33 protein-coding genes, 1 tRNA gene and 2 pseudogenes (1 of these 36 running past the window's edge) are annotated in these 40,685 nt (G+C 74.5%); 9 read left to right on the top strand and 27 right to left on the bottom strand.

The window, feature by feature from the left end; all coding sequences use genetic code 11:
- Positions 1 to 435: pseudogene (locus tag ACFYWL_RS09750) on the top strand (XRE family transcriptional regulator); the annotation flags it as partial.
- A gap of 189 nt (positions 436 to 624) precedes the next feature.
- Complete coding sequence (locus ACFYWL_RS09745) at positions 625 to 1,194, top strand: hypothetical protein (RefSeq protein WP_386969752.1); 570 nt, start codon at positions 625 to 627, stop codon at positions 1,192 to 1,194.
- 149 nt (positions 1,195 to 1,343) lie between these two features.
- Here the strand turns inward: ACFYWL_RS09745 and ACFYWL_RS09740 are convergent.
- Positions 1,344 to 1,417: transfer RNA gene (locus ACFYWL_RS09740), tRNA-Thr, on the bottom strand.
- A gap of 135 nt (positions 1,418 to 1,552) precedes the next feature.
- Here ACFYWL_RS09740 and ACFYWL_RS09735 point away from each other — a divergent pair.
- Complete coding sequence (locus tag ACFYWL_RS09735) at positions 1,553 to 3,259, top strand: metallophosphoesterase family protein (RefSeq protein ID WP_386969749.1); 1,707 nt, start codon at positions 1,553 to 1,555, stop codon at positions 3,257 to 3,259.
- Positions 3,260 to 3,267: 8 nt separating this feature from the next.
- Here ACFYWL_RS09735 and ACFYWL_RS09730 read toward each other — a convergent pair whose 3' ends face one another.
- From ACFYWL_RS09730 to tmk, 6 genes are all read right to left on the bottom strand, one after another.
- Entirely contained in the window at positions 3,268 to 4,107 is an 840-nt protein-coding gene (locus ACFYWL_RS09730) for a stage 0 sporulation family protein (RefSeq protein ID WP_386969747.1), read from the bottom strand.
- 55 nt (positions 4,108 to 4,162) lie between these two features.
- Positions 4,163 to 4,840, bottom strand: a complete 678-nt coding sequence (locus ACFYWL_RS09725) for a hypothetical protein (protein WP_386969744.1) — start codon at positions 4,838 to 4,840, stop codon at positions 4,163 to 4,165.
- A complete protein-coding gene (locus ACFYWL_RS09720) occupies positions 4,840 to 5,145 on the bottom strand; it encodes a hypothetical protein (RefSeq protein WP_386969741.1) in 306 nt (101 codons plus the stop codon). The genes ACFYWL_RS09725 and ACFYWL_RS09720 overlap by 1 nt, the downstream gene beginning before the upstream one ends.
- A gap of 1 nt (position 5,146) precedes the next feature.
- A complete protein-coding gene (locus ACFYWL_RS09715; RefSeq protein WP_043961499.1) occupies positions 5,147 to 5,476 on the bottom strand; it encodes a YbaB/EbfC family nucleoid-associated protein in 330 nt (109 codons plus the stop codon).
- Positions 5,477 to 5,611: 135 nt separating this feature from the next.
- Positions 5,612 to 6,889 carry a DNA polymerase III subunit delta' gene (locus ACFYWL_RS09710; RefSeq protein ID WP_386969738.1) on the bottom strand — a complete coding sequence of 426 codons (1,278 nt, stop codon included), beginning with the start codon at positions 6,887 to 6,889 and terminating at the stop codon, positions 5,612 to 5,614.
- The gene (tmk, locus tag ACFYWL_RS09705) at positions 6,889 to 9,174 is read right to left on the bottom strand and encodes a dTMP kinase (protein ID WP_386969735.1); all 2,286 of its coding nucleotides are present in this window, start codon (positions 9,172 to 9,174) and stop codon (positions 6,889 to 6,891) included. The genes ACFYWL_RS09710 and tmk overlap by 1 nt, the downstream gene beginning before the upstream one ends.
- A gap of 179 nt (positions 9,175 to 9,353) precedes the next feature.
- Between tmk and ACFYWL_RS09700 the strand changes: the two genes are divergently transcribed.
- Positions 9,354 to 10,562: an amino acid deaminase/aldolase gene (locus ACFYWL_RS09700; RefSeq protein WP_386969733.1), complete on the top strand. Its 1,209-nt coding sequence runs from the start codon at positions 9,354 to 9,356 to the stop codon at positions 10,560 to 10,562.
- A 16-nt stretch (positions 10,563 to 10,578) separates the two neighbouring features.
- Here ACFYWL_RS09700 and ACFYWL_RS09695 read toward each other — a convergent pair whose 3' ends face one another.
- Positions 10,579 to 11,253 carry a TetR family transcriptional regulator gene (locus tag ACFYWL_RS09695; protein WP_386969731.1) on the bottom strand — a complete coding sequence of 225 codons (675 nt, stop codon included), beginning with the start codon at positions 11,251 to 11,253 and terminating at the stop codon, positions 10,579 to 10,581.
- A gap of 147 nt (positions 11,254 to 11,400) precedes the next feature.
- Between ACFYWL_RS09695 and ACFYWL_RS09690 the strand changes: the two genes are divergently transcribed.
- Entirely contained in the window at positions 11,401 to 12,717 is a 1,317-nt protein-coding gene (locus ACFYWL_RS09690; RefSeq protein ID WP_386969728.1) for a D-arabinono-1,4-lactone oxidase, read from the top strand.
- 74 nt (positions 12,718 to 12,791) lie between these two features.
- On the opposite strand, the gene ACFYWL_RS09685 is transcribed toward ACFYWL_RS09690, so the two are convergent.
- From ACFYWL_RS09685 to ACFYWL_RS09655, 7 genes are all read right to left on the bottom strand, one after another.
- The gene (locus ACFYWL_RS09685; protein ID WP_386969726.1) at positions 12,792 to 13,757 is read right to left on the bottom strand and encodes a DUF559 domain-containing protein; all 966 of its coding nucleotides are present in this window, start codon (positions 13,755 to 13,757) and stop codon (positions 12,792 to 12,794) included.
- Between the two features lie 105 nt (positions 13,758 to 13,862).
- Positions 13,863 to 16,724, bottom strand: coding sequence for a type I DNA topoisomerase (gene topA, locus ACFYWL_RS09680; protein WP_386969724.1), 2,862 nt, complete (start codon positions 16,722 to 16,724; stop codon positions 13,863 to 13,865).
- A gap of 429 nt (positions 16,725 to 17,153) precedes the next feature.
- Entirely contained in the window at positions 17,154 to 17,783 is a 630-nt protein-coding gene (locus tag ACFYWL_RS09675) for a hypothetical protein (protein ID WP_386969721.1), read from the bottom strand.
- A complete protein-coding gene (locus tag ACFYWL_RS09670) occupies positions 17,774 to 18,316 on the bottom strand; it encodes a hypothetical protein (RefSeq protein ID WP_386969718.1) in 543 nt (180 codons plus the stop codon). Before ACFYWL_RS09670 ends, ACFYWL_RS09675 begins: the two co-directional genes overlap by 10 nt.
- A 125-nt stretch (positions 18,317 to 18,441) precedes the next feature.
- On the bottom strand, positions 18,442 to 20,826 hold the full coding sequence (locus tag ACFYWL_RS09665) for a sodium-translocating pyrophosphatase (RefSeq protein ID WP_386969715.1): 2,385 nt from the start codon (positions 20,824 to 20,826) through the stop codon (positions 18,442 to 18,444).
- Between the two features lie 376 nt (positions 20,827 to 21,202).
- Complete coding sequence (locus ACFYWL_RS09660) at positions 21,203 to 21,640, bottom strand: ATP-binding protein (protein WP_386969805.1); 438 nt, start codon at positions 21,638 to 21,640, stop codon at positions 21,203 to 21,205.
- On the bottom strand, positions 21,637 to 21,993 hold the full coding sequence (locus ACFYWL_RS09655) for an STAS domain-containing protein (protein WP_178063006.1): 357 nt from the start codon (positions 21,991 to 21,993) through the stop codon (positions 21,637 to 21,639). Before ACFYWL_RS09655 ends, ACFYWL_RS09660 begins: the two co-directional genes overlap by 4 nt.
- A 142-nt stretch (positions 21,994 to 22,135) precedes the next feature.
- Here ACFYWL_RS09655 and ACFYWL_RS09650 point away from each other — a divergent pair, with 142 nt between their 5' ends.
- From ACFYWL_RS09650 to ACFYWL_RS09640, 3 genes are all read left to right on the top strand, one after another.
- Complete coding sequence (locus tag ACFYWL_RS09650; RefSeq protein ID WP_386969711.1) at positions 22,136 to 24,583, top strand: DEAD/DEAH box helicase; 2,448 nt, start codon at positions 22,136 to 22,138, stop codon at positions 24,581 to 24,583.
- A gap of 187 nt (positions 24,584 to 24,770) precedes the next feature.
- Positions 24,771 to 24,977 (top strand): hypothetical protein, encoded by a 207-nt coding sequence (locus tag ACFYWL_RS09645; protein WP_386969708.1) that lies wholly within the window; start codon positions 24,771 to 24,773, stop codon positions 24,975 to 24,977.
- Between the two features lie 90 nt (positions 24,978 to 25,067).
- Entirely contained in the window at positions 25,068 to 25,646 is a 579-nt protein-coding gene (locus tag ACFYWL_RS09640; RefSeq protein WP_386969705.1) for a hypothetical protein, read from the top strand.
- A 174-nt stretch (positions 25,647 to 25,820) separates the two neighbouring features.
- Here the strand turns inward: ACFYWL_RS09640 and ACFYWL_RS09635 are convergent.
- The 7 genes and pseudogenes from ACFYWL_RS09635 to ssd form a co-directional block, all read right to left on the bottom strand.
- Positions 25,821 to 26,135: pseudogene (locus ACFYWL_RS09635) on the bottom strand (Rv3654c family TadE-like protein); the annotation flags it as partial.
- A 146-nt stretch (positions 26,136 to 26,281) separates the two neighbouring features.
- Complete coding sequence (locus ACFYWL_RS09630; protein WP_386969802.1) at positions 26,282 to 26,599, bottom strand: TadE family type IV pilus minor pilin; 318 nt, start codon at positions 26,597 to 26,599, stop codon at positions 26,282 to 26,284.
- 125 nt (positions 26,600 to 26,724) lie between these two features.
- Positions 26,725 to 26,892 (bottom strand): DUF4244 domain-containing protein, encoded by a 168-nt coding sequence (locus ACFYWL_RS09625; RefSeq protein ID WP_386969702.1) that lies wholly within the window; start codon positions 26,890 to 26,892, stop codon positions 26,725 to 26,727.
- A gap of 52 nt (positions 26,893 to 26,944) precedes the next feature.
- Positions 26,945 to 27,526, bottom strand: coding sequence for a type II secretion system F family protein (locus ACFYWL_RS09620; protein WP_386969799.1), 582 nt, complete (start codon positions 27,524 to 27,526; stop codon positions 26,945 to 26,947).
- Positions 27,527 to 27,804: 278 nt separating this feature from the next.
- Entirely contained in the window at positions 27,805 to 29,097 is a 1,293-nt protein-coding gene (locus tag ACFYWL_RS09615) for a type II secretion system F family protein (protein ID WP_386969699.1), read from the bottom strand.
- Positions 29,094 to 30,359: a TadA family conjugal transfer-associated ATPase gene (locus tag ACFYWL_RS09610; RefSeq protein ID WP_386969696.1), complete on the bottom strand. Its 1,266-nt coding sequence runs from the start codon at positions 30,357 to 30,359 to the stop codon at positions 29,094 to 29,096. The genes ACFYWL_RS09615 and ACFYWL_RS09610 overlap by 4 nt, the downstream gene beginning before the upstream one ends.
- Positions 30,356 to 31,411 carry a septum site-determining protein Ssd gene (gene ssd, locus ACFYWL_RS09605; RefSeq protein ID WP_386969797.1) on the bottom strand — a complete coding sequence of 352 codons (1,056 nt, stop codon included), beginning with the start codon at positions 31,409 to 31,411 and terminating at the stop codon, positions 30,356 to 30,358. The genes ACFYWL_RS09610 and ssd overlap by 4 nt, the downstream gene beginning before the upstream one ends.
- A 479-nt stretch (positions 31,412 to 31,890) precedes the next feature.
- Between ssd and ACFYWL_RS09600 the strand changes: the two genes are divergently transcribed.
- Positions 31,891 to 32,775 (top strand): hypothetical protein, encoded by an 885-nt coding sequence (locus ACFYWL_RS09600; RefSeq protein ID WP_386969693.1) that lies wholly within the window; start codon positions 31,891 to 31,893, stop codon positions 32,773 to 32,775.
- A 56-nt stretch (positions 32,776 to 32,831) separates the two neighbouring features.
- On the opposite strand, the gene ACFYWL_RS09595 is transcribed toward ACFYWL_RS09600, so the two are convergent.
- The 5 genes from ACFYWL_RS09595 to ACFYWL_RS09575 form a co-directional block, all read right to left on the bottom strand.
- Positions 32,832 to 34,289 carry an endo-1,4-beta-xylanase gene (locus ACFYWL_RS09595; protein ID WP_386969690.1) on the bottom strand — a complete coding sequence of 486 codons (1,458 nt, stop codon included), beginning with the start codon at positions 34,287 to 34,289 and terminating at the stop codon, positions 32,832 to 32,834.
- A gap of 284 nt (positions 34,290 to 34,573) precedes the next feature.
- On the bottom strand, positions 34,574 to 36,475 hold the full coding sequence (locus ACFYWL_RS09590) for an EAL domain-containing protein (RefSeq protein WP_386969688.1): 1,902 nt from the start codon (positions 36,473 to 36,475) through the stop codon (positions 34,574 to 34,576).
- Positions 36,462 to 37,085 carry an RNA polymerase sigma factor gene (locus ACFYWL_RS09585; protein WP_386969685.1) on the bottom strand — a complete coding sequence of 208 codons (624 nt, stop codon included), beginning with the start codon at positions 37,083 to 37,085 and terminating at the stop codon, positions 36,462 to 36,464. Before ACFYWL_RS09585 ends, ACFYWL_RS09590 begins: the two co-directional genes overlap by 14 nt.
- A complete protein-coding gene (locus ACFYWL_RS09580) occupies positions 37,082 to 37,375 on the bottom strand; it encodes a hypothetical protein (protein ID WP_386969682.1) in 294 nt (97 codons plus the stop codon). The genes ACFYWL_RS09585 and ACFYWL_RS09580 overlap by 4 nt, the downstream gene beginning before the upstream one ends.
- A 220-nt stretch (positions 37,376 to 37,595) precedes the next feature.
- On the bottom strand, positions 37,596 to 40,685 hold the 3' portion of the coding sequence (locus tag ACFYWL_RS09575) for an ATP-binding protein (RefSeq protein WP_386969794.1). It continues 150 nt past the right edge of the window; only the last 3,090 of its 3,240 coding nucleotides appear in the window; the start codon falls outside the window, past its right edge — the gene reads right to left on this strand; the stop codon is at positions 37,596 to 37,598.

Here is a 40,685-nt window from a genome sequence, read left to right as displayed (position 1 = left end):
GCGCTGGCCGCCGCCGCAGCGGGCGACCGGCCGACGGTGGCCGAGATGCTCGACGACGCGGCCGAGGTGACCGCGCCGAGCAGCCCGGAGCGGGCCGCGGTCGATGCCGCCCGGGTCGCCGCGATGGCGATGCTCGGCGACGGCCGGCGGGCGGTCACCGCCCACGAGGCGTTCGTGGGCGGGCTGGCGTGGGGGCGGCTGCCGATCGAGCACCGGGCCGCGCACCTGGTCGACGTCGCCGGCGCGTACGTGCATGCCGGCGACCCGGCCGGCGCGGGGTTGGTGCTCATCCAGGCGGACCGCTTGGCGTCGGCCGAGGTGCGGATGCGGCCCGCCGGCCGGGCTGCGCTGGGGCTGGCGCTGACCGGGACACGCCGGCCGGATCGGCACCTGCTCGTGCTGGCGCAGGCGGCCGGCGTGGGCGGCGCGCGATGACCGACGTACGGGCGCTGGCCGAGCGGGCCCAGCGGGTTCCTCGGGTGTGGCCGGGGCAGGGCCTGCGCGCCGCACCGGCTGTCGGATCACGGTCAGCGCCCTCCATCGACACAGGCGATTCCTACACTCATCGCAGTGACTCCGGCACGCACCGAAGCCGAGTCGGTGACCCCGTCATGGAGGTGGTCCATGTCCCCTCACCACACCCTGTTCGCTTCCCGTTCCCGCCGTCGCCCACCGGCCCTGCTCCTACTTCTCGGGCTGATCCTGGGTCTCGCCGCGCCCACAGCGGTGGCGGCTCCCGCGTCCGCCGGGCCTGTCGTGTTGGCCGGCTCGTTCTGCACGTCCAGCGGGTGGTTCGAGCCGAACCCCGCCAACCCGTCGATCGGCACGACCTACACCCTCGTCGGAGCCCGGACCACCGAAGGCTTCGCCTACCGGTACTGGATGGTGCAGGCGGGGAGCAGTTCCAGTCAGCTCTACCAGTACAGCGTGCTGGCCAAATGCAACGGCATCTTCCTGGTCTCCAGCACGGAGCTCACGACGACCACCGCCTCCGGCACCATCTACTGCACCCGATACACCGACATATCATCGCCGGCCTCGCTCGTCACCGAGCGGTACGTCGGGGAACGCGGGGTCCCCGGTTCGGGGCTCGTCCTTCCCTCCACGATCCGGTACTGGCATGGGGAGACGCTCCCCTTCGGCACCGCGATCTGGCTCTACCACTCCAGCTACGTGGTGCGGTGCTTCTGGTGACCGGCACGCCGGGCCGTCCAGCCGCTGCCACAAGTCCTCAGAATTGTCCTCAGATCAAGGAAAGCCGATAGGCGGGGGCAGGACAGGCCGCAGCCCGGCAACGACAAAGGCCCTGGTCAGAGTTAGTGACCAGGGCCTTTGACCCACCGAGCCGCCTGACGGAATCGAACCGTCGACCTACGCATTACGAGTGCGTCGCTCTAGCCGACTGAGCTAAGGCGGCAACGATCGTCAAGTGTACGGCACGCCCCGGCCGCCGCCACAGCGGGATGCCTACCGCAACGGGCACCTGGGCAACCGGCCCGTCCCCGCTCACACCCGACAGCGGATCGACGCCGCCCGGACTAGGCTGCGGCTGGTGACCGACGAGCGCGCCTTCGCCCGCACGGCCCGCCGGCCGCGCAGCACCGATCCGCTGGAGTTGGGCTTCACCCCGCGCAGGCCGGTGCCGTGGCTCGCGCCGCTCCTGCTGATCAGCACCGGCCTGCGTACGCTGCTGGCGATGTTGTTCGGGGCGTACCTGGACAAGCGGGAGTTGCAGAACTCGCTGGAGGCCCGCGTCGAGCGCCAGGTCGGGCCAGACGGCGGGCTGTGGCTGGACTACGTGGCCGACCTGGGCGACGGCTTCGACGCGACGTACTCGGTGGCGTACCTGCTCGCCCAGCCGGAGCTGACCGTCGACGGGCACCGGCTGCCCCGGGCGCAGACCCTCGTGATGGGTGGCGACCAGGTCTACCCGTCGGCGTCCTACGAGGCGTACGAGGACCGCTGCAAGGGCCCCTACCAGGCCGCGCTGCCGGTCACGCCGCCCGAGCGGCCCACCCTCTTCGCGGTTCCCGGCAACCACGACTGGTACGACGGGCTGACCGCCTTCCTGCGGCTGTTCGTCCGCTCCCGGGACCGGCACTTCGGCGGCTGGGGCACCGGCCAGTCCCGCTCGTACTTCGCCGTCGAGCTGCCCGCCGGCTGGTGGCTGCTGGGCCTCGACGACCAGTCCGGCTCGTACCTGGACGACCCGCAGCTCACCTACTTCGACGCCGTCGCGAAGCGGCTGGGGCCGGGCAGCCGGGTGATCCTGGCCGTGCCGGCGCCGACGTGGGTCAAGGCCGTCGACCACCCCACGGCGTACGACTCGGTCGACTACTTCATCCGCACCATCGTCGCGCCGACCGGGGCGCAGGTGCGGCTGCTCGTCTCCGGGGACCTGCACCACTATGCCCGGTACGCCGGCCCGGACCGGCAGCTCGTCACCTGCGGCAGCGGCGGGGCCTACCTGTACCCGACCCACCACCTGCCGCAGCGGATCGAGGTGCCCCCGCGCGACACCCTGTCCCGGCGGGCCAGCCGCAGCCTCCCGTACGACCTCGCGGCCACCTTCCCCGACCGGGCCCGCTCCCGCCGGTACGGCTGGGGCGTCTTCGCCCGGCTGCCGAGACGCAACCCGGGCTTCGGCACCCTCCTGGGCATCATGCACACCCTGCTCATGCTGGCGATGGCCGGGGTGGCGGCGGGGCGGGCCGGCGGCACCGAGCAGCGGCTGCTGAGCGTCCCCCTGGTGGCGATGCTGCTGGTGACGATGCTCGGCGCGGTCTTCTTCGCGAAGCCGCCGAGCGCCGGCGGCAAGCGGCACGTGCGGCACTGGATCCTCGGCGTCACGCACGGGCTGGCGCAGGTGGCGCTCGCCGCCGCCGGCACCTGGGCCTGGCTGTCGGCCCCCCTGCACGACTGGCCGTGGCCGCTGCCGGTGGCCGCCGCGGCGGTGGTGTACGGCCCGCTGATCGGTCTGCTCGCCACCGAGCTGGTGGCGGCGTACCTGCTGGTGGCCGCGGCGTTCGGGGTGAACGTCAACGAGCTGTTCGCCGGTCAGGGCATCGACGACGCGAAGGCGTTCCTGCGGATGCGCATCGACCCGGACGGCACGCTGACCGTCTACCCGATCGCGGTGGACCGGGTCGCCCGCGACTGGCGGCCGAACCCCGACGGATCCCCGACCGCCTCTTGGCTGACCCCGAAGGACCCGCTGACCCCCCGCCTGGCCGAACCGCCCGTCGTGTTCCGGCCCTGAGCGCCTGCTCAGGCGTTGTAGCGCTGGTCGTGGGCGCGGCGGGAGCCGCAGACGTCGGCACGGGAGCACATGGAGCGCGAGCCGTCGGCGTCCAGCCGGACGGTGACCGAGTCGCGGGGGACGCTGTGGCCGACGACCCGGCCGTCGCCCTCGGGGGTCGACACCCGGCTGCCGACGGGCGGGGCGGTCTCCTGGAACTTCTGGTAGAGCGGATGCTCGTACTTCAGGCAACACATCAGCCGGCCGCAGGCCCCGGAGATGCGCAGCGGGTTGAGCGGCAGGTCCTGGTCCTTGGCCATCCGGATCGTCACCGGTTCGAAGTCGGTGAGGAAGGTGGCGCAGCACAGGTCGCGCCCGCAGGAGCCGATGCCGCCCTGCACCCGCGCGGAGTCGCGGGCGGAGAGCTGGCGCAGCTCGACCCGGCAGTGCAGGGTGGCGCCCAGGTCGCGCACGAGGGACCGGAAGTCGACCCGGTGCGGGGCGGTGAAGTAGACGGTGGTGCGGTCCCCGCCGCCGTCGGCGGTGGCGAGCACGTGGTCGACGGCGACCACCTTCATCGGCAGGCCGTGCTCGCGGATCAGCCGCTTCGCGGCCACCTTCGCCTCGGCCTTGCGCCGCCGCAGCAGCTCGTCGCGGCGCAGGTCGTCGTCGGTGGCGAGGCCGACGAGCCGGGGGAAGCCGTCGGTGTCCTCGCCGACCCACTGCGCGGCCCAGACGCACTCCGCCACCTCGGGGCCGTCGTCGGTGGGGACCAGCACCCGGTCGCCCACCTGCGGGCGGAACTCGCCCGGGTCGAGGTAGTAGAGGCGCCCGTACCGGTTGAAGCTGACCGCGCAGAGCATGCCCATGCCTTCACCCTACGACGCGACGCGGCCCGGCACCCACCCCCGCGTCACCGCGCGGTCACCGGACCCGCAGCGGGGAGCCGTGGTAGGGGCCGCCGACCGTCGACCCGCGCCAGGTGGTCTCCGCGAGGCTCGGCGACCACTGGCGCAACAGCGTCTCCGCCCCGTCGTAGGCCACCCCGAGCACGGCCAGCACCCGGTGGGCGATGTCGGCCGCCGCGAGCAGGCCCGCCCCGCCCGGCTCGGCCCCGCCGGCAGTGGTGGTGGCGGTGGCGGCGCGCACCCGGACCGCCTCGGCGGAGCCGAGCACGTCGGCGAGCGCGCGGGCCAGCGCGAGGCGGCTGCCCTCCACCCAGTCGGCGAGGGCGTCGGCGTAGCCGGCCGTGGCCTCCAGCCGGCCCACCAGGCTCTCCGGGCCCTCGTCGAGGTGGCGCAGCAGGGCCGCGCGCGCCTGGTCGTACGCCGAGGCGGCCGGCCCCGACCAGGCGACCGGGTCGGTGAGGGTGCGGCTGACCTCGTCGTACGCCCGGACGAGCCCGCGCACCGCGTGGCCGGCGTCGGTCAGCGGGGCCGGGTGCAGGTCGAGGAAGCCCCGCAAGGCGTCGCCCGGAAGCACCTGCATGCGGCGCAGCAGCGGCCAGAGCCGGTGCCCCTCGGGTGCCCCGCCGGCGAGCAGCGTGTCGACGCGGCCGAGCAGGTCGAGCCCCGGCTCGGCGAGGCGGTCGAGGGCGTCCATCACCGCTCCCGGCCCAGCCGGCGGCGGACGGCGTCGTCGACCCCCGAGTAACGGTCGGCGGCGGTGCGCACGGCGGACGCGGCGGCGGCGAGGCGGGACGCGGCGACGGTCGCCTCCCGGGCCCGGTCGCCGGTGGCGTCGGTCCACCGCCGGTGCAGGGCCCGGCCGATCTCGCCGGGGCGGCCGGGGACGTGCGCGCCGAACGCCGGGTGCGGCGGGTCGGTGGCGGTGACGGCACGGGCCAGCGCCTCCAGGGTGGCGCCGGCCTCGTCCAGCCGGGCGGCGAGGGCGTGCAGCTCGTCCACGTCAGGCTCCCGCGAGGGGCCGGTAGGCGGCGAACGTCTCGTTGTGCAGCTTCTCCCGGGCCCACTGGGCCGCGTCGGCGGCGGCGGCCACGGCGGCGCGCACGGAGGCGGCCACGTCACGGTGGTGGCGCTGGTGCAGCGGGCCGAGGAAGCGCACGTCGGTGATCCGGCCGTCGGCGGTGACCGCCACCTCGACCAGCCCGTCCGGGGAACGCACGGTGACCTCCACGGTCGCCACCGCCTGGTCGAACTCGGCCTGCAACGCCTCGATGCGGCGGTAGCGTCGCACCGCCTCCTCGATCCAGGCCTCGTCGATCTCCCCCCGAGGCATCGCGGACTCCTCCCGGCAGTGCACTCACTGAGTGTGCCGCCACGGTCACCACGGCATCACCGGACCGTACCGCACACCAATCGGACCTGTCGATGCCCTGTGGACGGAGCAGGGGTGGGCGGTCGGCCCCTCCAGTCAGCCCTTCCAGAGGGCGAGCATCATCGCCTCCACGGCGATGCGCGGCTTGACGTTGGCCTCGATGGCGGCGCGGCACTCCAGCACGGCCTCCAGCCGGCGCAGCGCCCCCTCGGCGTGCCACTTCTGCGCGCCCGCCTCGGCCAGCGCGGCGGCGTCGGTGTGCACGGGGGCGACCGGCGCGCGCAGCGCCGCGACGAGGGCGTCGCGGTAGAAGCCGGCGAGGTCGACCAGGGCCCGGTCGAGGGCGTCGCGCTGGGCGCGGGTGGCCCGCGACTTCTGCCGCTTCTCCAGGTCCTTGAGCTGGCCCTGGGCGCCGCGCAGCGCGCCGGCCGCGCCCCGGCCGGTGCCGCCCGCGCCGAGCGCCGTCTGCAACGCGGCCTTCTCCGCCTCGTCGAGTTCGGCGACGGACGCGGCGGCCTCCGCCTCGGCGGCCTCGATCAACGCGGACGCCGCGTCGAAGGCGGCGCCCACCCCGGTGAGCCGGCGCGGCACGGCGAGCACGGCGTCACGCCGGCTGCGGGCCTGCGGGTCGCCGGCGAGCCGCCGGGCCCGGCCCACGTGCCCCTGCGCGGCCGCCGCCGCCCACCGCGCCACGTCCGGCGCGATCCCGTCCCGGCGGGCCAGCACCTCGGCCACCGCCTCGGGCGCGGGCTGCCGCAGCGGTACGACCCGGCAGCGCGACCGGATGGTCACCGACACGTCGTCGGGGTGGGTGGACGGGGCGCAGAGCAGGAACACCGTGCGCGGCGGCGGCTCCTCGACGGCCTTGAGCAGCGCGTTGCCGGCCGCCTCGGTGAGCCGGTCGGCGTCGGAGATGATCACCACCTGCCAGCGCCCGCCGGACGGGGTGCTCGCCGCCCGCAGCACCAGGGCGCGCATCTCGCCGACGCCGATGCTGAGCCCCTCGGGCGCGACCAGCCGCACGTCGGCGTGGGTGCCCGCCATCGTGGTGTGGCAGCCGGGGCAGGTGCCGCACCCGGTGCCGTACGCGCACTGGAGGGCGGCGGCGAAGGCGCGGGCGGCCAGCGAGCGGCCCGAGCCGGGCGGCCCGGTGAAGATCCACGCGTGGGTCATCCCGGCCCCGGGGTCGGCGGCCGGCTCCCCGCCGGGGGCGGCCTGCCGGAGCTGGGCGGCAGCCGCCGCGGCGGCCCGGCGCAGCGTGGCGACCGCGTCGTCCTGGCCGACGAGGTCGGCGAAGACGCCCGGCGCTTTGGTGAGCGGGCCCGGCGGGGCGGCGGCTGCGGCGTCCGGCGGGCCGGTGAAGGTGTCCGGCATCAGGTGCGGTGCTCCATCGTCACCAGCTCCGAGTCGGATAACTCGGGCTGCACCGAGGTGTCGGGCCCCTGGGCGGGTCGGGGGTGCACGATGCCGGCCGGGTCGACCAGGAACTCCTCGACCCGGCGGGCGACCAGCGCGGCGGTCTCCTCGACCGGGCGGGAGGCGTCCAGCACCAGGTAGCGCTTCGGGTCGTTCGCGGCGAGGTCGAGAAAGGCGTACCGGACCCGCTCGTGGAAGGCGACGGACTCGGCCTCCAGCCGGTCGGCCCCCTCGTTGCGGGCGGCGACCCGGGACAGGCCGGTGTGCGGTTCGACGTCGAGCAGCACCACCAGGTCGGGCTTCAGCCCGCCGGTGGCCCAGGAGGAGAGCCAGGAGACCTCGTCGACGGGGAGCGTCCGCCCGGCCCCCTGGTAGGCCAGGGACGAGTCGACGTACCGGTCGCTGATCACCACCGCGCCCCGGACCAGCGCCGGCCGGACGACGGTGGCGACGTGGTGCGCCCGGTCGGCGGCGTAGAGCAGCGCCTCGGCGCGCGGGGACGGGCCCTCGGCGGTCGCGTCGAGCAGCAGCGCGCGGATCCGCGCGCCGACCTCGGTCGCGCCCGGCTCGCGGGTCACCACCACCTCGCGCCCCTGCCCGCGCAGGCGCTCGGCGAGCGCGGCGAGCTGGGTGGACTTGCCGGCCCCCTCGCCGCCCTCGAAGACCACGAAGAGCCCGCTGGAGACGAATTGCTCGGCCGGCATCAGCGGGCGGCCCCGGATCGACCCCCACAGGTCGGCGAGGACCGGCACGCCCTTCTTGTCGTCCATCTGGCCGAAGGCGCTGATGCCGGCGAAGATGCCGGCGGCGCCGGCGGCGAGCAGCAGCAGCCGGGTGGAGGAGACGGAGATGCCGAGGTCGGCGATGGTCAGCTTTCGGGAGCCGCCGACGCCGACGAGGAGGCTGCTCAGCGCGATGGCGAGGATCAGCACCAGCCGGGTGCCGATCTGCACCACCGCGAAGACCCGGCCGCGTACCTCGTCGGCGACCTCGCCGCCGAGCAGCGTGGTGCCGGCGAGGAAGGCCATGCCCGCGCCCGCGCCGACGAGGATCGCGCCGAGCATCGCCATGGACAGGTGCACGGCGAACGCGAGCACCAGCACCGACGCGCTGGCCAGCACGATGCTCATGCCGAACCAGCGCCGCCGGGACATCTCCCGGACGATCATCGGGCCGAGCCCGATGCCCAGGGCGAGGCCGATGAACATCGCGCCGAAGAGCAGGTAGAAGGCGGCGTCACCGGCGCCGAGGGACGCGGCGAAGAACTTGGCCGTGCCGATCACGATGCCGCCGCCGGCGAACGCGCCGAAGATGCCGAGCACCAGGCCACGGACCAGCGGGGTCTGGCCGATGTATTTCCAGCCCTCGGTGAACTGGCGCATGACGCCCTGTTCGGTGCGCGCGGCCTCGCCGGCCTGCGCCTGGCTGATCTCCTTGATCCCGAAGGCGACGACCAGGGCGGTGGCGAGCCGGGAGAACGCGTTGAACCACAGCGCGAGCTGCGCCGGCTCGGCCCAGGACGGCATCTCGCCGCCGGTGGCCGCCCGGACGCTGCGGTCGAGCAGGGCCAGGCCGAGCGCGGCGGCGATCGGGGTCAGCCCGTACGTGGTGATCAGGGTGAGCTGGTTGGCCGCCTCCAGCCGGGCGCGCGGGATGAGGTTGGGGACCGCGGCCTCCTTGGCCGGGATCCAGAGCAGGGTGATCGTCTCGATCAGGAAGGTGGCGACCGCCGCCCAGCCGACCACCAGCCCGCCGCTGGCCCCGGTGAGCGCGAACAGCGGGATCGAGGCGAACAGCAGGAAGCGCAGCACGTCGCAGATGACCATGGTCCAGCGCCGGTCGAACCGGTCGGCGAGGACGCCGGCCACCGGGCCGAGGATCAGCGCGGGCAGCAGCCGGATCGCGATCAGGGTGCCGAACGCGGCGCCCTGGGCGGTGCTGCCGGAGACCTGGGCGGCGGCGAAGACCGAGGTGGCGAGCAGACCGAGCCAGTCACCGAAGGACGCCGCGCCGAGCACGATCCAGAGCCGGCGGAACGGTCGGATGCGCAACACGGAGCGGATCGCGGCGGCCCCGGACCGGTCGGCCGGCTGCGTCCCGGCCGGCTGGGCGCCCGCCTGGGCGCCGGTGCGGCCGGTGTCCTCGGCGTCGGGTGGGCTGGCCGACGGCGACTCGCCGGGCGACTCGCCGCTGTTCTGGCTTTCGATGGCCGTACCTCCACGTGCCGGCCCAACGTTGGGCATCCCGGTGCAACACTCTAGTCCCGGTCGGGGGACTTCCCGCCCGTGACAGTGCCTGCTCGCCGAGCCTAGGCCGCAGACGCCACCCGCCGCCGCCCGTGCCCCCGGGCCGCCGGGCGGAAGCACGGCCGGCAGACGCGAGGCTCTTTCACAATTGACCGATCGACAGTTAGCGTGCACACGTGACCAGCGAAGGCGACAATCTGCGCGAACGCCTGGAACGGGCGACGGCCCACCTCGACCCGCCGTACGCGGTGGTCGACCTGGCGGCGTTCGACGCCAACGCGGCGGCGCTGCCCAGCCGGGCGGGCGGCAAGCCGATCCGGGTCGCCAGCAAGTCCGTCCGGGCCCGCGAGCTGCTGCGCCGGGTGCTGGGCCGCCCCGGCTGGCGGGGGGTGATGGCGTTCACCCTGCCCGAGGCGAGCTGGCTCGTCCGCGCCGGCGTGACCGACGACGCGCTGGTGGCGTACCCCACGGCCGACCGGGGGGCGCTCGCCGAGCTGGCCGCCGACGAGGGGCTGGCCGGCGCGGTCACGCTGATGGTCGACGGGACCGACCAGCTCGACCTCGTCGACGCGGTGTGCCCGCCGGGCCGCCGGCCCGCGCTGCGGGTCTGCATCGACCTCGACGCGTCCTGGCGGCCCCTGGGCAGGCGGGTGCACGTCGGGGTGCGCCGCTCGCCGGTGCACAGCGCCCGGGCGGCCGGCGCGCTCGCCGCCGCCATCGCCGCCCGGCCGGGCTTCCGGCTGGTCGGCCTCATGTCGTACGAGGCGCAGATCGCCGGGCTGGGCGACGCCCCGCCGGGCCGGGCGGTCCTCGCCGCCGCGATCCGGGCCGCCCAGCGCGGGTCGTACCGCGAGTTGCTGGCCCGCCGGGGCGCGGCGGCGTCGGCGGTACGCGAGCACGCCGACCTGGAGTTCGTCAACGGCGGCGGCACCGGCAGCGTGGCGGCGACCAGTGCCGATCCCGCGGTCACCGAGGTCACCGCGGGATCGGGCCTGTACGGGCCGACGCTGTTCGACGCCTACCGGGCCTGGCGGCCCACCCCGGCGGCGTTCTTCGCCTGCGCGGTGGTGCGCCGGCCGACGCCGGAGCTGGCGACCGTGCTCGGCGGCGGCTGGATCGCCTCCGGCCCGCCCGCCGGCAACCGGCTGCCCACCCCCTGGCTGCCGGCCGGCCTGAGGCTGCTCGGCGCGGAGGGCGCGGGCGAGGTGCAGACCCCGCTGACCGGCCCGGCGGCGGCCGGCCTGCGCGTCGGCGACCGGGTGTGGTTCCGACACGCCAAGGCCGGCGAGCTGTGCGAACGCGTCAACGAGCTGCACCTGGTCGACGGCGACCGGGTGGTCGCGACCGTCCCCACCTACCGGGGGGAGGGCCACGCCTTCCTCTAGCCTCGCCGCCGCCCGCTCAGGAGGCGGGGGCGGGGGCGGGGGTGGTGCCAGCGGCGGCGGCCGACGCCTCCACGTGCCGGTGCAGGTATTCGCGGATGAGCGCCTTCGCCTCGGCGAGCACCCGCTCGTCGCCCTCGGCGTTGCGCCGGAACGCCAGCTTGATCAGGGCGTCGGCGGCCTCGACGGCGATCTCCAGGCAGAACCGCAGCCGCGGCTCGTCGACCATCCCGAACCGCTCGGTGAGCACCCGGGCGAGCTGGTCGGCGATCACGCCGTTGTTGTCCCGCTGCTCGTCCAGCAGGTGCAGGTCGACCACGTCGCCGAAGTGCAGGGTACGGAACCCGGGGACGGTGCGGTGCATCGTGATGTACTCGTCGATCCCCGCGTCGACGCCGTCCCACCAGTGCGTCAGGTCGTCCGAGGCGAACCGCTCGTCGAGCCGCTGGAGGTAGGATTCCATCGTGCGCAGGGTCAGCGCCTGCACGATCGCCCGCTTGTCCGGGAAAAACTGGTAGACCGACCCGATCGCCACCTCGGCGCGCTCGGCGAGCAGGGTCGTGGTCAGTCCCTCGTACCCCACCTCGTCGACGAGTTCGGCGCAGGCGTCCAGCATCCGCTGGACCCGCGCGACGCTTCGACCCTGGACCGGCACCCGGCGCAACGGCCCGGTCGTGGCGGCTGGTGTGGACACTCGGCGCCACCCCCCTTCGACGGATGAACATATCTGCACGTCACGAGTACGTGACTACCGGTACAACGAGCGGACCTGGATTGCGGTATTTACCAGGCACAACGTTCCTGATATGAAGACACCTCACGTTCACGTCGAGGAGCGCGCATGGGCAGCACCACCTCGCCGAGCCCCCACTGGAGCAACTGGGCCGGCAACCAGCGCAGCACCGCCACCACCATCCTCCGCCCCCGCACGATCGCCGACGTCGCCGCCGCCGTCCAGGCCGCCGCCGCTGCCGGCGAGCGGATCCGGCCCGTCGGCAGCGGCCACTCCTTCACGGCTGTGGCGTGCGCCGACGACCGCCGGATGGAGCTGACCGACCTCGACACCGAAACCCGGGTCGACCGCGACCGACGCCTGGTCACCGTACCGGCCGGGATGCCGCTGCACCGACTCAACGCCCTGCTCGCCGAGCACGGGCTGGCGCTGCCCAACCTCGGCGACATCGACGCGCAGACCGTCGCCGGGGCGATCTCCACCGGCACCCACGGCACCGGCGCGGCGTACGGCTGCCTGTCGACCTTCGTCGCGGCGCTCACCCTGGTCACCGGCACCGGCGAGGTGCTGCGCTGCTCCGCCGACGAGCACCCGGACGTCTTCGCCGCCGCCCGCGTCTCCCTCGGCGCCCTCGGCGTGCTGGCCGAGGTGACCCTGCGCGTCGTCGACGCCTTCGTGCTGCGCGCCCACGAGCGCCCCGCCGCCCTCGACGACGTCCTCGCCGACCTGCCGTCACTGGTCGCCGCGCACGACCACGCCGAGTTCTTCTGGTTCCCCTACACCGACCGGGTGCAGCTCAAGACCAACGACCGGGTGCCCGCCGACGACCGGCCGCTGCCCCGCTGGCGGGCCTGGCTCGACGACGACTTTCTCGCCAACACCGTCTTCGCCGGCCTCTGCCGGCTCGGCCGCGCCGCGCCGCGCCTGGTGCCCGCGATCAACGCGGCCTCCGCCCGGGCGCTCAGCGAACGCACCTACACCGGCCGCTCCGACGCGGTCTTCTGCACCCCGCGCCGGGTCCGCTTCATGGAGATGGAGTACGGCCTGCCGCGCGCCGCCCTGCCCGAGGCCCTCGCCGAGGTGCGCCGCATCGTCGACGGGCTCCCGTTCAAGGTGCAGTTCCCCGTCGAGGTGCGGTTCACCGCCGCCGACGACATCTGGCTCTCCCACGGGTACGGGCGCGACTCCGCGTACATCGCCGTGCACCAGTACGTCGGCGCGCCGTACGAGCCGTACTTCCGGGCGGTCGAGGAGGTCGCCGCCGGCCTGGGCGGTCGCCCCCACTGGGGCAAGCTGCACTGGCGCGACGCGGAGTCGCTGGCCCCGGCGTACCCGAGGTTCGCCGACTTCCGCTCCGTCCGCCACCGCCTGGACCCACAGAAAGTCTTCGAAACCCCCCACCTGACCACCCTCCTGGGCCACTAGGTTCCATCTCGCGGATCTTGGAAAGGGATGGCCCCTGGAGGGGCCGGAATCTTCCAAGATTGCCTCGATCGGCGTCAGCCGGGCCAGCCGGCGGCACGCAGGGCTGCGCGCAACTGGTCCACCATTTCTTCGGGGCGGTCGCGGACGGCCCAGGACGGGAAGCGGAGCACCCGGTCACCGTCGATCCAGAGCGCGTTCTGCCGACGCATGTCGGCCCACGCCGCACGAGGGTCGAGGTGCTGGCTGCCGTCGATCTCGACATGCACCCCCCACTCGTCGAAGTAGGCGTCGAGGTAGCGCCGCCGGCCGGTGGCGTCGTACCGGACCTTCTGCCGGGTCGGCTCGGGCAGCCCGGCGCGCCGGACGAGGCCCAGAAAGCCCAGCTCGGCGAGGGAGTGCGCGCCGCCGGCCGCGTCTGCGGCGGTGCCCAGGATCAGCCTCCGCCGGCGGGCCCGGGGCAGCCGGTCGAGCACCCGTCGCAGGTCGTCGTCCCCGACCAGGCGCTGCTGGAAGCCGGCGGCGATCACCGCCCTGGCCTCGTCGTCGCTGCCGGCCCACTGCGCGGCGTCGACGATCGACCGGGCCGGCATCGTACGGCGGGGCTGCCCGACGGCGTGCACGTCCTCGTCCGGGAGGCAGGTCGTCCGGTGCGCCACGACTCCCGGCGGCAGCGACCCGCGCCGACGGTCGGCCGGCAGCAGCAGGTGGACGGGGCGGCCGGGAAAGCCACGCAGCCCGCCCGCCTGGGCGGCGGTCAGCCCACCGAGCACCGCCGCCGGCCCGGCGGCCAGCACGCCGATCCACCGGAGCTGATCGGCGCTCACCGGACCGTTGTGGGTCACGAACACCGCCCGGTGCACCTGCCGCCAGCGGTGGCTGTCGACCCGGTGCCGGATCGCCTTGCGGGACAGGTGCCGCAGCGCCTGGCCGAGGCTGATCACCTCATCCTGGTGGAAGAGCAGCCAGGTCAGCTCGTCGGCGTCGTCGCCCGGCAGCGCCCGCCGCCACCCTGCCCAACCCCGCCCGCCACGAAAGCCCACGCACAGCACCCTGCCGCACGGCCTCCCGCCCCCGCTGCCCCCTGTGGACAACGGCGAGATCTTGGAAAACCGTGGCCCCTCCGGGGGCCGGAATCTTCCAAGATCTCAGGTGGTGGCCTTCTTGGGGGGGGTCGCCTTCTTTGTGGGGGTGGCCTTGGCCGTGGTCGTCTTCGTTGCCGTCGTCTTCGTGGCCGCGGCGGTCTTCTTCGCCGCCGTCTTCTTCGCCGTCGTCGTCGACTTCGCAGCCGTCGTCGTCTTCTTCGCGGTCGTCGTCTTCTTCGCCGCCGGGGCCTTCTTCGCCGCCGCCTTCTTCTTCGGGGCCGGGCCCTTCGCCCGCTTCTCGGCCAGCATCTCCGAGGCTTCCTCGACGGTCAGCGCCTCCGGGGTCTGCCCCCGCCGCAGGGACGCGTTGAACTCGCCGTCGGTCACGTACGGGCCGAACCGGCCGTCCTTGATCACCAGCGGCTTCTCGGTCAGCGGGTCGTTGCCCATCTCCCGCAGCGGCGGCGCGGCGGCCCGACGCTGGCGGGTCTTCGGGGCGGCCAGCAGGGCCAGCGCCTCGTCCAGCGTGACAGTGAACATCTTGTCTTCCGAGTCCAGCGAGCGGAACTCGTCGCCACGCTTGACGTACGGGCCGTAGCGGCCGTTGTTGGCGAAGACCTCCGCGCCGTCGGGGGCCACCCCGACCAGCCGGGGCAGGCTGAGCAGCTTCAGCGCCTCGTCGAGGGTGAGCGAGTCCGGCGACTGCGTGCGCAGCAGCGACGACTTGCGCTCGCCGCTGGCCACGTACGGGCCGAACCGGCCGGACTTGAGCAGGATCGGCTCGCCGGTCGACGGGTCGTCGCCGAGCTTGCGCTCGCCGCCCCCGCCGAGGAACAGCTCGTGCACCTTCTCCGGGGTCAGCTCGTCGGGGGCCAGCCCCTCGGGGATCGGCGCCCGGTCGCCCTGGCCGCCGCCCTCCTCGCCCTCCCCGTGGGCCGCCGGCTCCTCACCGGGCACGCCCCGCTGGAGGTACGGCCCGTAGCGCCCGACCCGGACGACGACCTCGCGCCCCTCGTCGTCGGTGTGCAGCGGGATCGAGTTGACGCTGCGCGCGTCGATCTCGCTGAGGTTCTCCGTCACCAGCTTCTTCAGCCCGCCGGAGCGGGCGATGTCCTGGTCGCCGGCCCCGTTGGCGCTGCCGAAGTAGAACGCGGTGAGGAAGTCGACGGCGGCGTGGTCGCCACCGGCGATCTCGTCCAGCTCGTTCTCCATGCTGGCGGTGAAGTTGTAGTCGACCAGCCGGGGGTAGTGCCGCTCCAGCAGGCCGATCACCGCGAACGCCAGGAACGACGGGATGAGCGCCTGGCCGCGCTTGCTGACGTACCCCCGGTCCTGGATCGTCTGCATGATCGACGCGTAGGTGGACGGGCGGCCGATGCCCAGCTCCTCCAGGGCCTTGACCAGCGACGCCTCCGTGTACCGCGACGGCGGCTGGGTGTGGTGGCCCTGGGCGGCCAGCTGGTCGGCGGTCAGCGGCTGGTCCTTGACCAGGTTGGGCAGCCGGCGCTCGGCGTCCTCGGCCTCGGCGTTCTCGTCGTCGGAGGACTCGACGTACGCGCGCAGGAAGCCCGGGTCGGTGATCGTCTTGCCGGTCGCGCCGAAGTCGGCCTCCTCACTCGCGGAGGAGACGGCCCGGATCCGCACCGAGACGCTGGAGCCGACCGCGTCGGTCATCTGCGAGGCGATGGTGCGCCGCCAGATCAGCTCGTAGAGCTTGAACTCCTCGCCGGACAGCTCCCGGGCCACCTCGCCCGGGGTGCGGAAGTTGTCCCCCGCCGGGCGGATCGCCTCGTGCGCCTCCTGCGCGTTCTTCACCTTGCCGGTGTAGCGGCGCGGCTCCGGCGGCACGCTGCGCTCGCCGTACAGCTCGACGATCTGCCGGCGGGCCGCCGCGATGGCGGTCTCCGACAGGTTCACCGAGTCGGTACGCATGTAGGTGATGTAGCCGTTCTCGTAGAGCCGCTGCGCGGTGCGCATCGTCTGCTGCGACGAGAACCGCAGCTTGCGGGCCGCCTCCTGCTGGAGCGTGGAGGTGATGAACGGCGCGTACGGGCGGCGGCGGTAGGGCTTCTCCTCGACCCGGGTGACCGTGAACGGCCGCCCCGCAAGGCGGGCCGCCAGCCCGCGCGCCCCGCCCTCGTCGAGGTGCACGACGCCCGCGCCCGGCCGCACCTTGCCGGTGGTCGGCTCGAAGTCCTTGCCGGTGGCGATCCGGTCGCCGTTCAGCGCGACGAGGGTGGCGTTGAAGGCGCGCGGCCCCTCGCCCGGCTTCGCCACGGCGAGGGTGGCCAGGATGTCCCAGTATTCGGCGGTGCGGAAGGCCATCCGCTGCCGCTCCCGCTCGACCACGATCCGGGTCGCCACGGACTGCACCCGGCCCGCCGAGAGCTTCGGCATGACCTTCTTCCACAGCACCGGGGAGACCTCGTAGCCGTAGAGCCGGTCGAGGATGCGCCGGGCCTCCTGGGCGTCGACCAGGTCCCGGTCGATCTCGCGGGGGTTGGCCACCGCCGCCTGGATCGCCGGCTTGGTGATCTCGTGGAAGACCATCCGCTTGACCGGCACCTTGGGCTTCAGCGTCTCCACCAGGTGCCAGGCGATCGCCTCGCCCTCGCGGTCCTCGTCCGTGGCCAGGAAGATCTCGTCGACCTCCTTGGCCAGCTTGACCAGCTTGCTGATCTGCTGACGGCGGTCGGGCGAGATCACGTAGAGGGCGTGGAAGCCGTTGTCGACGTCCACCCCGAGCCGGGCCCACGGCTCCCCCTTGTACTTGGCGGGCACGTCGGCGGCGTTGCGCGGCAGGTCGCGGACGTGACCGAAGCTGGCCTCCACGACGTACCCCGGGCCGAGGTAGCCCGAGATCGTCTTGGCCTTCGCCGGTGACTCGACGATGACCAGACGGGTGGTCCTGGCGTTGCTCGGCACGTCTCCTGCGACCTCACTCCTGCTCGTGGCCGGCCGATCCGGGGCGCGGACCACCCGCGGTCCGCCGGAACCGCCGGCGGTCCGGATGTCCAACGTAACGCGCCGTCCGGGTTCCGGGTTTCGCGGGCGGCAAACCGCCCACGTCGCTTTCCCGGGCGCCGGCGACGGTCTTGCCGGACGGCGCCACCGTACACCGTGGGTAGGCCCTCGGGCGGGCCACTGTGACGACGCCGCCTCTCGGTGGAGGTCCGACCAGCCGCTCCGCCGCCGCCGTCCGACGGCCGGAGTGTCCTCGATCGGACAGCCGGGGGAGGCCGACCGCGACGCGCCGCCCAGCCCAGGGCGTGCCGCCCCGCCCAGCTCAGGGCATGCCGCCCCCCGGCTCAAGGCGTGCCGCCCCCCGGCTCAAGGCGCGACGCGCCGCCCGGCTCAGGGCGCGGCGGGCCAGTCGGCGGCGGGGGCGGCGGGCGGGCGGTCGCCGATGAGGTCGGCGAGGCGGGCCAGCCGGCGGCGGCCCGTGATCCGGTACGCCGGGCCGCCCGCCTGCGCGTCGAGCAGCACCGCCGGCAGCCCGACGGCGGCCAGGGCCGCGCCGACCGGTCCCCGGCAGCGCTCGTCCGCCGCGCCGAGGCGGAGCAGGAACCCGGGCGGGTCGGCCGCCCCGGCGGCGGCCACCCAGAGCCGCAGCCGCCGGCCGTTGAGGTGGAACCCGGGGGGCGGCCGTTTCACCTCACCCGCTGTCGGCGGCTCGCGCAGCCAGGCCAGCGCGAGCGGCGCCAGGGTGCTCGCGTACGAGGTGCGCACCAGGTGCCGCCCGTCGGCGGTCGCCTCCCAGGTCGCGGCGACGCCGCGCAGGGACAGTTCGGCGACGAGCACGTGCACCCGCCAGGCGGCGTCCAGCACGATCGACAGCCGGGCGGTGCCGCCCATCCGGGACACCTCCCCCGGCCCGGCGAGGAGCCCGGCCAGGTCGGCGACGGACGGGTCCGCCGCCTCGGCGCCGAACAGGGAGAGCTGCCGCACCGGGTCGGGTGGCCGGTCGGGGGACGTCAGCGGCACTCCGGGACCTCGTCGAAGGCCTGCCTGAGCTCTTCGGAGTCGAGCCGGCTGGTGTCCAGCGCGCTGGCGTCGTACTCCTTGTTGAGGGTCTCCACGGCCGCGCGCACCCCGTCGTAGAAGGTGGTGGCCTCGCCGGTGCCCAGCCCGTCGATGGCGTCCCGGGCCCGGCCGTAGGCGTCGCGCACCTTGCCCAGGGATGCCTGGAAGCGGGCCGAGATCTCCTCGCCGTGCTCGGTCTCCGGGACGCCGGCCTGGTCGATTTTGCGACGGGCGGTCTCGCTGGCGTCCTCCGCGCCGGCAAAGAGCCGCACCAGGTTCTCCTTCGCCTGCGCCGGGGTGGTCTGCGCGGTCATCTGCTGCTGGGTGCTGCTGGTCAGCTTGTTGATCTCGGCCCGCCACGGGGTGAGCGCCTCGCAGACCGACGCCGCCCACGCCCGGGGGCTGGGCCCTCCGCCGCACGCGGCCAGCGCCAGGACGAGCGTGGCGAGGACCGCCGTCAGCTTTCCGGCGGTCGCCGCCCGGCACGTGCGCATGCGTTGCAGCGTACGGCCTCCGCGCCGTTGTGCCACGGGTCGGTTTGCCGCCCCCGGCCCGCCCCGGGGTGTGCGGGTTCCCGGCCGACGGTGGTGGACCGGCCGGGAACCCGCTGTGCCACCGCTCAGGCGTTTACCGTCTCCGGCCGCTGGTCGGCCGCGCCGGTGCCGGTGCCGCTGTCGTCGGAGTCGCCCATCGCGACGCCCTTGCGCTTGCTGAACACCACCGCCGCCACGACGATCAGCGTGGCCACCACCGCGATGCCGACCCGGAGGCCGACGTTGCGGTCGTCGCCGACGCTCCACGCCACGACGGCCGGCGCGATCAGCAGCGAGACCAGGTTCATCACCTTGATCAGCGGGTTGATCGCCGGGCCGGCGGTGTCCTTGAACGGGTCGCCGACGGTGTCGCCGATGACCGTGGCGGCGTGCGACTCGGAGCCCTTGCCGCCGAACGCGCCGTCCTCGACCAGTTTCTTGGCGTTGTCCCACGCGCCGCCGGAGTTGGACAGGAAGACCGCCATCAGGGTGCCCGCCCCGATCGCCCCGGCCAGGTACGCCGCCAGCGCGCCCGGCCCGAGGCCGAAGCCGACGGCGATCGGGGCGAGGATGGCGAGCAGGCCGGGGGTCATCAGCTCGCGCTGCGCGTCCCGGGTGCAGATGTCGACGACCTTGCCGTACTCGGGGCGCTGGGTGCGGTCCATGATCCCGGGCAGCTCGCGGAACTGCCGGCGGACCTCCATCACCACCGCGCCCGCCGAGCGGGACACCGCGTTGATGGCCAGCCCGGAGAAGAGGAACACCACGGCCGCGCCGATGATCAGGCCGACGAGGTTGCGCGGGTTCGCCACGTTCAGCGAGTTGAGGATCTCCGCGCCGACGTCGCCGACGCCCGCGTCGGAGTACGCCGTGCGCAGCGTGTCGGTGTACGAGCCGAACAGCGCCGTCGCCGCGAGGACGGCGGTGGCGATCGCGATGCCCTTGGTGATCGCCTTGGTGGTGTTGCCGACCGCGTCCAGCTCGGTGAGGATCCGGGCGCCGTTCTCGTCGATGTCGCCGGACATCTCGGCCACGCCCTGGGCGTTGTCGGAGATCGGGCCGAAGGTGTCCATCGCGACGATCACGCCGACGGTGGTGAGCAGGCCGGTGCCGGCCAGCGCCACCGCGAACAGCGACAGCGTGATGGAGCTGCCGCCGAGCAGGAACGCGCCGAAGACGCCCGCGCCGATCAGCAGCGCCGAGTAGACGGCCGACTCCAGGCCGACGCTGATGCCGGCGAGGATGACGGTCGCGGGGCCGGTCTGCGAGCTCTTGCCGATGTCCTGCACCGGGCGGCGGTTGGTCTCGGTGAAGTAGCCGGTGAGTGCCTGGATCGCGGCGGCCAGCACGATGCCGATGATGACGGCGGCGATGGTCACCCCGCGCGGGCCCAGCGGCGGGTCGCCGGCGTCGACGCCGAGGCTGGCCCGCCACTCGGGCCCGAGCAGGTCGGCCCAGGTCGGCTTGAGGTAGACGAAGGAGGCGACGGCCACCAGCACCGCGGAGAACAGGGCGGAGAGGTAGAACGCCCGGTTGATCGCGGTGAGGCCGTTGCGGTCGGAGGCGCGCAGCCGGGTGATGAAGACGCCGACGATCGCCACCAGCACGCCGATCGTGGAAATGATCAGCGGGAGGACGAGGCCGTCGTTGCCGAACGCGGCCCGGCCGAGGATCAGCGCGGCGACGAGGGTGACCGCGTACGACTCGAAGAGGTCGGCGGCCATGCCGGCGCAGTCGCCGACGTTGTCGCCCACGTTGTCGGCGATGGTGGCGGCGTTGCGCGGGTCGTCCTCGGGGATGCCCTGCTCGACCTTGCCGACCAGGTCGGCGCCGACGTCGGCGGCCTTGGTGAAGATGCCGCCGCCGACCCGCATGAACATGGCGAGCAGGGCGGCGCCGAAGCCGAAGCCCTCCAGCACGGTCGGGGCGTCGCCCTTGAACAGCAGGACGACCAGCGCCGCGCCGAACAGGCCGAGGCCGACGGTGAGGAAGCCGACCACGCCGCCGGTGCGGAAGGCGATCTTCATGGCGCCCTCCCGGCCGCCGGTCGCCTCCCGGGCCGCGGCGGCGACCCGCAGGTTCGCGCGGGTGGCCAGCCACATGCCGGCGCCGCCGATGAACGCGCTGAACAGGGCGCCCACCACGAAGAAGGCGGACCGGCCGATCTTCACCGCGATCTCGCTGCCGTCGGTGTCGTGCACCGGCAGCAGGAAGAGCAGCACCACGGCGATCACCACGAAGATCGCGAGGGTCCTGAACTGCCGGAGCAGGTAGGCCGAGGCACCCTCCTGCACCGCTCCGGAGATCTCCTGCATGTTGGTGGTGCCCTTACCGGCTGCCAGCACGGCCTTGGTCAAGGCCGCGGCGAAGACGAGTGCCACCAGCGCGATGACCGCGGCGATGACGACGTACGTCAGGTTGGCTCCGGTAAGGGACAGTGCGCCGCCGTCGGCGGCCATGGTCCCGGACATCTGTGTCCTCCTGTACCGAACACTCGCGCCGGTCGGTGGAGACGCACGGACCGACGCCTGGATGCGGACTCGCAAGCGCGCCAACCCACTCCAGCGGACCAGCGATGAACACCCATACCCGCTGGCTGCGGGAAGGATCACTTGCTGACAACCCGCGTACTGTAGCCCTCCGTAGTGCCGGAGGTCACATTGAGGGGCACCCTGTTCGGATGATCTTCGTCGCTGTGTTACGAGAAGAATTCTGATATAAGCCCCGACCACGACGAAGGGGCCGCCCTCCCGGTCGGGAGTGCGGCCCTGAGCAGCCAATCAGTGGGTTGAGCGCGTAGTCAGCCCAGGCGACTGATCACGCGATCAGCACGGGTTGAGTCGAGAGTCAGCGGTGCACCGGCCACACCATGCGGACCTCCGTGCCGACGCCCTCCTCGACGGGGCGCACCTGAAGATCCTCGACGAACCCGGCCAGCAGCGCGAAGCCCACGCCGGTGGTCAGGTCGTCCTCGTTGAGCGACTCGTTGGCGAGCTGGTCGGCGTCCAGCGCGGCCAGGCCGATGCTCGCCTCAATCGGGGCCCGGTCCACCACCCGCACCGCGTACGCCCCGTTGTCGGACATCTCCACCAGCACCGGGTCCGGCACGTCGTACTGCCGGTGCAGGGCCACCGCCCGGGTGCACGCCTCACCGATGGCCAGCCGCACCTCGTCGAGCAGGTCCTCGCGGACGCCGGCGCGGCGGGCCACCGCGACACCGACCAGCCGGGCGGTGCGCACGTGCACCGGGGCCGGCGAGAAGGAGAGCCGGACCGTCGCCATCAGGCGCCGGAGCCGGTCGGATCGGCCCCGATCGCCGCGTCGACGGTCGGGTACAGCGGGAAGACCTGATCCAGGGCGGTGATCCGGAAGATCTTGAGCAGCGGCTCCTTGCCGCAGACCAGCGCGAAGCTGCCGCCGGCCGCGCGCAGCCGCTTCAGCGCGCCCACCAGCACGCCCAGGCCCGTGGAGTCCAGGAAGTCGACCCGGCCCAGGTCGACCACGACGTGCCGGGCCCCGCCGTCGATCAGCTCCAGGAGCCGTTCCCGCAGCCGCGGGGCCGTGTAGACGTCGACCTCACCGCCGACCTCGAGCACCGTGTGCTCCCCCACGGCACGGGTCGCCAGCGACAGCTCCATCGGTCCTCCTCGCAAGAGTCGTAAACTCTCCTGGGCATCTAACCATCCCCGCCGGGGTCGTCCGCGAGGTCACCGGCGAAGGGCTTCCCCTTACCCACACCCCCGCCGGTCAACTCCGAACACTTGTGCGAGAGTGCAGGACATGCCCACCGCAGCCACCGTAGCCGCAGGCCACGGCCCCGACCGCCCGTCCGGCGCGGCCCCGGCCGAACTGCTGCGTCGGCTGCGTGCGCGCAGCGGCGGCGACGCCGACCCGGTCACCCACGTCGAGCGGGTGCCGGCCCGGCCCGGCGAGCAGACGCCGTGGCCACTGTGGGCCCCCGAGGAACTGCGCGCGGCGTTCGCCCGACGCGGCGTCGTCGCGCCGTGGCGGCACCAGGCCGAGGCCGCCGACCTGGCGTACGCCGGCACGCACGTCGTCGTCGCCACCGGCACGGCGTCCGGCAAGTCCCTGGCGTACCAGCTTCCCGCGCTGGCCACCCTGCTCGCCGACCCCCGGGCCACCGTGCTCTACCTCGCGCCGACCAAGGCGCTCGCCGCCGACCAGTTGCGCGCTGTCGCCGGCCTGGAACTCGACGGGGTACGCCCCGCCACCTACGACGGGGACACCCCGCGCGCCGAGCGGGAGTGGATCCGCCGGCACTCCCGGTTCGTGCTGACCAACCCCGACATGCTGCACCACGGCATCCTCCCCGGGCACGCACACTGGTCGGGGTTCCTGCGCCGGCTGGCGTACGTGATCGTCGACGAGTGCCACACCTACCGGGGTGTGTTCGGCTCCCACGTCGCGCACGTGCTGCGCCGGCTGCGCCGCCAGTGCGCGCGCTTCGGGCGTACCCCCGTGTTCCTGCTGGCCTCCGCCACGTCGGGCGACCCGGCGACGGCGGCCGGGCGGCTCACCGGCCTGCCCGTCGCGGCCGTCACCGACGACGCCTCGCCGCGCGGCGGGGTGACGTTCGCCCTGTGGGAGCCGCCGCTGCTGCCCGGCCCCGGCCAGGCCCCCGGCGCCGGCCAGGCCCCCGGCGTCGGCGGCCCGGCGGGCGGGGCCGGCGACCTCGCGCCGGTGCGCCGGTCGGCGCTGCGGGAGACCGCCGACCTGCTCGCCGACGCGGTCGCCGCCGGGGTGCGCACCCTCGCCTTCGTCCGGTCCCGCAAGGGCGCGGAGGTGGTGGCCGCCACCGCGCGCCGCGCTCTCGACGAGGCCGTCCCCGGGCTCGGCGAACGGGTGGCCGCCTACCGGGCCGGGTACCTGCGCGAGGAGCGGCGCGAGCTGGAACGGGCCCTGCTGCACGGCGACCTGCTCGGGCTGGCCTCGACCAACGCGCTGGAGCTCGGCGTCGACCTGGTCGGCCTCGACGCCGTGCTGATCTGCGGCTGGCCGGGCACCCGGGCGTCGCTGTGGCAGCAGGCCGGGCGGGCGGGGCGCTCCGGCGACGAGGCGCTCGCCGTGCTCGTCGCCCGGGACGACCCGCTGGACACCTACCTGGTACACCATCCGGAGGCCCTGTTCGGCCGCCCCGTCGAGGCCACCGTGCTCGACCCGGCCAACCCGTACGTGCTCGCCCCGCAGCTCGCCTGCGCGGCGGCCGAGGCCCCGCTCACCCCCGCCGACCTGGACCTCTTCGGCGACGGCGCGAAGGAGGCCGTCGACTCGCTCGTCGCGGCGGGCGCGCTGCGGCAGCGGCCGACCGGCTGGTACTGGCGGCACCGCGAACGCCCCGAGGTGGACCTGCGCGGCGAGGGCGGCGCCCCGGTCTGCGTGGTCGAGGCGGCCACCGGGCGGCTGCTCGGCACCGTCGACGGCGGGTCAGCCCACTTCCTCGTCCACGCCGGCGCGGTCCACCTGCACCAGGGCGTGTCCTACGTGGTCGACTCGCTCGATCTCGACGACGGGTGCGCGCTGGTGCACCCGGAGGAGCCCGACTGGTCCACCCACGCCCGGGACGTCACCTCGCTCACCGTGGCGTCGGTCCGCTCGTACGTCGACGCCGGGCCCGTCGGGCTGTTCCTCGGCGAGGTGGACGTCACCAGCCAGGTCGTGTCGTACCAGCGGCGACGGATCTCCTCCGGCGAGGTCATCGACACCCGGCCGTTGGACCTGCCGGCCCGCGAGTTGCGCACCGTCGCCGTCTGGTTCACCCTCTCCCCGGAGTCGCTGGCGGCGGCCGGGGTCGAGCCGGCGGACGTGCCCGGGGCGCTGCACGCCGCCGAGCACGCCGCGATCGGGCTGCTGCCGCTGATGGCCACCTGCGACCGGTGGGACATCGGCGGGCTGTCCACGGCGCTGCACCCGGACACCGAGGCACCCACCGTCTTCGTCTACGACGGACACCCGGGCGGGGCGGGCTTCGCCGAGCGGGCGTACGGCACGGCCGCGCAGTGGCTGCGGGCCACCCGCGACGCGATCGCCGAGTGCGGCTGCGAGGCGGGGTGCCCGTCCTGCGTCCAGTCCCCGAAGTGCGGCAACGGCAACAATCCGCTGTCCAAGCCGGGCGCGCTCCGGGTGCTCGACGTGGTGCTGGCCAACCTGCCCGCGCCGGCCGACCCGGGGGCGGCGCTACCCAGGCAGGGCGACCGGCGCACCGGGTAGGGCGGCCGGGCCGGGGGCGGACGGGGTGCTGGGCGCGCGGCGTGCCGGGGCGGCGGCGACCACCCAGCTTTCGGGACGGGTGCATGAGCGCCGGGCGCAGTGGGCATTGATGCATGGGAGCGCTTCCATGTCATGCGCCCACCCCACTACCCTGAGATCGCCGTTTCCCGCCGCCGGAGGAGGAGCCGTGGCCGACACCATCGCCGAGACCGTCGACCTGCTCTACACCATCGACCAGGAACACCTCACCCCCGACCAGCAGATCGCCCTCGGTGCCGCGATGGCCACGCTCGCCCAGGCGGAGCGGCTGGAACAGATCAACGAGCGGCTGCGCGGCATCCACCAGGTGCTCAACACGTGGGCGCTCAAGGCCACCGTCGACGGCGGACGCTGACGCTGACGCTGATCAGCGGGAGGGTGACCGGCGGGCGGGCGGTTGTCGGCGGGCTGTGCGAGACTCCGGCGACCCTTTAAAGGAGATCTCATGCAGCTCGACACCTTGCAGCACCAGCAGCAGTTCCACGTCCGGCAGCGGATCCGGATGATGGTCAACCAGTACGAGGTCCACTCCGTCGCCCCCGACGGCTCGGAGGGCGGGCTGCTGGCGTTCGCGCAGCAGAAGCGGCTGGCCTTCAAGGAGCAGGTGACCATCTACACCGACGACAGCAAGCAGCAGCCGTTGCTCGGCTTCAAGGCCCGGCAGCGACTGGACCTCGGCGCCACGTACGACGTGACCGACCACGCCGGCACCCCGATCGGGCTGTTCCGCAAGGACTTCGCCCAGTCGCTGCTGCGGTCCACGTGGCACGTCGAGCAGGCCGGCCTGCCGCAGATCACCGGCCAGGAACGCAGCATGCCGGTGGCGCTGCTGCGCCGGTTCGTGGACTCGCTGTCCTGGCTGCCGTACCACTTCGACTTCACCGCCGGCGGCCAGCCGGTGTTCTCGGTCGTCAAGAAGTGGGGCCTGCGCGACCGGTACGTCGTCGAGGTGCACAACCCGCAGATCGACCGGCGACTCGTGATCGCCATGGCGATCGGCCTGGACGCCCTCCAGGGCCGCTGAGACCCGAGGGCCGCTGACCCGCTGGCGCTCGGCTTCCGGCTCGGCCGGCCTGGCGGTCGTCCCCGGTCCGAAGGGCCGCCGGGCGGCTCCCTGTCCGACGACCCGGTTCTGGCCCCGGTCCCGGCTCCCCTGAGTGGCCGGGCCGGGGCCGAGGGCTGGGCCGGGAGCCGACGGCCGGGACGGGCCGGCACGGGCGGTCGCCGTGGCGACCCGGGTGAGACCGGGCACCGGCGTGACGATCACCTCCGTCGTCACCACGGCGTCCAGCCCGTCCAGCCGGCAGCCGGCCAGCCGCGCCCCGTTCGCCCGCGCGACCTCCTCGGCGGACGCGCAGGCCGCCTCGCCGCCGGTCAGCGCCCGCGCCGCTGCGGCGAGCGCGCCGAAGTCCGCCGCCACCGCAGCCCGCTGCCGCGCGACCCGGGCGGCGCCGACGGCCGCGCCGAAGACGCCCACCAGCACGAACACCAGCCCGACGGCGAGCAGACACACGGTCGCCCCGCCCCGCTCACCGTCAGGCCGCGGTCCCTGCCGGCCGCACGAGCGCCAGGCGCGACACGAGCGCCAGCGGCGACATGAGTGGCACGAACGCCAGGCGCGACACGAGCGGAACAGGCCCCAAGGGGCGGGACGCCTCGTCACGACCGTGGCCCCGGGGCGCCCGGCTCCACGGCGGCGACCGCCGTGGCGGTGACGGTGACGAGGGGCAGCCGGGCACCGAAGGCGCGCACGGGTGCCTTTACGGTCGCGGTGACCCGGCCGTCGCCCACCGAGACCGAGACCTCCGCCCCGGCGGGCGCCGCCGCCTCCCCCGCCGCCACGCCGGGCTGGCCCCGGGAGGCGGCGAGGGCCGCCTCCCGGGCCGCACCGAGGCAGCCGGCCTGCGTCGCGACCGCGTTCACGGCGGTGAGGCCGGCGAGCAGGAGCAGCAGCACCGCCGGCAGGCCGGCGGCCAGTTCCGCCGTGAACGACCCGCGCTCCCGGGGCGACCGGGACGGCTGCCGTGTCGGCCGGCCGCCCTCGCCCGGCCCCGGTTGTCGCTCCGGCGTACCCCGACCGGGCCCGGCCTGCCGGCGGGCGGTCACTTCAGTGCCCGGTCGATGACGGCGGTCAGCGCGGACTGCACGTTGCCCGAGGTCAGCACCTTGAGCAGGATGCCGGCGAACGCGACGGCGGCGAGGGTGCCGACGGCGTACTCGGCGGTGTTCATGCCGGCGTCGCCGCGCAGGCGGTGGAGGATCTTGCGCATGGGCGTTCTTCCCTTCTCGACGGTCGCCGCGCAGCCGGTCGGCTGGCGGCGCTCAGAGCACGTCGCCGAGGACGGCGACGATCACCGGCACCAGGCCGGCGAGAATGAAGGCGGGCAGGAAGCAGAGCCCCAGCGGCAGCACGATGAGCACGCCGGCCCGCCGGGCGGCGGCCTCGGCGGCGGTCGACCGGTCGGCGCGCAGGTCGTCGGCGAGCCGGGTCAGCGCACCGGCGAGCGCGGCACCGCTGTCGGACGAGCGCAGCGCGGCACCGGCCAGCCGTTCGGCCCCGGGCACCGGGAGCAGATGCGACCACGCCTCCTCGGGGCGGCCACCGAGCAGCAGGGTCCGGCCGACCAGGCCCAGGCGCTCGGCGAGCGGCCCGCCGAGAGCGTCTGCCACGGCCAGCACGGAACGGTCCACCGGCGAACCGGCCCGCATCGTGGCGGCGAGGAGATCCGCGGCGAGGGGCAGGTCGGCGGCCTCCCGGAGCCGCCTCTCCCGAGCTGCGGGCGGCTCGATCCGGCGCAGGCCCCGGTCCGCCGCGACGGCGGCGACGACCCCGCCGAGGAGCCCCGCCCAGCCGCCCAGCACCACCAGGACAGCGAGCCCGAACAGCCCTGCCCCGAGACGGATCGGGTCCGGCCACCACGCCGGTCGGGCCCGGCCGGCCGCCTCGCGCGGCCCCGCCGCCTCGCGCGGCCCCGCCGCCTCGCGCGGCGCGTCCGCCTCGTTCGGGCCGAACGATCTGTGCGGGCCGATCGATCTGTGCGACCCGTCCGCCGTGCTCGAACCGACCGCCTGCCTGCGCCGGCCCAGGCTGCGCAGCCGGCGGGCGGAGCCCGCCCGCGTGCCGACGGACAGGGCGAGCACCGCCGCGACGACGAGGCAACCGGCGGCCACCACCTGACGGGTCATCGGGGGCTGCCGCCGGGCGCGGCACCGAGGCGTTCCGTCCACAGCAGGCCGGCGAGCTGAAGGACCACGGCCGCCACCGCGCAGCCGCCGCCGACGGGGGTGTGCAGCAGGACCGCGACCGGGTCGACGCCCACCCCGTAGCCGAGCCCGATGCCGCCGAGCGGCAGGGCGGCGAGCAGCCAGGCGGTGGCCCGTGCTCCGGCCGCCTGCGCGGCGGCGGCGGCCAGCCCTCGGTCGCCGGCCCGCGCGTCGGCCTCGATCCGTTCCAGCAGGTCGGCCAGGGGCGCGCCGGTGCGGTCGGCGAGCCGCACGGCGGCCCGGGCCAACTGGCGGAGCCGATCCGCCCCGTCTGGCGGGGCGGCCGGAAGGCCGGACTGCCCGTGGGCACCCGGTGCGGCACCGTGGGGAGCCCCGCCCGGCGAAGCCGGCGCGCCGCTCGGCACGGACTGGCCGGCGTCCGGGGCCAGGACGGATCGGCCGCCCGGTGTCAGGGCCGCGGAGACGGTCAGCACCGGCACGCCCGCACGCAGTTCCGCGGCGAGGGCGCAGAGCTGGTCCAGTCCGTGCCGACGGGCGCGCTCCTCCAGCCGGACGCGCTGTCTGCGGGCCAGCCCCCGCACGAGCAGCGACCCGTACGCGCCGACCACCACGGCGGCCACCGGCCCGGCCAGCAGACCGCCTGATCCCGCACCTACCGCGCCGGCGACGAGCAGGGCCCGCCGGGGCGAGGCCGACAACCACTCGGGCAGCCGCAGCGACCGGGTGCCGGAGGCGGACGACGCCGACGGGTCGTACGCCCGCTGGTAGGTGTCGACGGACGTCCCGGAGGGACGGGAGCCGAGCTGCCCCGGTGGCGGGCCCGGTCGGTGTCCCGCCGTTGGGGGACGGTCCGGTGTGCCGGCGGGCCGGCGTGGGTCGCGGCGGCCGGGCGGGCCCGGTCGCCGGCCGCCGCTGGGCGGGGTGGCCGGGCCGGGCCATCCGCTCGGCGCGGTGGCGGGGCCGGTGCACCGGCTGGCCGGCGTCGGCCAACCCGGCGGATGGGTGTGTCCGGTGAGCTGCCCGGCCTCTGCCTGCCGCCGCGCCGGGCCCGGCGCGCCGCCCGGGTCGGGCGGGTCAGGGACCCGCGCGGCCCGTTCGTCGACGCCCCGGTCGCCGGGTGGGTGCTGCGACGCGGGCGACAACGCACCGAGGACGGACCGCCGCCGGGCCCGGCCGTTGCGCAACGGCCACACCACGGTCGCTGCGGCGGCGACCAGGCACACGGCCACCAGCCAGCCCGCCGTGGTCACGTGGAACCGCCACGCCGGTGAGCCGCCCCGGGCGCCTCCGCCGGGCCGGCCCGCTCGGGACGCTCCCGCGGTGGCCACCCCGCGCCGAGGACCGGCGGGACCGCGACGTCCCGCTCCCGCAGCAACATGCCGAGGGCCTGCGCGGCGGGGCCCGGGCCGTGACCGCGCGCCCAGGCGGGGACGACCGTGACGAGGCGGTCCGGGCCCTGCGGGAGGAGCAGGCAGACCGACTCCAGCACCCGGCCCCGCGCGCCCCGGCGGACCTGGAGCAGCACCTGGAGCGCGGCGGCGACCTGGGCGTGCAGCGCGGCCCGGGGCAGCCCACCCAGCATGCCGAGCGCCTCCAGCCGGGCCGGCACGTCCGAGGGCGCGTTGGCGTGCAGCGTTCCCGCGCCGCCGTCGTGGCCGGTGTTCAGGGCGGCGAGCAGGTCTACGACCTCCCCGCCCCGGCACTCCCCGACCACGAGCCGGTCCGGGCGCATCCGGAGCGCCTGCCGGACCAGGTCGCTGAGCCCGACCGCGCCGGAACCCTCGACGTTGGAGGTGCGGGCCTGCAACCCGACGACGTGCGGGTGCACGGGGCGCAGCTCGGCGGCGTCCTCGACCAGCACGATCCGCTCGTTGCCGGGTACCAGCCCGAGCAGGGTGTTGAGCAGGGTCGTCTTGCCGGAGCCGGTGCCGCCCACCACCAGGTACGCGAGCCGGGCGGCCACCACGGCGGCCAGCACCGGGGCGGCCGGCCGGGGCACGGTGCCCTGCCGCACCAGGTCGTCCAGGGTGAAGGGGCGCTGCCGGAAGGTGCGCAGGGACAGGTAGGGCCCGTCGGTGGCCACCGGGGGCAGCACGGCGTGCAGCCTCGTGCCGTCCGGCAGCCGGGCGTCGGCATACGGGGAGCCGTCGTCGAGACGACGGCCGGCCCCGGCGGCGAGGCGCTGCGCCAGGCGGCGTACGTCCTCGACGGTGCCGACCGGCACCGCCACCTGGTGCAGCCCCTGACCGCGGTCGACCCACACCCGGTTGGCGTTGACGAGAACGTCGGTCACCTCCGGGTCCGCGAGCAGGGGTGCCAGCGGGCCCGCGCCGACCAGGTCGTCGTGCACCCGGCCGGCGATGCGCAGCACGGCGGTGTCGCCGAGGACCGCCGCCGCCGGCTCGGCGCGTACGGCGGAGACCACCGCCGCCGGTGTGACCGGGGTGGCCGTGGCGGCGAAGCGGTGCCGCACCCGGCTGGCGATCTCCTCGCCGTCGGCGTGGCCGTTCACGCCGCACCCGGCGTGGGGACGCCGGTCAGCTCGCCGACGATCCGCTGGCAGAGCGCGGCGAGGGGGCCGCGCCCGTCGGCGGCGGGGGCCTCCCCGCGCTCCAGCCCCCGGCACAGCCCCGGCTCGGGGCGGAGCGTGCCGGCCAGCGGCAGGCCGAGTGCGCGGGCGACCTCGACGGCCTTGAGCCGGCCCGGTGCCGGGCCCCGCACGACGACGGACAGCTGGGCGCAGTGCGGGGCGGCGGCCGCCGCCACCCGGGCCGCCGCGGCGGTGGCCCGCAGCTCGGCCGGAACGACGAGGAACGCCTGGTCGGCGGCCTGCAACGCGAGCACGGCCGGGTCGTCGAGGTGCCGGGGCACGTCGGCGACGACGAAGTCGCGCCCGCGCCGGGCCGCGTCGAGGGTGGCCGCCATGGCCGGGGCGGGCAACGGGAGCGGGTCTCCCCGGTCCCAGGAGAGCACCACCAGGTCGCCGCGGCTGGGCAGGGCCCGGACCAGCGCCGGAGGGTCGACCCGACCGTCGGCGTCGGTCAGCGCCGGCCAGCGCAGCCCGTCCAGTTGCTCCCAGCCGAGCACCAGATCGAGCCCGCCGCCGAGCGGGTCGGCGTCGACGAGGAGGGTGCGCAGCCGGGCCCGGGCGGCGGTGACGGCCAGCCCGCCGGCGAGGATGCTGGCGCCGGCGCCGCCCCGGCCGCCGAGCACCGCGACCACCCGGGCGACGCCGTCGCCGGCCTGATCCGGCGCGCACTCGGCGAACCGGTCCACCAGCCAGGGCTCGGCGGCCGGCAGCGTGGCGACGTGCTCGGCGCCGATCAGCTCGGCGATCTCCCAGCCGGGATCGAGCTGGCCGGTCCGGCCCACCAGGACCATCCGCGAGCGGCGCGGCAGCCGCGCCCGCAGGCAGGATTGGGCCTGGTCGTCGCCGACCAGCACCAGCGGGGCCGGTGACCACCGGGACCGGGCGGCGGCCGGGTCCGCGGCCACCTCGACCTCGGTGCCGCCCGCGGCGGCGAGCCGGAGCAGGTCGTCGAGCAGACCGTCGTCCGAGGTCACCACCAGGGGCAGTCGGCGGCGCGGCGGGAGCGGGGTGCGGGGTGGTGGCATCGCGGCCTCCAGCAGTCGGGCTCGGGGGTGCTGCCGGAGAGCGTGCCCGGGGCGCGGTCCCGCTCGCCGCCCACCTGGGCTCCCCTGTGGATAACGGAGGGCACTGTGGACAACGCCCGAAGGCCGGGTGGATCTGCTATGGCGGGCCGAATCCGCGCAGGTGGGAGAGGCAGGCCACGGCGGGCCCCTCGGCCCCGTCGCACGGCCCACCGTCCGAACACACCGCCGGGCGGCACGATCGGCCCCGGGTCGGACGGCGACGGCAGCCGGTCACCGGCAGCGCCCGGGGCGGCGATCCGCCGCCGCAACCACTGATGGGCGTCGTTGCAAAATTCCCCTCGGCAACCATTGACCTCGGGGAAGCCCATTTCGCATAATTCGGTCCTCCGTGCCGCCGATTCGAGTGGCACCGTGCGCGGATCGGGGCCATGACCCACTCAAGCGAGTTCGACGATCGGCGCAGGCTCGACATCTCCAGGGGCACCGGGGAGGGTGCCGGGACGGTCGCGCGCCTGCGTATCGGTGGCTGGGTGCCGCCGTCGGTGGAGCGGGCGGCTCTGCCGTCCACGGCGTACCAGGCGTTTCCCGTCGGCGATGGTTGGGCCACGACGGGTCCGGGGGCGACGCCGGCCGCCCAGCCGCCGGCCGCGCCGTCGAGGCGGGCCTTCGGCAGCGACGGGCCGCAGTTGGCCCTCGTGCTGACCTCCGTGGCGGTCGGGCTGGTGGCCACGCTGGCCATCACCCTGCTGCCGCTGTTCAACGCCTATCAGCCGTATCAGCCGGGGCCGATCGCCCAGGAGCCCATCCGGGTGGGCCTGCCCACCGACAGCGCGACGCCCACGCCCACCCTCTCGCCGGCGCTGGGATCGCTGTCGAACCGGGCCACGGCGCCGGCCCGGGCCTCCGCGTCGAGCCGCCCGCCGGCCGGTCGGCCCCGGGCCACCGGCCCGACCCCGACCGCCCGCGCGACCGCGAGCCGGCCCGCCCCGGCGACCACCGGGCCCCGGCCGCACCCCACCCAGGCGGGTACGGCGGAACTTCAGGCGCTCCCGCCGTACGCGGAGTCGCGCCTGCGGTCGACCGGCGGCGGCCGTTCAACGTACGTCGAGTTCGTCAACGCCCGGCGGGAGCGGGTCGTCGTGTACTGGCTCGACTGGGACGGCCGTCGCCGGCAGTACCGGGCGCTGGGGCCGGGCGAGTCCTACCGGCAGCAGACCTACGTCGGGCATCCGTGGGTGGTCACGAACGACCGGGGGTGGGCGCTGGCCTGCTTCCAGCCGGAGCCCGAGACGCGCCGGGCCGTGGTGCGCTGAGACGACGGTGGCTCACCGTCGCGGCACCGGCCACGACGGTGAGCCACCGCACCTCGCTAGTTGGCGACGAGGCGGAACTGCTGGTTGGTCTGCCCGTGGCAGTCGTAGAGCTGGACCTGCTGCCCGTTTCCGGTGCCCCAGACGTCGAGGCAGCGGCCGGACTGCACGCCCGAGATGGTGCCGTTGGAGTTGACGTTCCACTGCTGGTTGGCCTGGCCGTTGCAGCTGTAGATCTGGACCGCCGCCCCGTTGCCGGAGCCGTTGGCGTCCAGGCACTTGCTGCCGTACACGGTCAGTTGCTTGCTCGCGGTGTAGGTCCACTGCTGGTTGGTCTGGCCGTGGCAGTCGTAGAGCTGCACGCGGGTGCCGTCGTTCTGCGACGCGTTCGGCACGTCGATGCACCGGCTCGACTGGCTGCCGACGATCCGGTTGGCGCCGCCGGACGGCGGCGGCGTGGTCGGCGTGACGGTCGGCGTCGCGGTCGGGCTGCCGGTGGGACCGGGGCCGGCGGCGTTGAGGGCGTTGAGGACCGAGGTGTACGCGGCCTTCTTGTTGCCCCCGCCGTCGAACAGCAGCGGGTTCTCGCTGGAGCGCCAGGAGTCGCTGTCGCGCACGCCCCAGACGGTGATGCCGATGCAGCGCGGGACGTTCAGGCACGCCTGGGTCAGCCCGGCGTACTGGGTGGTGGAGGCGTTGGTGACGTCGACCTCGGTCAGCGCCACGTCGACGCCGAGCGCCGCGAAGCTGGACAGCGTGGTCTGGAAGTTGCTCGGCAGCGAGCTGCCGCCGGTGAAGTGGGTCTGGAGGCCCACGCAGTCGATCGGCACGCCGCGGGACTTGAAGTCCTGGATCATCCGGTAGACGCCCTGCGTCTTGCCGTAGCTCCAGTTCTCGATGTTGTAGTCGTTGTAGCAGAGCTTGACCGACGGGTCGGCGGCCCGGGCGGTGCGGAACGCGACCTCGATCCAGTCGTTGCCGGTGCCCTGGAGGTTCGACTGGCGGCGGCTGCCGTCCTCGTTGAACGCCTCGTTGACGACGTCCCACGCGGCGAGCTTGCCCTTGTAGTGGGCCATCACGCCGTTGATGTGGTTGATCATGGCGGTGCGCAGCGCGCTGCCGCTCAGGCGCTGCATCCAGGCCGGCTGTTGGGCGTGCCAGGCCAGGGTGTGCCCCCGGACCTTCAGGCCACGTTGGGTGGCCCAGTTGTAGATCTGGTCTCCGGCCGAGAAGTTGAACTGGCCCTGGTTGGGCTGCGTCGCGTCCGGCTTCATCTCGTTCTCGGCGGTGATCATGTTGAACTCACGCGCCGCGATGGTGCTGTACGTGGAGTCGTTCAGCCTGCCCCCGGCGATGGCGGTGCCGAAGTAGCGGCCCGACTGCGCCGCCGCGGCCCCCAGCGTGGTGGCCGCCTGGGCCAGGCTGGGCACCACCAGCGCCGCACCGGCCAGCACCAGCGCGCTGGCGGCGCTGGCCACCACCACGCGGCGGCGACCGTTGCTCAGTAGACGTTTCATGACACTCCTTTGCATATCCATCGACGATGCGCAAAGTTGGAAGGAAGCATGTGGATCCACGCGCCCATTTCCGAAACTTTCGGAAACTGCCGTAACTGGACTGCAACATACCCGCAACCGCGTGATCGGTCAATGTCGATGGCATCGTTGCGCGAGGCGCGCCGAAGCGCACCCTTCGGTCGCGGCGAGGGCACGCCGGACGCCCGACAGGTGACGCGCCCCTGCCGGGCATGGCCGCTCCGACACCCGGACCGAAAGTTTCGGAATCCGGGCGCTACCCCGGCTCAGCCGAGGGCGGTGTGTTGCGGCGGAAACCGCAGTTCGAGCTCGACGGACTGCACCTCGTCCCGGCTCACCGTGATCGGCTCGGGCCGTCCCGTCCAGTAGCCCTGGGCGAAGTCGACGCCGCAGCCCTTCAGGTGCTCGACGGTCTCCTCGTCCTGCACGTACTCGGCCGCGACGCGGATGCCGAGCGTCTGGCACAACTCCACCAGCTTCGACACCACGACCTGGTCCGCCGGCGACCGGCAGAGGTCGACGATGAACGTACCGTCGATCTTGACGAGGTCCACCGGGAGGTACTTCAGGTGCGCGAGAGCGCCGTACCCGGTGCCGAAGTCGTCGAGCGCGAGATGGCAGCCGACCGCTCTGATCCCCCGGGCGAAGGCCAGGGCCTCGTTCCGGTTCTCGATGAGCGCGGTCTCGGTGATCTCGAACGTCAGGTGCTCCGGCTTGACCCCGTGCCGAGCGATCGCCTCGGTCACGAAGGGAAGCAGTCCCGGGTCGGCGAGCGACTTCCCCGAGATGTTGACCTGGTAGTGGGAGGTCTGCGCGCCCCGGCCGATGAACTCCAGGGCGTGGTCGACCACCCACTTGTCCACCATGAGGATCTCGCCGACGCGCTCGGCCATGTCGAGGAAGGCCACCGGCGCGACCGGCTCCCCGGTGTCGCTGCGCACCCGCAGGAGGATCTCGTGGCGGGTGACCTGGTTGAGGCTGAGGTCGACGATGGGCTGGGCGTAGAGGGCGAACCTGCTGGCCGCGACCGCGTGCCGGATGCGGGAGCGGCAGCGCGCCGTCCGCTCACCGTCCGCGACCGGCTGGTCGAGGACGATGACCGAGGCGGCGTCACGGCGCGCGTCCCGGGCCGCGTGCTCGCCGTCGACAAGCAGGTCGAAGCCGGTGGCGAGCACGCCGCTGCCGAAGCGCACCACGCCCGCCGAGGTGTTGAGCCGCAGGGTGTTCTGCCGGACGCTGAACAGGTGGTTCCGGAAGGCGGCCACGATCCGGGCCGCCAGGCTCTCGGCGGCCTCCGCGCGCCCGTCGGCCGGCGGCAGGAGCACCCCCCACAGGCCGGAGCCGACCAGTCCTGCGGTCACCTCGTCCCCGACGACCGTGCGCAGGAGCCGGGCGACCGCCGCCGTCAACCGGTCGCGGTCGGTGTCGGTGAGCGCGTCCGGCAGCCGGGTCGCGGGCTCCGTCGCCACCACGACCAGGGCTCCGCCGGTGGTACGGCGGGCCCGGTCGACCTCGTCGATGACGTACCCGCGGTTCGGCAGCCTGGTGAGGGCGTCCAGCGCGGCCAGGTCGACGCCGAGCATCTGGTTGCGGATGGCGAGCCGGCGGCGCTCCTGCCGGGCGAGTTCGAGCGCGGTGACGTCCTCTCCGGTCGCGACGATGCCCGACGGCTCGCCCTCGCAGGTGGTGATCTCCAACTGGCAGCGCACGTGGCGGATGCTGCCGCCGGGCTGGACCACCCGGAAGCCGACCTCAGCCGGCCGGCACCGCGCCCACGCCGTCCGGACGGTCCTGCGGACCCGCTCGGCGTCGACCGGATGGACCAGCCCGAACAGCGTCTCGGGCGTGAGGCGCAGCGTCCCCGGCGCATGCCCGAAGATCATTGCCATCTCGTCCGACCAGAGGAGCCGGTCGAGGCCGTCCCGCCCGCCGGCCACCCAGGTGATGGTGCCCAGCTTCGCCAACTTGGCGGCGCGCGCGACCCTGGTCGCCTCGTCGACGTCCCAGGTCAGCGGGTCGACGAGGGCGGTGTCGACAATGATCTTGTAGCCCTCGGCGAGCGAGAGGTCGTACCGGCTCTGGGCCGCACGCGCGACGCGGCGCGCGCGGGCGAGTTCCAGCGGGCTCGGCCTGGTCCGGGCCAGCGCCAGGATGTCATCGAGATCCACGGCTTGCTCCCTGCCGCCGGTGGCCGTCCGGGCCGAGGTAGCCGGCTTCCTCGGCCAGCTCGCGCAGCCCTCGCCTCGCGGCGACCTTGTAGGAGCGCACGCTGTTCTCGGTCAGCCCGAGGACGCGGGCGATCTCCTGGTTGGAGAAGCCCTCCTGCGCCATCTGGAACACCTCGGCGTGCCGCGGCGGGAGCTGGTGCAACCAGCCCCGCAGCATTTCCTGCGCCTCCCACACGTCGGCGATGTTCGAGTGCGGCGCCGTCGGCAGGTCCTCCGGCGCCATCGCGGCCTCCCGCTGGTGCCGGTGGTGGTCCTTCCAGATCTTGTGCCGCGCGGTGACGATGATCCAGCCGATCGGCCGGTCGTGCACGCGCAGCTTGGACCACTGGACGCGCCCGTGCAGGTACGCCTCGTTGAGCGCGTCCTCGACCACCTCGCGGTCCCGGCACGCCGACCGGAGGATCCGCTCCACCTCGTGGTAGGAGGACTCGGTGAACTCGGCGAACTCCTGGTCGTGCGCGGCCTTCAGGCGCGCGGCCTCCGCCTCGCGCGTCGCCTCGCAGTCGGCCTGCTCCGGTGTCAGGGCGGCGGTGCCCTCGAACTCGATCACGCCGCCTCCTTCGCGGCCTCGGAGTTCGGCAGGCCACGGCCGCCCAGCTCCACCTCGCGGTGCCCGTCGCGGTCGCGCTCCACGATCCGCACCACGTCGTGGTCGGCCTCCGCGAGCCTGGTCAGCCACGTGACCCGGGCTGTGGTACGTGTCGTCACCTCCCGTTCCTCCTGTAACCGTGCCCGGTACGCGACGCAGGTGCGCACCAGGCCGGCCACCACCCCCGCGACGGTGACGGCCACGGCCATCACCTGGAATCCGGTGAGCGGTTCCGCCAGCGCTTCGTTCATCGTTCCCCTGCCCCTCTCGGTCGACAATTACTATCCGTGGCGGGCAGCGGATGTAGACGCCTCAACGTCCACAATGTTTCAGAAGATCAATGATCAAGCCTTTTGCCTGGCGATACGGCACAAAGTAGTGGGGACGGGACGCTGCGCGAAGAGGGCGTGACAATCCCATCAGGGCAATTTGCACACCGCCCGATATCACTCTCAGCGACCAGCCCCCCACTCAGGGCCGGGCCGTGCCGCGCGCCCGCTCCAGCACCTCCTCGACGGTGAGCGGGCTGCGGGGATGATGGGTCAGCGAGAGCGGCGTCCGGATCTTGCGTGGTGCCGCGCCCTCGGCGGCGAGATAGAACTCGCCCACCGTCAGCCGGGAGATGTCCGGCACGTCCCCGCCCTTGGCGCGGGCCATCTCGCGCGCCGCCTCGATCTGGATCGGGCTGTTCATCAGGCCGTACAACTGCGTCGCCGCGTTGCCCGGGATGCGGTTGTGCAGCCCCTTCGGCGCCTGCGTGGCGAAGACCAGCCCCAGCCCGTACTTGCGCGCCTGGGCGGCCAGCGCCAGCGTGCTCTGGGTGCAGGCCGTCATCGCCCCCGACGGGGCGAACGTCTGCGCCTCGTCCATGACGAGCAGCCCCAGCAGCGGCCGGTCGCCGGCCGGGTTCCTCTTGATCCAGGCGAACAGCGCCATCTGGAGCTGGTTGACGAAGCTCTGGCGCACGTCGTCGGAGGGCAGGCCCACGAGGCTGACCACCGACACCCGGGCCCGCTTGCCGGGCGCGGGCGTGAGCAGCACGCCGGGATCCATCGGGGTGCCCTCGCCCCCGAACAGCGGATCGTTGACCATGGCAGCCGTCAGGTTCTGCGCCAGGCTGAGGCCGATCTTGTCGGCGTCGTCGAGGTCGATGATCCCGTCCGGCAGGTCCGCCAGCGTGTCGACGAGGCCCTTCAGCCGGGAACCGCCGCGCCGGCCGTAGTGCTCGACGGCCTTGCGCAGCACCGCCAACCCCAGGTGCGCCCTGGTCGCCCGGCCGGTGACCATGGCGCGGGGCGCGAGCGCCGCGACGGCCGCCTCGACGGCCTCGGCGAACTCGTCCGGGTCGTCGCGCACGCCGGTGAAGTCGGGCAGCGGCTGGAAGCTCAGCGGGCGGCCCGAGTTGCGGCGCGGCGTCCAGACCACCACGTCCGTGTGCGCCAGATAGTCCTTCGCCCGGTCCGCGTCGCCCGGACGCCAGCCCGCGGGCGGCTCGGGCCACTCCTCCCCGAGGCGGGCGAGGTCGTTGTTCGGGTCGAGCACGATGGCGGAGACGCCGGCGAGGGCGCACTCCTCGACGATGCGGCGGATGAGCACGGTCTTGCCCGAGCCCGAGCCCGCGAAGATCGTGGTGTGCTTCCGGAGCGCCTCCAGGGCCAGCGGCACGGGCGCGCCGTCGTCGTACCCGTACCCGACGACGAACTCCGGCTCGGCCGCGACGGTGGCCGCCGGGGCCGGCGCGGCCAGGGCCGGGGTGGCCACAGCCGGGGTGACCGGGGCCGGCGCGGTGGGGGCCGGCGCGGTGAGGGTCGGGGTGGCCGGGCGGGCGGCGGCACTCGGCGGCGGTGTGGCGTCCGTCGTCCAGCGGTCGACGTCGGCCAGCGCGTGCTGGAGGAACTTCAGGTCGCGGGTCGGGCGACGGTCGACCAGCCAGCCCTGGAAGTCCATCGTGGCCTCGGCGAGCATCACCCGCAGCGCCGAGAGGATCCGCAGGTCCTCCTCGTCGACGCCGATGGTCTGCCCGCCCGCCGCGGTGAACGCGGAGACCGCCTTCTGGGTGGCGGCGCTGGTCGACCAGCCGCGGTTGCGCAGCAGGAACAGCGTGCGCTTGGCCGAGCCGGTGTCGAGGGCGGACGCCACACTCGCCTTGCGCAGCCGGGCCAGCGCCGCGTTGCCGTGGTGGTCGTCGCTGATCGCCCGGAAACACCAGTGCACCTGGTCCTCGGTGCGCTCGTCGAGCGTCAGGCGCAGCCGGGCGTGCAGCGGCGGATCGGTGCTCGGGGGCGGGTCGACGCTGAACGCCTCACCCGCGTCGCCGCGTTCCAGGATCCAGGCGGTGAGCCCGGCGGCGAGCAGCGGCGGCATCGCCTCGTCCTCCGCCGCCCGCCCGAGCGGGGCGGCGACGTCGGCGGCGTCCCGCAGCTCGGCGAAGCGGGCGTCGTAGCGGTCCAGTTCCTCGGCGGTGGCGGTGACCGGGGCGGCGGGCCGGGACGTCCGGGGCTCCGCGGCGGCCGGCTCGCCCAGCGTGGTCATCTCCCGCACCTCGTCGGCGGCGAGGCAGCCACGGATGTGCCGGTCGATCTCGATCAGCAACTGGCGCGGGGTGAAGGCCCCGGCCTCGGAGAAGGCGCGCGGGGACACCGGCCACGAGGGGTACGGCGGCGCGTACCCGACCTCGCCGTAGCGGACGGTGAACCGCTTCTCGATGATCGCCCGGGCGAGATCGGCGTCGTCGATCCGGCGCAGGACCGAGGTCTCCCGGAACCGGTCGGCGACGGTGTCGGCGGCGGTGGACCGGATGATCGTCCACGAGTTCGGGATGCAGGCGAGGACGGTCAGCGTGCGCCGCGTCGCCTGCCGCAGCGACATCAGGCCGTCCGCCATCCGGGCCAGCATGAGCGACTGGTCCGGGCTCATCGCGGCGGCGCCCACCACGGCGGGGTCGCTCTGGATCGCCAACTGGGCGATCAGCGTGTCGACCTGGTCGATCGCCACGACCGACGGGCCGGTGAGCGCCAGCAGCCAGGACAGGTCCTGCACGATCTGCTGGGCCGGTCGGGGGGCGCGGCGCATCCCCCAGGCCGCGCGTTCGCCGGCCACCACCTCCTCGCCCGAAAGGAAGTAGTTCTCCGCCAGGTCGCGGTGGGAGATGTCCTCCGAGGCGGCCAGCGCGAGGGCGCGGGCGGTCTCCTGGCAGGTCCGGGCCGCATGCCGGTCGTAGTCGCCGAGCCCGGTCAGGAAGGCGTCGAGCGCCGGACGGGTCAGCTCGGTGTCGCCCATCACGGCCCGGCGTGCCGTCCGGGGCGCGCCCACCAGCGCCGACAGCCGCCGCAGCAGCAGCTTGAGCTGCGTCTCGGTGCTGCCGGGCACCGGCCGGGCCAGGCCGTCCAGCAGGGCGGCGAGGACGTTGTCCCAGAAGCTGCCCGCGTCGAGCAGGCCGACCAGGAAGAAGTAGCCGCCCGCCTCCTGCACCCGCTGGCGGACCACGCCCAGCAGGTGGGTCTTGCCGGACCCCCGCTGCCCCTGCACGACGAGGCCGAGCGGGCTGCCGTGCGGGTTCGC

It is taken from the genome of Micromonospora sp. NPDC002575, from assembly GCF_042889525.1.
In the GTDB taxonomy this organism is placed as follows: Bacteria; Actinomycetota; Actinomycetes; order Mycobacteriales; family Micromonosporaceae; genus Micromonospora; species Micromonospora carbonacea.
This window is presented reverse-complemented; position numbering and strand designations above follow the sequence as displayed.

Bases quoted from the DNA above. Each gene is read 5' to 3' on its own strand.
- ACFYWL_RS09745 (WP_386969752.1), top strand. From the start codon at position 625: ATGTCCCCTCACCACACCCTGTTCGCTTCCCGTTCCCGCCGTCGCCCA.
- ACFYWL_RS09730 (WP_386969747.1), bottom strand. From the start codon at position 4,107: ATGGGCATGCTCTGCGCGGTCAGCTTCAACCGGTACGGGCGCCTCTAC.
- ACFYWL_RS09725 (WP_386969744.1), bottom strand. From the start codon at position 4,840: ATGGACGCCCTCGACCGCCTCGCCGAGCCGGGGCTCGACCTGCTCGGC.
- ACFYWL_RS09715 (WP_043961499.1), bottom strand. From the start codon at position 5,476: ATGCCTCGGGGGGAGATCGACGAGGCCTGGATCGAGGAGGCGGTGCGA.
- ACFYWL_RS09710 (WP_386969738.1), bottom strand. From the start codon at position 6,889: ATGCCGGACACCTTCACCGGCCCGCCGGACGCCGCAGCCGCCGCCCCG.
- tmk (WP_386969735.1), bottom strand. From the start codon at position 9,174: ATGCCCAACGTTGGGCCGGCACGTGGAGGTACGGCCATCGAAAGCCAG.
- ACFYWL_RS09690 (WP_386969728.1), top strand. From the start codon at position 11,401: ATGGGCAGCACCACCTCGCCGAGCCCCCACTGGAGCAACTGGGCCGGC.
- ACFYWL_RS09670 (WP_386969718.1), bottom strand. From the start codon at position 18,316: ATGCGCACGTGCCGGGCGGCGACCGCCGGAAAGCTGACGGCGGTCCTC.
- ACFYWL_RS09665 (WP_386969715.1), bottom strand. From the start codon at position 20,826: ATGTCCGGGACCATGGCCGCCGACGGCGGCGCACTGTCCCTTACCGGA.
- ACFYWL_RS09655 (WP_178063006.1), bottom strand. From the start codon at position 21,993: ATGGAGCTGTCGCTGGCGACCCGTGCCGTGGGGGAGCACACGGTGCTC.
- ACFYWL_RS09650 (WP_386969711.1), top strand. From the start codon at position 22,136: ATGCCCACCGCAGCCACCGTAGCCGCAGGCCACGGCCCCGACCGCCCG.
- ACFYWL_RS09640 (WP_386969705.1), top strand. From the start codon at position 25,068: ATGCAGCTCGACACCTTGCAGCACCAGCAGCAGTTCCACGTCCGGCAG.
- ACFYWL_RS09625 (WP_386969702.1), bottom strand. From the start codon at position 26,892: ATGCGCAAGATCCTCCACCGCCTGCGCGGCGACGCCGGCATGAACACC.
- ACFYWL_RS09600 (WP_386969693.1), top strand. From the start codon at position 31,891: ATGACCCACTCAAGCGAGTTCGACGATCGGCGCAGGCTCGACATCTCC.
- ACFYWL_RS09595 (WP_386969690.1), bottom strand. From the start codon at position 34,289: ATGAAACGTCTACTGAGCAACGGTCGCCGCCGCGTGGTGGTGGCCAGC.
- ACFYWL_RS09580 (WP_386969682.1), bottom strand. From the start codon at position 37,375: ATGAACGAAGCGCTGGCGGAACCGCTCACCGGATTCCAGGTGATGGCC.